The sequence below is a fragment of the Rhodanobacter thiooxydans genome, from assembly GCF_021545845.1.
Lineage (GTDB): Bacteria > Pseudomonadota > Gammaproteobacteria > Xanthomonadales > Rhodanobacteraceae > Rhodanobacter.
The window spans coordinates 453,682-511,352 of sequence record NZ_CP088923.1 but is presented as its reverse complement, the minus strand read 5'-3'; the positions used below and the strand labels follow the sequence as shown (position 1 = coordinate 511,352).

The 57,671-nt window shown below is 59.1% G+C and carries 49 protein-coding genes and 1 tRNA gene (2 of these 50 only partly in view); 14 read left to right on the top strand and 36 right to left on the bottom strand.

Annotated features, from left to right (window positions below):
* From atpG to queD, 9 genes are all read right to left on the bottom strand, one after another.
* Positions 1 to 287 carry the beginning of a F0F1 ATP synthase subunit gamma gene (gene atpG, locus LRK53_RS02190; RefSeq protein WP_027491154.1) on the bottom strand. It extends 631 nt beyond the left edge of the window, so 287 of the gene's 918 nt are visible here — the first part of the coding sequence; the start codon lies at positions 285 to 287; its stop codon lies off the left edge, out of view.
* Between the two features lie 105 nt (positions 288 to 392).
* The gene (gene atpA, locus LRK53_RS02185; RefSeq protein WP_027491153.1) at positions 393 to 1,943 is read right to left on the bottom strand and encodes a F0F1 ATP synthase subunit alpha; all 1,551 of its coding nucleotides are present in this window, start codon (positions 1,941 to 1,943) and stop codon (positions 393 to 395) included.
* A gap of 148 nt (positions 1,944 to 2,091) precedes the next feature.
* Positions 2,092 to 2,625 (bottom strand): F0F1 ATP synthase subunit delta, encoded by a 534-nt coding sequence (locus tag LRK53_RS02180; RefSeq protein WP_027491152.1) that lies wholly within the window; start codon positions 2,623 to 2,625, stop codon positions 2,092 to 2,094.
* Between the two features lie 3 nt (positions 2,626 to 2,628).
* Positions 2,629 to 3,099 (bottom strand): F0F1 ATP synthase subunit B, encoded by a 471-nt coding sequence (locus tag LRK53_RS02175; RefSeq protein ID WP_027491151.1) that lies wholly within the window; start codon positions 3,097 to 3,099, stop codon positions 2,629 to 2,631.
* 93 nt (positions 3,100 to 3,192) lie between these two features.
* The gene (atpE, locus tag LRK53_RS02170; RefSeq protein WP_027491150.1) at positions 3,193 to 3,471 is read right to left on the bottom strand and encodes a F0F1 ATP synthase subunit C; all 279 of its coding nucleotides are present in this window, start codon (positions 3,469 to 3,471) and stop codon (positions 3,193 to 3,195) included.
* 68 nt (positions 3,472 to 3,539) lie between these two features.
* Positions 3,540 to 4,358, bottom strand: a complete 819-nt coding sequence (gene atpB / locus LRK53_RS02165; protein ID WP_027491149.1) for a F0F1 ATP synthase subunit A — start codon at positions 4,356 to 4,358, stop codon at positions 3,540 to 3,542.
* A gap of 3 nt (positions 4,359 to 4,361) precedes the next feature.
* Entirely contained in the window at positions 4,362 to 4,727 is a 366-nt protein-coding gene (locus tag LRK53_RS02160) for a hypothetical protein (protein WP_027491148.1), read from the bottom strand.
* Between the two features lie 246 nt (positions 4,728 to 4,973).
* A complete protein-coding gene (locus tag LRK53_RS02155) occupies positions 4,974 to 5,363 on the bottom strand; it encodes a phasin family protein (protein WP_027491147.1) in 390 nt (129 codons plus the stop codon).
* Between the two features lie 152 nt (positions 5,364 to 5,515).
* The gene (gene queD, locus LRK53_RS02150; RefSeq protein ID WP_027491146.1) at positions 5,516 to 5,878 is read right to left on the bottom strand and encodes a 6-carboxytetrahydropterin synthase QueD; all 363 of its coding nucleotides are present in this window, start codon (positions 5,876 to 5,878) and stop codon (positions 5,516 to 5,518) included.
* A 608-nt stretch (positions 5,879 to 6,486) separates the two neighbouring features.
* Here queD and LRK53_RS02145 point away from each other — a divergent pair.
* From LRK53_RS02145 to LRK53_RS02120, 6 genes are all read left to right on the top strand, one after another.
* Positions 6,487 to 6,819 carry a hypothetical protein gene (locus LRK53_RS02145; protein WP_185754539.1) on the top strand — a complete coding sequence of 111 codons (333 nt, stop codon included), beginning with the start codon at positions 6,487 to 6,489 and terminating at the stop codon, positions 6,817 to 6,819.
* Between the two features lie 5 nt (positions 6,820 to 6,824).
* On the top strand, positions 6,825 to 7,241 hold the full coding sequence (locus LRK53_RS02140) for a hypothetical protein (RefSeq protein ID WP_185754538.1): 417 nt from the start codon (positions 6,825 to 6,827) through the stop codon (positions 7,239 to 7,241).
* A 2-nt stretch (positions 7,242 to 7,243) separates the two neighbouring features.
* Positions 7,244 to 7,534 (top strand): hypothetical protein, encoded by a 291-nt coding sequence (locus tag LRK53_RS02135; protein WP_027491144.1) that lies wholly within the window; start codon positions 7,244 to 7,246, stop codon positions 7,532 to 7,534.
* Positions 7,531 to 7,701, top strand: a complete 171-nt coding sequence (locus LRK53_RS02130) for a hypothetical protein (RefSeq protein ID WP_185754537.1) — start codon at positions 7,531 to 7,533, stop codon at positions 7,699 to 7,701. The genes LRK53_RS02135 and LRK53_RS02130 overlap by 4 nt, the downstream gene beginning before the upstream one ends.
* A complete protein-coding gene (locus tag LRK53_RS02125) occupies positions 7,698 to 9,221 on the top strand; it encodes a DUF3987 domain-containing protein (RefSeq protein ID WP_185754536.1) in 1,524 nt (507 codons plus the stop codon). The genes LRK53_RS02130 and LRK53_RS02125 overlap by 4 nt, the downstream gene beginning before the upstream one ends.
* 783 nt (positions 9,222 to 10,004) lie before the next feature.
* Entirely contained in the window at positions 10,005 to 11,264 is a 1,260-nt protein-coding gene (locus LRK53_RS02120) for a YagK/YfjJ domain-containing protein (protein WP_027491141.1), read from the top strand.
* Positions 11,265 to 11,612: 348 nt separating this feature from the next.
* Here LRK53_RS02120 and LRK53_RS02115 read toward each other — a convergent pair whose 3' ends face one another.
* From LRK53_RS02115 to LRK53_RS02100, 4 genes are all read right to left on the bottom strand, one after another.
* Positions 11,613 to 12,512 carry a recombination directionality factor gene (locus LRK53_RS02115; RefSeq protein ID WP_027491140.1) on the bottom strand — a complete coding sequence of 300 codons (900 nt, stop codon included), beginning with the start codon at positions 12,510 to 12,512 and terminating at the stop codon, positions 11,613 to 11,615.
* Positions 12,506 to 13,501 carry a YqaJ viral recombinase family nuclease gene (locus LRK53_RS02110; RefSeq protein WP_037088737.1) on the bottom strand — a complete coding sequence of 332 codons (996 nt, stop codon included), beginning with the start codon at positions 13,499 to 13,501 and terminating at the stop codon, positions 12,506 to 12,508. Before LRK53_RS02110 ends, LRK53_RS02115 begins: the two co-directional genes overlap by 7 nt.
* Positions 13,502 to 13,738: 237 nt before the next feature.
* Positions 13,739 to 14,923 (bottom strand): toxin-antitoxin system YwqK family antitoxin, encoded by a 1,185-nt coding sequence (locus LRK53_RS02105; RefSeq protein WP_027491138.1) that lies wholly within the window; start codon positions 14,921 to 14,923, stop codon positions 13,739 to 13,741.
* An 88-nt stretch (positions 14,924 to 15,011) separates the two neighbouring features.
* Positions 15,012 to 15,494, bottom strand: a complete 483-nt coding sequence (locus LRK53_RS02100) for a hypothetical protein (protein ID WP_027491137.1) — start codon at positions 15,492 to 15,494, stop codon at positions 15,012 to 15,014.
* Positions 15,495 to 15,739: 245 nt separating this feature from the next.
* On the opposite strand from LRK53_RS02100, the gene LRK53_RS02095 reads away from it, so the two are divergent.
* Complete coding sequence (locus LRK53_RS02095) at positions 15,740 to 16,069, top strand: helix-turn-helix domain-containing protein (protein WP_027491136.1); 330 nt, start codon at positions 15,740 to 15,742, stop codon at positions 16,067 to 16,069.
* A gap of 227 nt (positions 16,070 to 16,296) precedes the next feature.
* Here the strand turns inward: LRK53_RS02095 and LRK53_RS02090 are convergent, their stop codons facing one another.
* Positions 16,297 to 17,253 carry a DUF932 domain-containing protein gene (locus tag LRK53_RS02090; RefSeq protein WP_027491135.1) on the bottom strand — a complete coding sequence of 319 codons (957 nt, stop codon included), beginning with the start codon at positions 17,251 to 17,253 and terminating at the stop codon, positions 16,297 to 16,299.
* An 82-nt stretch (positions 17,254 to 17,335) separates the two neighbouring features.
* Here LRK53_RS02090 and LRK53_RS02085 point away from each other — a divergent pair, with 82 nt between their 5' ends.
* Positions 17,336 to 17,674: a hypothetical protein gene (locus LRK53_RS02085; protein WP_027491134.1), complete on the top strand. Its 339-nt coding sequence runs from the start codon at positions 17,336 to 17,338 to the stop codon at positions 17,672 to 17,674.
* 124 nt (positions 17,675 to 17,798) lie between these two features.
* Here LRK53_RS02085 and LRK53_RS02080 read toward each other — a convergent pair whose 3' ends face one another.
* From LRK53_RS02080 to LRK53_RS02065, 4 genes are read right to left on the bottom strand one after another with little or no spacing between them, the layout of a single operon-like run.
* Positions 17,799 to 18,113: a hypothetical protein gene (locus tag LRK53_RS02080; RefSeq protein WP_027491133.1), complete on the bottom strand. Its 315-nt coding sequence runs from the start codon at positions 18,111 to 18,113 to the stop codon at positions 17,799 to 17,801.
* Between the two features lie 57 nt (positions 18,114 to 18,170).
* Positions 18,171 to 18,458 carry a hypothetical protein gene (locus LRK53_RS02075; RefSeq protein WP_027491132.1) on the bottom strand — a complete coding sequence of 96 codons (288 nt, stop codon included), beginning with the start codon at positions 18,456 to 18,458 and terminating at the stop codon, positions 18,171 to 18,173.
* Positions 18,459 to 18,498: 40 nt separating this feature from the next.
* The gene (locus tag LRK53_RS02070) at positions 18,499 to 19,047 is read right to left on the bottom strand and encodes a hypothetical protein (protein ID WP_185754534.1); all 549 of its coding nucleotides are present in this window, start codon (positions 19,045 to 19,047) and stop codon (positions 18,499 to 18,501) included.
* Positions 19,044 to 19,751, bottom strand: coding sequence for a hypothetical protein (locus LRK53_RS02065; RefSeq protein ID WP_027491130.1), 708 nt, complete (start codon positions 19,749 to 19,751; stop codon positions 19,044 to 19,046). The genes LRK53_RS02070 and LRK53_RS02065 overlap by 4 nt, the downstream gene beginning before the upstream one ends.
* Positions 19,752 to 20,238: 487 nt before the next feature.
* Here LRK53_RS02065 and LRK53_RS02060 point away from each other — a divergent pair, with 487 nt between their 5' ends.
* Both LRK53_RS02060 and LRK53_RS02055 read left to right on the top strand, forming a co-directional pair.
* Complete coding sequence (locus LRK53_RS02060; protein WP_027491129.1) at positions 20,239 to 21,720, top strand: DUF2779 domain-containing protein; 1,482 nt, start codon at positions 20,239 to 20,241, stop codon at positions 21,718 to 21,720.
* A 193-nt stretch (positions 21,721 to 21,913) separates the two neighbouring features.
* Positions 21,914 to 22,918, top strand: coding sequence for a helix-turn-helix transcriptional regulator (locus LRK53_RS02055; RefSeq protein WP_051257459.1), 1,005 nt, complete (start codon positions 21,914 to 21,916; stop codon positions 22,916 to 22,918).
* Positions 22,919 to 22,933: 15 nt separating this feature from the next.
* Here LRK53_RS02055 and LRK53_RS02050 read toward each other — a convergent pair whose 3' ends face one another.
* The 18 genes from LRK53_RS02050 to LRK53_RS01965 all read right to left on the bottom strand — a co-directional run bounded on the left by LRK53_RS02050 (position 22,934) and on the right by LRK53_RS01965 (position 55,865).
* Positions 22,934 to 23,560: a hypothetical protein gene (locus LRK53_RS02050; RefSeq protein WP_027491127.1), complete on the bottom strand. Its 627-nt coding sequence runs from the start codon at positions 23,558 to 23,560 to the stop codon at positions 22,934 to 22,936.
* On the bottom strand, positions 23,560 to 25,347 hold the full coding sequence (locus LRK53_RS02045) for an AAA family ATPase (protein ID WP_185754533.1): 1,788 nt from the start codon (positions 25,345 to 25,347) through the stop codon (positions 23,560 to 23,562). The genes LRK53_RS02050 and LRK53_RS02045 overlap by 1 nt, the downstream gene beginning before the upstream one ends.
* Before the next feature lie 484 nt (positions 25,348 to 25,831).
* Positions 25,832 to 26,212, bottom strand: a complete 381-nt coding sequence (locus LRK53_RS02040; protein WP_051257457.1) for a hypothetical protein — start codon at positions 26,210 to 26,212, stop codon at positions 25,832 to 25,834.
* 171 nt (positions 26,213 to 26,383) lie between these two features.
* Positions 26,384 to 29,542 carry a helicase-related protein gene (locus LRK53_RS02035; protein ID WP_027491126.1) on the bottom strand — a complete coding sequence of 1,053 codons (3,159 nt, stop codon included), beginning with the start codon at positions 29,540 to 29,542 and terminating at the stop codon, positions 26,384 to 26,386.
* Complete coding sequence (locus LRK53_RS02030; protein WP_027491125.1) at positions 29,535 to 31,343, bottom strand: phospholipase D family protein; 1,809 nt, start codon at positions 31,341 to 31,343, stop codon at positions 29,535 to 29,537. Before LRK53_RS02030 ends, LRK53_RS02035 begins: the two co-directional genes overlap by 8 nt.
* The gene (locus tag LRK53_RS02025) at positions 31,336 to 32,574 is read right to left on the bottom strand and encodes a DUF6361 family protein (protein ID WP_185754532.1); all 1,239 of its coding nucleotides are present in this window, start codon (positions 32,572 to 32,574) and stop codon (positions 31,336 to 31,338) included. The genes LRK53_RS02030 and LRK53_RS02025 overlap by 8 nt, the downstream gene beginning before the upstream one ends.
* A gap of 82 nt (positions 32,575 to 32,656) precedes the next feature.
* Entirely contained in the window at positions 32,657 to 34,762 is a 2,106-nt protein-coding gene (locus LRK53_RS02020) for an AAA family ATPase (protein WP_037088731.1), read from the bottom strand.
* A gap of 108 nt (positions 34,763 to 34,870) precedes the next feature.
* The gene (locus LRK53_RS02015; RefSeq protein WP_027491123.1) at positions 34,871 to 35,512 is read right to left on the bottom strand and encodes a HEPN domain-containing protein; all 642 of its coding nucleotides are present in this window, start codon (positions 35,510 to 35,512) and stop codon (positions 34,871 to 34,873) included.
* A gap of 263 nt (positions 35,513 to 35,775) precedes the next feature.
* Complete coding sequence (locus LRK53_RS02010; protein WP_027491122.1) at positions 35,776 to 36,261, bottom strand: JAB domain-containing protein; 486 nt, start codon at positions 36,259 to 36,261, stop codon at positions 35,776 to 35,778.
* A gap of 301 nt (positions 36,262 to 36,562) precedes the next feature.
* Positions 36,563 to 39,184 (bottom strand): DISARM system phospholipase D-like protein DrmC, encoded by a 2,622-nt coding sequence (gene drmC, locus LRK53_RS02005; protein WP_221174158.1) that lies wholly within the window; start codon positions 39,182 to 39,184, stop codon positions 36,563 to 36,565.
* Positions 39,185 to 39,186: 2 nt separating this feature from the next.
* Positions 39,187 to 43,212: a DISARM system helicase DrmA gene (gene drmA, locus LRK53_RS02000; RefSeq protein WP_027491120.1), complete on the bottom strand. Its 4,026-nt coding sequence runs from the start codon at positions 43,210 to 43,212 to the stop codon at positions 39,187 to 39,189.
* Between the two features lie 8 nt (positions 43,213 to 43,220).
* Positions 43,221 to 45,101 (bottom strand): ATP-binding protein, encoded by a 1,881-nt coding sequence (locus tag LRK53_RS01995; protein WP_027491119.1) that lies wholly within the window; start codon positions 45,099 to 45,101, stop codon positions 43,221 to 43,223.
* Positions 45,098 to 49,375 carry an Eco57I restriction-modification methylase domain-containing protein gene (locus tag LRK53_RS01990; protein ID WP_027491118.1) on the bottom strand — a complete coding sequence of 1,426 codons (4,278 nt, stop codon included), beginning with the start codon at positions 49,373 to 49,375 and terminating at the stop codon, positions 45,098 to 45,100. The genes LRK53_RS01995 and LRK53_RS01990 overlap by 4 nt, the downstream gene beginning before the upstream one ends.
* Complete coding sequence (gene drmD / locus LRK53_RS01985) at positions 49,372 to 52,590, bottom strand: DISARM system SNF2-like helicase DrmD (protein ID WP_235642466.1); 3,219 nt, start codon at positions 52,588 to 52,590, stop codon at positions 49,372 to 49,374. Before drmD ends, LRK53_RS01990 begins: the two co-directional genes overlap by 4 nt.
* Positions 52,591 to 52,613: 23 nt before the next feature.
* Entirely contained in the window at positions 52,614 to 53,030 is a 417-nt protein-coding gene (locus LRK53_RS01980) for a very short patch repair endonuclease (RefSeq protein WP_037088730.1), read from the bottom strand.
* A gap of 41 nt (positions 53,031 to 53,071) precedes the next feature.
* Entirely contained in the window at positions 53,072 to 54,112 is a 1,041-nt protein-coding gene (locus LRK53_RS01975) for a DNA cytosine methyltransferase (RefSeq protein WP_037088729.1), read from the bottom strand.
* Positions 54,113 to 54,384: 272 nt separating this feature from the next.
* Positions 54,385 to 55,614 (bottom strand): tyrosine-type recombinase/integrase, encoded by a 1,230-nt coding sequence (locus LRK53_RS01970; protein WP_027491114.1) that lies wholly within the window; start codon positions 55,612 to 55,614, stop codon positions 54,385 to 54,387.
* Positions 55,615 to 55,788: 174 nt separating this feature from the next.
* Positions 55,789 to 55,865: transfer RNA gene (locus LRK53_RS01965), tRNA-Met, on the bottom strand.
* Between the two features lie 181 nt (positions 55,866 to 56,046).
* Here LRK53_RS01965 and LRK53_RS01960 point away from each other — a divergent pair.
* The 4 genes from LRK53_RS01960 to LRK53_RS01945 form a co-directional block, all read left to right on the top strand.
* A complete protein-coding gene (locus tag LRK53_RS01960) occupies positions 56,047 to 56,607 on the top strand; it encodes an RNA pyrophosphohydrolase (RefSeq protein WP_027491113.1) in 561 nt (186 codons plus the stop codon).
* A gap of 56 nt (positions 56,608 to 56,663) precedes the next feature.
* Positions 56,664 to 56,870: a (2Fe-2S)-binding protein gene (locus LRK53_RS01955; RefSeq protein ID WP_008437308.1), complete on the top strand. Its 207-nt coding sequence runs from the start codon at positions 56,664 to 56,666 to the stop codon at positions 56,868 to 56,870.
* Positions 56,871 to 56,995: 125 nt separating this feature from the next.
* Positions 56,996 to 57,466 carry a bacterioferritin gene (gene bfr / locus LRK53_RS01950; protein ID WP_027491112.1) on the top strand — a complete coding sequence of 157 codons (471 nt, stop codon included), beginning with the start codon at positions 56,996 to 56,998 and terminating at the stop codon, positions 57,464 to 57,466.
* A 117-nt stretch (positions 57,467 to 57,583) separates the two neighbouring features.
* Positions 57,584 to 57,671, top strand: the 5' end (the start) of a protein-coding gene (locus LRK53_RS01945) for a DUF6776 family protein (RefSeq protein WP_027491111.1). It continues 668 nt past the right edge of the window; 88 of the gene's 756 nt are visible here — the first part of the coding sequence; the start codon lies at positions 57,584 to 57,586; the stop codon falls past the right edge of the window.

Sequence of the window (57,671 nt, the reverse complement as noted above, 5' to 3'; positions counted from 1 at the left end):
AGGTTGGAGTTGAGGCCGCCACACAGGCCGCGATCGGTCGACACCACGATGTAGCCGACCCGCGCCACGTGGTCGCGCTGGACCAGGAACGGATGGCTGAAATCGGTGCTGGCCTGCGCCACGTGGGCGATCACCTTGCGCATGGAGCGCGCATACGGGCGCGAGGCCTTCATCAGATCCTGCGCCTTGCGGATCTTCGAGGCCGAGACCATCTCGAGCGCGCGCGTCACCTTGCGCATGTTCTGCGTGCTCTTGATCTTGGTTTTGATTTCGCGTCCGCTGGCCATGCTCTACTCGCTCGTTTTGCTCACTCGTGGGATTCGGGATTTGTAGAAGCCGCACACTCAAGCTCTTACCGAATCCCGAATCTCAAATCCCGAATCCCGGCTCTCTTACCAGCTGCCGGTCTTCTTGTATTCGTCCAGCGAAGCCTTGAATACGGCCTCGATGTCCTTGTCCCAGTTGCCGGTGGCCACGATGGTCTTCATCAGGTCGCCGTGGTTCTGGTGCATGAACGCGTGCAGGCCCTTCTCGAACGGCAGCACCTGGTTCACCGGCAGGTCGTCCAGGTAGCCGTGCTCGGCGGCGTACACCGACAGCGCCAGCTCGGCGATCGACAGCGGCGCGTACTGCTTCTGCTTCATCAGCTCGGTGACGCGCTGGCCGCGGTCCAGCTGCGCGCGGGTGGCTGGGTCCAGGTCCGAGGCGAACTGCGCGAACGCGGCCAGCTCGCGGAACTGCGCCAGCGCCAGCTTCACGCCGCCGGACAGCTTCTTCACGATCTTGGTCTGCGCGGCGCCGCCGACGCGGGACACCGAGATGCCGGCGTTCACGGCCGGACGGATGCCGGCGTTGAACAGGTCGGTCTCCAGGAAGATCTGGCCGTCGGTGATCGAGATCACGTTGGTCGGCACGAACGCGGAGACGTCGCCGCCCTGGGTCTCGATGATCGGCAGCGCGGTCAGCGAACCGGTCTTGCCCTTCACTTCGCCGCTGGTGAACTTCTCGACATACTCCTCGGACACGCGCGAGGCACGCTCGAGCAGGCGCGAGTGCAGGTAGAACACGTCGCCCGGGTACGCCTCACGGCCCGGCGGGCGCTTCAGCAGCAGCGAGATCTGACGGTAGGCCACGGCCTGCTTGGACAGGTCGTCGTAGACGATCAGCGCGTCCTGGCCGCGGTCGCGGAAGTACTCACCCATCGCGCAGCCGGAATATGGCGCGACGTACTGCAGCGCGGCCGACTCGGACGCCGAGGCGACCACGATGATGGTGTTGGCCAGCGCGCCGTTCTCGTCGAGCTTGCGCACCACGTTGGCGATCGACGAACGCTTCTGGCCGATCGCGACGTAGATGCACTTAATGCCGGAATCCTTCTGCGCGATGATCGCGTCGATCGCCAGCGCGGTCTTGCCGGTCTGGCGGTCGCCGATGATCAGCTCGCGCTGGCCACGGCCGACCGGGATCATCGCGTCGACCGACTTGTAGCCGGTCTGCAGCGGCTGGTCGACCGACTTGCGCCAGATCACGCCGGGCGCGACCTTCTCGATCGGCGCGTTGAGCTTGGCGTTGACCGGGCCCTTGCCGTCGATCGGGTTGCCCAGCGCGTCGACCACACGGCCGAGCAGCTCCGGGCCAACCGGCACTTCGAGGATGCGGCCGGTGGTCTTGGCAGTGTCGCCCTCGCGCAGGTGCTGATACTCGCCCAGCACCACCGCGCCGACCGAGTCGCGCTCGAGGTTGAGCGCCAGCGCGTACGCGTTGCCCGGCAGCTCGATCATCTCGCCCTGCATCACGTCGGCCAGGCCGTGGATACGCACGATGCCGTCGGACACGCTGATGATGGTGCCCTCGTTGCGCGCTTCCGCGCCGAGCTTGAACTGCTCGATACGGCTCTTGATCAGTTCGCTGATCTCGGACGGATTCAAAGTAGTGCTGGACATGGTCATCTATCCCGGGAATTGAATGCTCTTTTGAAGAGTCCGGCCCGGACGGCCGGTTTTGCTCTCCGCGAAACGGACTTCGCGTTAAATTTTCTACCCGGCCCTGGATGGCCGGTTTTGCTCTTCGCGAAATGGACTTCGCGTTAAATCAATTTGCCAAAGCGCTGGAAAGCTGCGCGAGACGCCCGCGGGCCGAGCCGTCGATCACTTCGCTGCCGGTATCGATCACCACGCCGGCCAGCAGCGAGGCGTCGACCCGGGTGTCCAGTTCGATCTCGCGCTTGAAGCGGCGCTTCAGCGAGGCCTTGAGCTGTTCGGCCTGCGCCGCGTCCAGCGCCATCGCGCTGGTCACCTTGACCAGCAGCTGCGACTCGGACTCGCGCTTGAACGCCTCGAACAGCTCAGCCACTTCCGGCAGCAACGCCAGTCGGCGCTGCTCGGCCATCTCGGCGAGGAAATGCCCGAACGGGCTGTCGGCCGTCACGCCGGCGGGCAGATGCAGGCCTACCAGTTGCGCCGGCAGCACCCGCGGATCGTTGCCGAAGCCGGCCACGCGAGGATCGTTCGCCACTGCGGCGGCGAACGCCAGCGCCTGCGACCATGCGGCCAGCGAGCCGGCCGCATGCGCCACTTCAAACGCGGCGCGGGCGTACGGGCGGGCGAGGGTGATTGCCTGGGCCATGGATCAAAGACCTGCCGCAAGCTGGTCGAGCAGGGCCTTGTGCATCGAGGCATCGACCTCGCGCTGCACGATCTTGCTGGCGCCCTGCACGGCCAGCGCACCGACCTGCTCACGCAGCTGGTCGCGGGCGCGCTGCGCCATCGAGGCGATGTCGTCCTGCGCGGCCGCCTTCAACCGGTTGATCTCGGCGATCGCCTCGGCGCGGGCCTTGTCGATGATCTGGTTCGCCTGCTGCTGGGCCTTGTCGATAATCTCCGAGGCCTGCAGGCGGGCCTGCTTGATCTCGCCGGCCACCTTCACGTCCGCGCTCTTCAGCTCGGCGTGGGCGCGCTCGGCGGCATTCAGGCCTTCGGCGATCTTGACCTGCCGGTCTTCGATGGCCTTATTGATGTACGGCCAGATGAAGTGGACGCTGAACCAGATCAGGATGGCGAACGAAATCATTTCGCCAATCAAGGTCGCGTTGAAATTCATCGCTGCGTTACCTGCAAAAAATACGGGTTGAAACAGGCCCGGGCGTCACGACACCCGGGCTGCAGCGGCGACGCCGCGGCGTCACCGGGGGACTTACGCGCCCGCCAGCTTCGACAGCAGCGGGTTCGCCACGGCGAAGTACATCGCCAGGGCCACGCCGATCAGGAACGCGGCGTCGATCAGGCCGGCCAGCAGGAACATGCGGCCCTGCAGCAGCGGCACCAGCTCCGGCTGGCGGGCGGCGGCCTCAAGGAACTTCGAACCCATGACGCCAATGCCGATACAGGCACCCAGCGCGCCGAGGCCGATGATCAGGCCCAGCGCGATGGCGGTGAAGGACTGGACTTGAGCAATGTGAGTGATGAGTTCCACGACGGTCTCCTGAGAAAATCAAACTGGAAGAGGCAAAGCGGTTGAACAGATGGTTTCGACAACGCCGATCAGTGGTGATCGTGTGCCATCGAGATGTACACGATCGTCAGCACCATGAAGATGAAGGCCTGGATCGAGATGATCAGGATGTGGAAGATGCCCCACACCGTGTAGCCAATGATGCCGGCGCCGTACAGTGCCCAGCCGGCCAGGCCCGCACCGGCGCTGAACAGGCCAGCGATCAGCATGAACACCAGCTCGCCCGCGTACATGTTGCCGAACAGTCGCATCGCCAGGCTCACCGGCTTGGACGCCAGCTCGACCATGTTGAGCAGGAAGTTCGGGATCCACAGCAGCGGGTGCTTGCCGAACGGCGCGGTGAACAGCTCGTGCATGTAGCCGCCGGCGCCCTTGGCCTTGAAGCTGTAGAAGATGATCAGCACGAACACCGTCAGCGACATCGCGAAGGTCATGTTGATGTCGGCGGTAGGCACGGCACGGAAATGGCCGATGCCGAACTTCTCGGTGATCCACGGCAGCAGATCGACCGGCAGCAGGTCCATCGCGTTCATCAGGAATACCCAGACGAACACGGTCAGCGCCAGCGGGCCCAGCACGCGGCGGTCGCCGTGGAACACATCCTTGACCTGGCCGTCGACGAACTCCAGCACGATCTCCACGAAGGCCTGGCCCTTGCCCGGCACGCCGGCGGTGGCCTTGCGCGCCTTCAGCCAGAACCACAGGCAGAACAGCACGCCCAGCACCAGCGACACGGTGACCGAGTCGACATGCACCGCCCAGAAGCCTTCCTTGCTCGCATGCGGGGTCAGGTGCTGCAGATGGTGCTGGATGTACTCGGTAAGACCGCCAGTCGGCTCGCTTGCCATGGATCAACCCTTGAATCTGAACGCCAGCAGATAAACCGCGTAAGCCGCCGCCAACCCCGTGATGGCGGCCAGCGGTGGCAACTTGAATTGGAACAGGATCACGACCAGCCCCCCGACGATCACGATCCATTTCAGGAGCATGCCCGTCAGCAGACGGCCCAACACCACGCCAGCGCCGCTAACGCCACTGAAGAACCGCGCCGACATCAGCGCGGTACCCAGCGCCACCATCGTCGCGCCTGCCGCTGCCGCCATCGCTTCGCGATACCCCAGCGCCAGGAAAACCAGGCCGACCAGTACCGCCACAGCAAGCTGCAGCAGGATGATGCGCAAGGCGAGGCGTCGACCAGAGGCTGGACTGTTGAGCACGTAACGTCTCCGCGCGGCCTGCACCAGGCGGCACCGACACAGCTGCGGGCCACGATCCAATCCGTAAAAGTATATCAGTGCGTCAATTGCAGCGACAAGCCATGCAGGCTGCGGCATGACGTCCGGTTGCCGGAATCCGTGATCTGGTCGACCGCCTCATACATGGTGGCGAGCCCACACACGAACAGGGCCGAACACGAGGTTCGGCCCTGTTCCATCACATCCAAGCGCGACAGTACGGCGGAATTACTTGGCGGCCGCCTTCTTGGCGGCGGCGACCGGCGCCGCCACGGCGTCGTTGGCGGCCTGGCGCTGCTCCTGCACCAGCGCATTCAGCGACTCGGCGGTCTTCTGGGTCACCGCGAGCACTTCCTGCGAAACCGCCACGGCACGCTCGGCGTTTTCGCAGCCCAGGTTGGCGCCCTTTTCCCACAGGCCGCGCAGGCCATTGATGTCACGGGTTTCCAGCGCCTCGGCGACGAATTCGGTGGAAGCCTTGGTCTGCTCCTCAAGCGCCTTGAGCTGCAGCTCGGCGACCGTCTCCAGCCCCTTCAGAGCCACCGACTGGGCCTTGAAGGCACTGTCGGTGAACTGCTTGGTGAAAGCAAAAAACTGGGTGTTGAGTTGCTGCGTCATGACGTAGTCCTCGTTGAGGATGGGGTAGTGGCAGGCACTCTAGCAGCAACTTTTGTGCATTGCAATATATTTCTGGTGATCGAATAGGTGTGTAAGCAAATATTCATTTGTAAACACCGGCTTATGTCTATTCCCCGACACACTGCGACGCGTCAAAAGCTGTCGCGACTGCAACTCGCCCCGGAAGTGCAGGTTTCATGCACTACCACCTTGTCCAGCCCCGTCAGGCGCGGCTGCAGCCGCCGCCAGATCCAGCGCGCCAGCATCTCGCTGGTCGGGTTCTCAAGCCCTTCGATCTCGTTGAGGTAGTGATGATCGAGCTGGTCGAACAGCGGCGCGAAGGCCGCCTTCACGTCGGCAAAGTCCATCACCCAGCCCAACTGCGGGTCCGGCTCCCCGGTTACGTGGATCTCGACCCGAAACGAATGCCCGTGCAGCCGCGCGCACTTGTGTCCCGCCGGCACATTCGGTAGCCGGTGCGCCGCCTCGATCTGGAACACCTTGAAGATATGCATGGCGGACGCCTGCGCGTGGTGACGATGGTGGACCGGCGGGAAAACACACGACCTGGTCATGGGCGGACTGGAAAAATATCAGTAAACTGACAATTCCACTAGTTTTTCTCGGAAGAGAAAACAGCACCTGCCCCCAAAGTTGCCCCCAGCTTTTCTCGCCGATGAAAAAACAGACACATGTGTCCTACTAGGGTAGACGAGTTGAACGTCCGTCTGGCTGATCACATCGTAACAAACCGTCTATATCTGTCCAGGCCGAAATCTACACAAGGCATCTGAATCTTCTATCCAGCGATGGAGCGATGGATGATGGCGAGGAAATAGCTGCGCCGCCACCTTGCGCAGACGGAGCAATTCTGCTTTAAATAGGGGTGTGGGCGAGACTGCTGGGACGTTTCGCATCCATGGCCTGTCGCAACAGGTAGCCGCTGCTAAATCTTGGAGCCCTGCAGCTGCTTCTCACATCGCCACACGGCGAAGGGCAACCATCGAAAAACCTTTGGCGCGCGGTATTGACGCCCAGGTCGGCGCAAGGCGTTGCGTCGAGGCCCCGGCCACATCCTTGCTAGCACATTCATTCCGCTGATCTAAGTGGATGGAGAGCAACGATGTCAACACCGGGTCGTTTAGCCTTTTCGATGGAGCACAACATGCCCTTCGTAGAATACACGCCCTCCGCTGTGGAACCTTTCCATTCCACGAAAGCAGCTTTTGAAGCTGCTGGCGTTCCTGACCCTAATGCCGAAATCAGCTTCAAGGATGGTTGCACCGGCATGGGCTTCTATCGCCAGAACTTCCAGATCGCACTGAAGCGCCAGCAGCACATGGACGCTGTCGACAAGATCGTTACTCGCCTTCCGAAACCGCACTGGAAGGGCGGTAGCCAGTGGTTTTTTCGCCACGAAATCGCAGCCTACACGGCTGCCACGCACAGCGAGTAACCACCATGGCGATGCACTCCCCAAACACCTTCAGTGATGAAGGTGACGGCAGCGTTCGTCCTAAAGCTGCACGTCATAGCGCCCATGGTAATACCGAGAATTTTCCAATGTCGGGAAATGTCGGCCTCCCTCCGAGCCTGAAATTCGTCGGCCTCTCCAATTCGAGTGCCCATCAGTACGGCCTCGTCCCGATATACGACGACGATGGCAACCGCATCGATCAAGGCAAGGTGGCGCCATTTCCGTGGCTCCCCATGCCCGACTCGATCGTTCGGGCGCCCGGCCGCAAGAAGATCTTCCCCGCTGAAGAGATTCGTGCCTGGCGCGATGCCATAACCCATCGCTCCCGCAAGGGCGCCCAAACCAACCCAGACATCAAGTTCGCGCTCAACGAGCATGAACTCCTGAGCATGGATCACTGAAGATGAATACCAATAAAGAATCCACCGTCATCACCGACGAGATGGTCTTGGCGGCCATGACGGCCATCGAGTCAACCGAACCAACCCCTGAGGAACGGCAGGCTGGGCAGCTCGCCAAGCTGATTCCGGTGATCCACGAGGCCATCAAGCGTGGCGATTCCAAAGATAAGATCTGCAAGAGGCTGAAAGCCTCGGGAATCAACCTGCATCACCGAAGGCTGCGAAAGCTCTTCGATGCTGCCACTACGTGGCCCACTGAATCCAATGAACAATTGCAAGGCGGTGCCAAATGAACATCATGAATTGGCATCCCAGGCTTCATAGCCAAACACCCGCCATCAAAGCCATCAGCCTGTTCAGCCCCCCACGCCCGTGCAATGCATGGGCGTGGGGGGCTCCCATGAACAATCTCGTGATCACCGACATCCGCACCCGCCTGTTCTCGGAGGTGGTGTCGTGACAGGTCTCAATGTTCACTTCTGGCGCAAGAAGCTCGAACACTTCGCGCCGACCGAAACGGAATATCCGTTCATGGCCACGCCACCCTTGATCCGAAAGGCAGCGGAGTGCGTAAGCGTTCAACATCAGCTCTCGCCTGAACTCTACATAGTTGTTGCCCAGGCTGCAGCTTCGCTTGCCGTACAAGGAGTCGCGGTACTGAAGATGCCGGATGGCCGCTTCGTACCATTGAGCCTTTACTTCCTCATCCTCGCCGAAACCGGCCTAGGAAAGTCCCCGGCATTCGAGACGTTCTTCCGACTTTTTCAGGAGCGTGACCGCACCGCTGCGGGAGCCTTCGAAAAAGCGACGAAGGAATATCCGGCCAGGCACCGTAGTTGGAGAAGGCAATGCGACGACCTGACCAAGATGCTCAGCAAGGCACGCCAGAAGGGTGAGCCGCTTCATCATATCCAAGTCGAGCTCAACTCGCTCGTCGAGCAAGAACCAATCGAACCTCGCCTTCAAAACTGGTTGATCTCCGATACAACCGCTGCCGCCTTTTTGAAGCGGCTGGCAGGGGTCGGTGAATCGATTGCCCTTGCGGGTGATGAAGGCGAAAAGCTGCTTGCGCACCTTTATCAGTACATCGCAGATCTGTGCCAGCTATGGAGTCACGGCCGGACGGATAGTCATCGCATCGGAACCGGCACTACCTTGGTTGTCAATTCGCGCGTCATGGCCCTCCTCCTGATCCAGGCCGAAAATTTTTATAAGTTCTGTGAAGCCGCTGGAAAGAAGGCTTTTGGCATGGGCGTATGGGCACGATTCCTGACCATAACGCCGAAGGAGCCAAGGCCCGGCTTCACGTCTACCGAGAACCTGGATGCCACGAACGAGCCGCTTGATGCATTCTTGGCACGTATTGCCGAGTTGATCACTGAGCGTGCCCGTCGCGTCAAGGCCGGCGTCACGGAACAGGACATTGTCGAGTTCAACGCTGATGCACGCGATTGCTGGGATGCGTTCGATCGCGAGATGCGAGTTCGTTCATCGTCACACGCAGCAAACCGCAAGGGCAACGATGCTGATGAAGGCTACAAGCCCGGCGATTTGTTGGATGTCCGTGCGTTCGCTGCCAAAGCCTCGATGCACGCTGCTCGCCTGGCTGCTGTCTTCGCATATTTCATCGGCGATACGAAGATCACGTTGGACACGATGGAATGCGCTATCCGCATCATCCGCTACCACATTGAAGCGTACCGGGATCAGTTCTCTCTGGCCAAGGTGATCCCGCGTGTCGTGGAAGATTGCTTGAAACTCGAGACATTCTTCCGTCGTTTGAATCTGAACTCTGGCGGCAGCACGGTAGTTTCACTGGACAGCCTTCACCACATCAATACGACGAGCGACCTGAAGCTAGACAAGTACCTGTTGCCTGCGCTTCTTCACCTTCAGCAACAAGGCAAGATCCAGATCATCCCAACGAATGGCGGCAAGCAGTACGTGCACTTCCGTTCGCTGATCAACATGATCAACTGACGCACAACCGGATTGGCCACCCTCCTCAGGGGGTGACCAGACCGGCACCAGGGATTTCTACTTGCGCACTTCCAAAGCGGTCCGATCTGCTTTTGGAGGTGCGATTTTTTTGGAACACCCCTCTCCCCGTGCGACATATGCGACCGTCGCATCGTCGTATGGGTCTTGGGGGTATCTAGTACGGACTACCGCACGGCCATCTAGGCCTGTGCCGTGCGGAATTGCGCGCGCTCCAAGGCAGAGGCGCCGCCTGAAAAGCCGTTTGTGTACCGACTGAACTGCGAAGGGATTGTGGCAATAGGTCCGAAGGCAGATAGGTCATGCTCATGGCGCGGTCCGCCCAAGCTGCGCACGTTGGAGAGGATGCCCTTGGCCATAAGCTTCGCCACATCCTTGCTCACGTTCACGCCCTTGTCATTCGCATAGGAAAGCGGGATTTCAGCGCGCAGCTTCGCGATCTATCAGCAATTCGATCTGCGTCCCCATGACAAAGATGCCCAGCGCGAGTGTGCTACCGGCCGCTCATCATCCATTCGAAGCACCGAGATCGTGCGAGATCGAAATGTTCGCACGAACTACTCGCTGATCGAAAAAAATCACCAAGTCCACAATCCTATGGCGAACACAATTTCGCCAGTAATCCCGTGGCCAGCCATCAAAATGGACTTTCCATAGTGCCATCGGTGGCCAAGGGGAATTCCGGTTCCCTCTATCTAATAGCAAAAGTCAGCGCTAGCTCTTGGTGGATGGGTCCCGGCTAAAAGCCAGTCATGGGAGGCGGCTATGAACACTGCAGCTGATGACTACCTGCCGGTAGACGACGTGGACTTCATGATGAAGGAAATGGAAAGACAGATCGCCGAGGAGGAACGAAACTACCATATCGCCGCGAAACGCTTCCTTCACGATGGTGACGGCAATACATCGATATCGGACGAAAGCGAATGCTTGAGATGGATAGCTAAGCTTGAGCACCTCGCCAAGCGCATCTGCGGAGGCCAAGGGCGCATGATCAAAGCCAACAGGCGTCCGAGGCCTACATGGAAGCACGTCAGTCGTGCGTACAGCCTCACGTCGCTTGGCAATGCAGTATGGCAAGTGTGCTGCACAGGCATTCCCCTCATCGAGATGGCCAGCCCCAGCAGTCGCTACAGGGGGCGCCACTCCTGGCCTGCAATCCCCTTCGCCAAGCATGAGGACTTGGCCCAAACCGAAAGCATGGTCACGAGGTTCAACCCCCACATCGCTGTCATGTTGCGAGCCTGTCAGAAGGCCATGCCAGCCATAAGGCACGCCAATGGGATGATCATCGATCTCAGCAACGAAAAGGTGCGCAGAAGGATCGAGTGGATCGCTCGCTTCGTACGGCGATGCTGCCGTTCCTCCTGGTTCAAGCGCATCGAGGCGAACCGCACCAAGCTGGAAAGGAAGAACTTTCTCTCTTGCTGCCGTTACATGGCCGAAGGCTTTCAACAATACTCAAGGCTACTTGTCCTACGTGTCGATCTATACATCCGGCCAACCCACCACACGGCGGAGGATGTTCGATTGGCCGAGAAGTGCCTTGAACGCTATCTACGTGATCTTGATGAGGGGCGCATCGTTCCCGACGTGCTGCGGAGGATCTGCAAGCGGGAATGTGGCTTCGATCGCGGCATGCATTACCACCTGCTCGTCGCCCTCGATGGGCACAAGCATCAGAACGCATGTCACCTGTCGAAACTGCTGGGCGAGAAGTGGCTCAAGAAATGTGGGCCTTTGCGGGCCAGTTATTTTAATTGCTACGTTCGGCGCCACCACTACGAGTACAACGCCATCGGATCTGTCCACATCAGCGATTGGCGGATGCTCATGGGCATCAAAGAGGCGATTAAGTACCTGGCGAAGGGCGACGGTTACGTCATGACCGGACACAAGCGAAATCTCATGCGTGGCACTATGAAGCAATTTGGATCCAGGCCAAAACGTGGTGCGCCACGCAGAGTGGGTCATGACATGATTCTCGTCGATGCAATTCTTGGCAACCCTCGCTACGAACCATGACGCCGCCAGCGCCCTTCATCGCGCCCAAGCCAAAAAAAGAAGCCTTGCAAACTGGGGAGGGGAGCCGAAGCCCCCTTCCCGTTACCAGTCCGTACCTCACCTGACATGGGTTGTTCCAGCAGTTCGACTACACAAGCCGTCTCGTCAAGCTGCGTTGCCAAGATCGCACGGCAATAGCACCGGCAAGCCTCTGGTTGAGCAGTGCTCCTGTCGACTTGTCCGATACCATCCCCTAGATCTGGTTCGCTTTCGTACGGACCAGATAGTGGCCGAGGCCATAGAGCGCAAACCCGTAGACCACTACGATGCCAATCACTCGAAACATCCACGTTCTCCTCTTTATTGACGTCAACGAGGTCCCAGACGGGCGACCTTGTCGTCTAGTTTGCCGCACAGATTGGGCGTCACTTCTCGTGTGGCCATTGCCTCGCCATCTATCAGCCCGGTGCCGGGGTAAAACTCCTCCACCATCGCAGGCACGTCTTCGGCCAGATCCTCGAACGCCCCATTGGCAAACCCTATGCGGGCCGCCTCATCCAGCGCCTCCTGATCAAAGCCGCCATCCCGCCGCTGTTGATCCAGCTGCCGCGCCTCGACGATTGCCTGCTCCAACGTCAGCCCGGTACGGATCACCAGATCGACGTAAAAAATCGCCGCGCGGTGGCTCATGGCCGTGGACTTGCCCCGCAGCTTCAGCTCCAACGGCAGGCACGCCAGTCGTCCACCTGATACGGCGTGGAAGTACTGGAGTCGCGCCGCCAGTGTGCGGATCGTGTTGAAGGACGTGGTGCGCAGCACGAATGAGCCGAGTGCATCGGCCTCGCCATCGCCCACCAGCACGTTCAAGCGCGCATACGCCTTGCACTCACCATTGGCAAAGCCACACGTATCTGGACCCACGCACGGAAGGGCGTCGACGCCGTCCTTACCCGTGCGACGGCAGGTCTCGCCATTGCCCACACACACCGGCCGGCCCGTGGTGCGATCGAACAGCGAGTAGTCGGCCCGCAGGTTAAGTGCCGGGTCGTTGAACAGCATTCGTACTGGGATGGATCGCAACTTGCCGCCCGCCTCCTTGCGCAAGGCTTCGTCCAGCGGATGCTGGATCCAACCATCGCGGTTCTGCACCTGGGTAGTGAGGGTGAACTGATCGTCCTTCTCCGGCAGCCGCTTGCCATTGCGCTCGACTACGCGCCCGATCGAAATCCGCCCGATCACGGGCGGGGTGATAGCCAGACCTTTCAACATGGGGAAGCTCCTTCAGTGGCATCGGGTGAGAGAGACAGCACGAAGCGGCGCGAGCCCGGACGGGGTACGGTGTACCGCGCAGCCAGTGCGGGGTGGTCGGCTGCCAACCGTTTGGTGTCGACGCTGGTGCCATCCTTGGATCGCTTGTAGGTAACCTCGCCGGAATGGAAGATCGCCCGCGAGGCATCGCCCATCGCCTGCTGGATGGCTTGCTTGAGTTGCTCGGCCAGGTGTTCCTTCTCATCCAGTTCGGTCTTCAGCGCCGACAGCGACGTGAAGGTCTGACACAAGGTCTCGTCGTCCGTGAAGTCGAGCGACGTATCGTTACCGGGGTAGAGCTGGCGCAGGGCCCGCGCGGATGACTCGCTGCCATCGGAAGGTGGCACGATGTCGTGTTGCACGTACTCCCAGAACTTCGTCTCCAGCACGATCAGCCGGGCGATGACCTCGTCGTCCCGCTGGATGCGATGGATCTCAAGCTGCTGCCCGCACAGCAGAACGGCCACGTCCGCTGCCTGCTGGCCCGTCACGGCGAGCTGGTGCTGCACCTGCAGCTGCACGTACTCCGGCACCCCATCCTTCCACAGGCGCGCGCCGAACTCGCCGGCCGTCTTGCACTCCAGGATCTGAACGTCCGGACAGCCCACGACCTCCCGGTCTAGGTTCGCCAGCATGAAGTTGAACGTGGGGTGCTGAAGCACGGCGTTGACGCGCCTGACCTTACGCCCAGTCTTTTGCTGGTAGGCGGTTGCCACGTAGGGTTCGAGCAACGTGCCCCAGTAACGTGGATCCTCCATGCTGGGGCATTCTGCGTGGGCGGCTACTCGTCTGGTTTTCTCCGCCCACAGCTCCAGAGGACTCTTGTAGGGGTTGAGACCAACAGCCGTCGCCGCATCCGAACTACCGATGCCGCCTTGGCGCACTTCCAACCATTGGCTCCGATCGAGCATGCGCGTGTCGACCAACCGCAAGGCCGTTTGCTTTTTCATTTTTGTATCTCCCAAAAGAAAAAGCCCGGCCAAAAGGCCGGGCGTTAGGACGTTTGCATCAGATTGACCTCACCAACTGGCGCGCTAGTAGATGTCCCGGCCTTGCTGCTGCAGGGTGATGGGGCGAGTGAGGATGTCCAGCGTGTGGGGCTTTTACACTAACTCCAGGACACCCACATCCCCGAGTGCAGGCCGGGGTCGACCCGCGGCCTGCACTCGGGTCAACGTGATCGACACTCAACCACCGGGCGGGGCCTGCTTGCCGTCCTTGCACCATGCTTCCCATTCGCTGATCTGATCCACGCTGACGGCATCGTCGACGCCCGCCTTGGCAGCTTCCTTATGCTGGGCTTCGGTCCACCCTTGCACGCAGGCATCCACAGTGACAGGAGGTACAGGTGAAGCGTTCGCAGCAGTGCTATCGGTGGTGGGCCGGTTTGCTGAAGTGGCTGCGGGGGTCGACGGGGTGGATGTGGATGTGGATGCCGGCCCGGCAAGTGCCTGATCCAAACGGCCACGGAGCGATTCGCTGTCGGCGGACGATGCTTCCTTGGTATTCTTGTCAGCCACTTTCTGGCCATCGTCGTAGACCTCATCCGTGAGCAAGATACCGTTCTTGTCCCAGGTCTTCTGCTCCCCGTTGATCTTGCCATCGACCCACTTGTCGACGAGCGATGTGCGCTTTCCCGTTTCCGAGTCGAATTTTTCAGCTACACCGTCGAGCTGATTCTTCTTTAAACGCTCTCGAAAAATTAGCTGCTTGCCATCAGCGGTATAACCCTTCCAGAGTCCATCTAGCTTGCCTTCGTCGTACGTTCCTTCCTGGATGATCTTTCCGGAAGTTTCGTTGTAGCGGGCATAGGCGCCATCGTACGTGCCCTTGGACCAGCCTACTTTCTTGACCAGCTCGCCGGTGGATGAGCTGTAAATCTTCTCGGTGCCATCCGGTTGGTTTTCGTCAAAACCTCCTTCAATCAGCGTTTGGTTGGGCTTGTCCGGGTTGTAGTAGACGAATTTTCCAGAAAGTCGTCCGCCGTCGAAGCTTGCCTCCATGATCTTGGTATTGGTTCTCGGCAGTTGGCAGGTTGCCTTTCCATCGGCGTAACCCTTGCGTACAGAGACGGTGCACAAGAACACCGGCGAGTCATTACCCAAGGCAATTTTCATGAACTGGGCGAGGGCATAGCGTTGGTCGCCGCTTTCTTGCATGAACTTCGTGTAGCCCGCGGAATCGCCCAACAAGAAATTATCGGGGACGTGCGTCACCGTGCCAGTGAAGGGTTCATTGGCATTTTCGGCATAGATCAGACCATCGGACAGGTTGGCATTGCGGTAGTCCAAGATCGGCTTACTGCAGCCGGCAAGGACCAACAACACGGAAGTCGCGAGCATGGCCAGAAGGATTTCTTTGTACTTTTTCATGGATTCAACTCCTGTTGAATGCAAAAGAGCGCAGGCCCCGACAGGCCTGCGCTCCTGGCATGTAATGCGATATCGCGGGGGTTGCCCCTCAGACGGACGCCGTAGCTGGAGTGACATTGGTCAACATACTGTCCGCGGACTTCCAGCCAAAACGAAGGGCAATCGCATGTGCTGCGTTGATAGTGATGTATGCACCGACAAAGAACTCGAATCCGAGGGCGAGGCTTCCACTTGCCATGGACGTAAGTAGCTCCAGGACAACACACCCTCCGAACCAAGCCGCCAGCGCGCGCCACAGCACGCCGAGCTTCAGGGTCTTTGTAAAGGTGTAGGTTGCACCAGGCTGGTACTTCTCCGCGTAGTGCATCCAGCCGCGTTGTGTTCCGCGACGTAGGGTGAAGCCGACAGCGATACCAAGCGCAGCCTCGACGACGGGCATAACAGCCTCAATGTCTGTGGCCGACACGATTAACAAGAAGATGAAGAGCAAACCGACGACCGCGAAGTCGTATCTAGCACGCTGTTTCTTTTGCTCCGATGTAAGTTCAAAGGGATGATTCAGTGCTTTCATGCCATGCAGTCCTTTGGGGTGGTGAAATAGGCGCGCTGACCTCCCGAGCAAGGTGGCCCGGAAAGAAGGCAGAAGATGGGGTGAATGCCAGGCCTCGCATTGGTCGTTCGATGGCCCCCTGTGGCCATGTGGGTAAGCCATCTGAAGTAACGGCCCGTGCACAGATATATACTTTTACGGTATAGACTATTGCGCGCGACGTACATAGGCAATGCTGATAGGGATCCAGCTGCCGATGCCCACGCTTGTCTTCGTCCGTCGCCGCCATCTTTGCCAAGCGCCTGAAGGCCGCCCGCACTTTGCGGGGCCTGTCGCAGCGCGCTTTGGGAGGCCTCGTGTCCGACGACAAAGCCAATGGCAGCGTTCGCATCAACCGTTACGAGCAGAGTGTGAATCGGGCGGATATGGATACGGCGGCAACGCTGGCTCGCGCGCTGGATATTCCCTTGGCCTACCTTTTCGCTGAAGAAGACGATCAAGCCGAGATGCTCTTGGCCTTCGCCCAGCTCTCAAAAGGTGAACGATCAAAGCTGCTCAGCCAAGCCCGAGAGCTGGTCGCAAAGAAAGCAAAATAATGAGGTAGCAGGTCCGCGTTGTGGCAGGAGAGGGCGCTACCCCCTCCTGCTCGATTCAGCAAGCCGAAACGCCTCACCGATGCCTTGGCGTACGTACTTGAAACCATTCCTTGCGTCAGAACGAACGCGTTTCCACCAAGGTCAAGACCGCGGGTTTGTTTGTCGCGACTCCCAAAGAAAAGCCCGGCCAGTAGACCGGGCGTTTTGACGTCTGCATCGAATGGATATCAGACGACGAGCTTCATCACTTCGTCCCAGGCACGCTCCTTGATCTGCGCGCCCTGACCGAACCAGGCCGCATCACGACGATGATCATCGCTGCGCGCCCGGCGGTGGTGGTCGACGAACTCGGTCACGCTGTTGAGGAGCCCCCACGCACTTCCGCCGCTGGAGGCCAACAGAGCGCCGCGGCCGCCGCCCTCGTACAGCGAGCACACCGTGGCCAAGGCCTGTTCGTTGACCACCGGTGACTTGCCGTCCGGTGCTGCGTAGGTCAGTACACGGCGCAGCAGCCCTTCGACCGAGTCGGGATCGACCGGACGGTCGACCAACGCCTTCATTCGGGCCACGAAGCCATCCCAGGAGGACACGGTGATCCCCAACTGGCGCTTGACCGCCTCCGCATCGAACTGGCTGCGGTGCGGCACCTTGATCGCACTGCTGGCATTCCCCAACGCGATCTGCAGGGTGTTGTTGCAGACCACCCGCACGGAGGTGAACTGTGCCGTGGTCGCCAGCGTGCCGTCGCATGCAGTGGCCAGCAGCAGATAGCCATCCACCCTGTCGCGACCCTTGAGCATGCTGCTCTGGCCGGTCTTTGCCAGCGCCCAGAACTTTCGGCCCTCGCGCAAAACACCTGCTGTTTCCAGTTCGAAGCCGTTGCAGGCGGTCAGGTCGCGATAGAACTCCAGGATCTCCGCGGGCTGCACTACGTGAAAGCGCTTGGACACAACCGCCAACGGAGCCTTGGTATCGGAGCGGTAGAGCACCTTTTGTTCCGGAAAGGCGTTGATGACCCCGACATTGTTGTTGCCAGAGATGTAACGGACTTCGGACTGCTCGATCCGCCAGTCCATCCCCGCGTTCTTCCTCCAGACCTCAATGGGCTGCTGCGGGGCTAGCTTGTTACCCAGGCCATGCCACGGCTTCTCGCCGGCATAGGCCATCGTTTCGACCAAGTGCATGTGTTTCTCCTCTTGTGAGGCGGCATAAACGCCGAAGGCCCGGGGGGATTCCCAGGCCTTTGGCGTTTATGCCGCGTGGTGGTTGGATCAGGGCGCTTTCGAGCTGCAGCCGCTGCAGCGGGCAAAGCCCAGCAACAGCGAAGCAACAACGACGAGCACGCAGGTCAGCGTGTCAGTCTTCTGCGGGATCATGCTTTTTCCCTTCGACGGGCGCCTCAGGGCGGATACGCCCTCACGCGAGACAGAGCTTTCCCTGCCTCATGTGGGTGATATGTGCCTGAAATTTTTTTCAATCGACACCGACATCGCTGCCTCCCCCTTTTCAGACACCACCGCATGGGTTGGGGGACGATTTGCCTCAGGCGGTCCGTACAAGATCGAAAAAAATTCAGTCATGGCCGAATTTCTCTATGGGTTATGACCGGCGCGATGACGGGGCGCTTTATCACCTTGTAAGACGGGATACGCCCAAACTGAGTTGAGGCCAGCTTATCCATGGCCTGCGACAAATCGTTTCGGCTGAATTTTACGCGCGGATCGGTCAGTCATGAGACCCACTGCAGTTCGACCTTGAAGACGTTTTGCTGTGGATCCCATTCAAGCAGGTACCCCGCACCGACCAAGGGAGCCCACTGATAGAAAGCCTTGTAGCCGTCGCTTTCGTTGATCCGACTGAAACCACACTCGCCATGACTACGCGACGCGACTCGTTCGCCGTACTCCCAGGCTCGCAGCGGCAGGCCGTAGAGCCATTCGTCAGGGGAGCGCAGCGGGGTGAATTCGGTGATGAGTACGTAAGGAGGGCGCAAATGTTCGTCGCGGGCAAGCAACCATGCGATCAGTTCGTTGTGTTTTGACATGGCTTCGTATGTTTGAACGGCAGGCCTATAACGATGATGGTGCAAAACGCCAACCACCTACCAACCATCGCCAAGGCAACTGATCAGCATCGCCCGCGAAATTGAATACGGCCGGCGGCCAGGCTGCTCAACGTCGCCACTGCATTGACCGCTTCCGCCATCGTACCTAGTCAAGCGTGCGACGAACTGCCTGACCAAATGCGAGGCGAGCAACATGTCATTGGCCAACTCGGCAGAAGAGCTGCATGGGCGTTCGGCCTTCATCTGCTCAGCAATGAACTCGGATCGGGTGACGAACTTGTCGATCCTTGACAGCAGAGCCTGCTTCTCGACTTTATCGGTCATACGTTGGCCCCATTCTCGATCGCGCCATACACGCCAGAGTTCATCGGACCGGACGATCGCATTGCTCCAATACCCGTGCGACCCAGAGCTCGATGCGGGCCTCATACACAGTCGCGCCCTCAAGACTCGGGCTGCCAGGAGGCACTTTGAGAGACCAGAGCGCCCTCGGGCTGAGATGCGGAACCTCGATGTGAATCTTGCGAGCCAGTCGATTGGCTACCAGGCGCTCCACATGCTGGGCTTTCTTGCCACACCAGACGATCAGGGTGCAGTCCTCCAATTCACGGACTACGCGGTCCCTATTACTCGGGCCCTTAATTTCATCCGCGGTAGCTTCTGATCGTCCATTGTTTTGCTTCGGCCAGATCGGCTTGTGGTAGGCATTCGTTATGCGGTAGTCGTACTTTTCGCTCGATTCAAATAGGTCAGGCCGTCTTACGTGCAAGATGGCGAGAGCGTTATTCAGGTTCGTTCCTGTTGCACCAGCGACGGGTTGTGAACCCTTCTCTTCGTGACGACCAGGCACACTGAAGACAAAAGCGGTGTGCAGTTTTCCCGGGCAGAGATGCGGGGCAGCTTTCAGAATCATAGGTTCTCCCGATCTATGGCAAGTAGCCACATTTTGACGTGCTGCTGGGGCGATGCCAGGAAAGCCACCACAAGGTACTCTCCGAAATCCGCAGGTTTAAACACCGTCTTCATTGCATTGTCGAATCCGCGCATGGAGCCAGGTCGAACCGGTGCGCAGATGGTGAGCGAGAAGGCAGCGGTCGGCCCCATGGCGACCAGAGTACGACGCGTTTTACGGCGGAGGCCTTTCGAGGCTCGGGCCAGAGTCGGGGCTTGGTGTGCGAAGAGCCGACCAATTCCGCCCGGTTCAAGCATGATCCTCACATCTGCTTCGTCAACTCCAATCGGGCCCTGGTAGCTCGTGGACAGAACCGTGCACATGAGGAGCTGAAGCAATGCTTCCCGGCTGCTCCCGAGAAAGATGACTCGAACCGTCGGGACACCCGTGATCTCCCGCGGAACGCCTTCGAGCTCCCGACATAGCAATATCGGCGAGTACTTTGGTAAAGCCAGCAAAGGCGCTAGCGACGGGTTCCAAAGGACCACAACATTCCACGCGTCGTCTGGGAGTCTGTGATCGAGCGGCCAGGCTCGGCAGTCTAGAGCCGGGTCCAAGTTGTCAAGGTCGCCAAGGGCCGCCACGTCCTCACTCCGCCCAAGCACGTAAACCTGCGGCCGCGGCTTTTCGTACGGAATCAACAGCAGCGGGATGGATTCGCACATGGACCCTTACCTCAGAGACGTTGTGCCTGCATTGTCGCGCTCGTCCGACTCACGGGGTGAGATCGAGAAACGGTTGTGCCCATCACCCAGCTGGGACCCATCACCCACGGTGAAGCCGTCTAACCGCCACGAGTCGGCCCACCAATCTGGTCGGCGCCGCCCAATCTCGTTGGCAAAGTAACCATCTCTGCTCTGGGTCGACAAATGACCTTCAATCGGATGGTCAACAGGCTGGTGATGTAGGTCAAGTTGTCCGGCGGGCTTGGTCATCTGTCCTGGCACTGATGGGTCAACACGCTGGCAATCTGCAGCCTGTTCCAGTTCCGGGCTCACGGCGCTTCCTCATGGTCGAAAGCCCATTTCACCGCCCCAATGCGGCATCGAATGTCGCCAGCTCAGCCTAGATCGCCGCCGCCAAATGCGACACTGCTTGTCGTAATTGTGGATAGGATGGCCATCATCCATCCGCCATTTCGCAGGTTCGTCGATGCCTACGCCCACCGTCACCCGCCTCTCCAAGTCACGCATCGTCGCCGGCCTACAATGCGCGCGTCGCTTGTGGTTGGGCACGTATCAGCGCGATGCGATGGAGACCACTCCCGCAAACCAGACCGTTCTCAATGCCGGCAACGACGTCGGCGATCTGGCTCGGGAGCTTTACGGTCCCGGCTTGCTGATCGGCCATGTGGAGAACACTTCCAAGGCCCTTGCCGAGACCGCCGAAGCGCTGCAGAACAAGGGCAAGCGCCAGACACTGTTCGAGGCGGCATTCCAACACCAGGATGTCCTGGTTCGTGCGGATGTCCTGAAGCCGGTTCCGGGCGGCTACGACCTGATCGAGGTGAAATCCTCCACCTCCGTGAAGGAGTACCACCTTGTCGATTGTGCGATCCAGGCATGGGTGATCCGGAACGCAGGCATCACGCTTCGCCGCGTGTATCTGGCGCACATCGACACAGCGTTCGTTTACGAAGGTGATGACGACTACGACGGCCTGCTGGTGGCCGAAGACATCACGGCCGAAATAGCCGATCTCATCGAGCAAGTACCCTCCTGGGTACGCAAGCTTCAGAAGGTTCTCCGTGGCAACGAGCCATCCATCACCACGGGCGAACACTGCTCCACGCCTTTCGACTGCCCCTTCTTCGAGCATTGCCGTTCGCAGGAACCACAAGGGCCCAAATATCCGGTAACGATCCTCAAACGGTCCGCTGCACTTACCCGTGCGCTTATCGACGAAGGTTACGTGGACCTCCGGAAGGTTCCCGCCGAACGGCTGACTAATCCCATTCATCAGCGCATCCGCAAGGCTTCGGCGACGGGGAAGCCCTTCCTCGATCCGGCCGCCGCAGAGCAACTCGATGGGCTCGACTACCCCCGCTACTACCTCGACTTCGAGACAATCAATCACGCCATCCCGCGCTGGGCCAGCACGCGCCCCTATCAGCAAGTCCCCTTCCAATGGTCATGCCAGATCGAACAGCGCGATGGCAACCTCAAGGAACGCGCCTTTCTCGATTTGAGCGGCGACGATCCGACGCGTGACTTTGCAGAGTCCCTGCTTCGCTCAGTTGGAAAAACTGGCCCCGTCCTCGTCTACAACAGGAGCTTCGAAGCCAGCCGGGTCAAGGAATTGGCCGAATGGTTCCCGGACTTGGCGGATGCCTTGCTGGCCTTGAACGAACGCATGGTGGATCTTCTACCCATCACCCAAAAGCACTACTACCACCCCGCCATGATGGGCTCGTGGTCGATCAAGAAGGTATTGCCCACCATCGCACCTGAGCTCGATTACAGCGAGCTGGATGATGTCGCCGACGGTGGTCAGGCTCAATTGGCCTACCTTGAAGCCACCCATCCGGAGACGCCCGCCGACCGGCGCGCCACTTTGGACACGGCCCTCCGCCGCTATTGCGGCCAGGACACGATCGCGATGGTTCGCCTTCTGCAGGCGCTGGCTGGTCGTTGATTCAACTCGTGCCAGAGACCAGGCCGACGCCTCCCGCTTCCACAGGAACTACTTCGTCGGCATGCTCGATGCAATGAAGCAAAGCGAAAGAAACATGATCGAAAGACCGTGCCACCGGCGAAGCGACACCATGCGTCGCGTGGCATGACATGATGAGGATAATCCCCAGTCGGGGAGTCAGTCCGGGATGCCCATGAACGATACCTCCCTGCGCTACTTGGAGATGCTGCGACAGATCCCACGGCTCCCGAATGGCATCACGGCGACGGATTTGCATCGCAAATTGCAAAGTCTCGGCTATGAGATCGACAAACGCAGCGTGGAACGGGATCTCATCAAGCTTTCCGCTCCACCAATTTTGTTCCCGCTGACCACCAGTGAGAGCCGCCCTTTTCTTTGGAGTTGGACGCGGGAAGCCGACCTGACCCACCTGCCGGCCCTGAATCCGGCGACCGCACTGACACTGGAACTGGCCTCACACCACCTGGCTTCGCTTTTGCCGCGCAACGCGCTCGTGGCCTTGGAGCCTCTGTTCAAGTCCGCGCGCAAGGTACTGGATGAAACTGCCCAGACCGGACTCGCGCGCTGGTCAGACAAGGTCGCCGTCGTGCCAGAAAACCAGCCGCTTCTGCCCGCATCCGTCTCCGGAAGCGTGCATGAGGCCGTCCATCAAGCCCTGCTGACGGAAAAACGCCTTGAGATCAGCTATCGCGCAGCGGGGCAGGAACGCCCCAAACGCTACCCGGTCAACCCGCTGGGCCTGGTCAGTCGAGGCGGCGGCTACTATCTGGTGGCCACAGCCCGCGACTATCCAGAGGCCCGCAACTTCGCCTTGCATCGCATGGTTTCCGCCACGCTGTTGGACGAGCCCACCACCAAACCAGCTGGCTTCAATCTGCGGCGCTACATCGCCGAACACGGCTTCGAGCTGCCGCTCGGCGGCGACATCAATATCGAACTGCGCGTCTCCCCATGGCTGGCCGGCTATCTGGACGAACGCAAGCTGTCGCCAGACCAGACACTCACTCCCATCCGGGGTCGCGAGGAACAGCGCCTCAACGCTACCGTGGCCAATACCGACCAACTGCGCTGGTGGCTGCGCAGCTTCGGGCCGAACGTCGAAGTGGTCAAGCCAGCCTCACTGCGCCGAACGCTGGCCAACGAGTACGCCGAGATGGCGGAACTCTACCAAAAGTAGCTGACGCATAAGCCTTCACAAAGACCTTTTAGCATCTTCCAAGAATTTACGAGTCACCTCGATGAGCGATCGCTTATTTGGAATGCTTTCCAAACTGATGTTGATGTATACATATTGGTACCCCCGCTCCTTTTCTAAAGATAAAGCGTTGGCGCTGGTATCAATATAGATCTTATCCCACCAGCTCTTACGAGGGTCTGGTTTGGTTACCCGCGAACCTTCCTTGAATTTGATAGCGGCAAGGGTAAGCACGGATTTCGTGGCCTCTGGCTCGGGCCAACTAAGGCGGTCGCGACGCTGGTTGTCGTCACCCCACTCATCCCAGAAATTGCTGTCCAGAGTGAAACACGCATAGAAGGCATTAGGATAAGAGTGGCTATCTCCTTCGTCCTTTTTCTCCCAGATGAAGACAATATCCTGGAATGGAGCCACCCCCGAGCTCGTAATGAGCTCCACAGACGTATCCCAATTCTTCAACTCCTCAGCAGGATCATCAGACCATTCAACGCCATAGTAGGCGAACTCATTTTTAACCTCTTCACCAATTGCCCTGACCATCTCAAGAACGCGCTGATGGTAGCTGATTAGAACCCTGCGAGCTTTACGCACATCCAAGAACGCGGCAGTAAGATTATTACTCATTACTCAAAGATCCCTAATCCATGCCAAATACCAAGCGGCTCAAGTAACGGGAGATCACCTGCAGGCTCATTGCCTGAACCAAGCACCATGTCATGGTTGGCGAAGTTGAGGGCTCCCGAAACACCATAGGTCTCCGCAGCTAACGCTACATCATCTGCAGTAATCTGCGCCAAATCACGTTTGGTAGGATGTCTGCCCTCATTGACCATGGACGCGATACGGTTGGTATGGGCATCTTGGCATCGCCCGTAGAAATTTCGCACAAATCGTCCATTCCCCTCCAGCTCCTTACTCCCCTTCTCACTTTCTTTCAATTGAAGAAATACATTCTTGGCAACCGCAAGTGCGGTCTTATCGAGTGCATAGTCATCCGGACGTGACAGGCCATCAAGTATGGCTATCATATCGTCAGCCACATAGTCGTCAAAATGGATCGTCGTATTGAATCGGGAGCGAAGTCCAGGGTTACTATCCATGAAGTGCTCCATTTTGCCAGTATACCCAGCAACAATCACAACGAGTTTGTCTCGTTGGTCTTCCATGGCCTTTAGAAGTGTATTGATTGCCTCTAACCCAAACGTATCATCATAGCCACCACCGTCGTTATTGAGCGTGTATGCCTCGTCAATAAACAATACGCCACCTAACGCCGAGTCGATGACCTCGCCAGTCTTTTCAGCGGTTTTCCCAACAAAGCCCGCAACTAATCCGCCACGATCAACTTCGATGAATACATCTTCCTCTAGGGTGCCCAAGAGATAGAAAATCCTCGACAGGATGCGGGCTACTGTCGTCTTGCCTGTGCCAGGGTTCCCAGTCAGCACCAAGTGACGAGAACTCGCTCCGGTTCGTATCAGTCCTTGCGATCGGCGCATTGCCTGGACACGCTCGTCGTCCACCAATTGCTTGACCTGTGCTTTGACGCCAGCCAATCCCACCATTCCGTTCAGTTGCTCAAGTTCTTTGTTGAGCAAGCTCTCAGTCGTCGCCTCACCGCGCCGATTCTTCTTTATTTTGGGCAATTGTCTATCCTCGGTCTCCGGTGTCTCGGCTTGGATCTGGTCATCCACTGAAACAGGTTCCCTTTCTATCAAGGGAATGTCGTTGCGCTCTAGGATGAGCGCCAAGTCTGTCGCAGCCGAAAGATATCCTTTGGCCACCAGCAGCTTCAGTGCTCGCTTCGCTAGTCCGGGGTCATCAAAGCCAGCACGCGCGTAGATGCGCCACCTCTCCGCCTTCTCGAAATCACTCTTGCATTCGTCGCTAGGGGAATCACCTTCGAACATCAAGCTGTGTGCTTGGGCCCGATCAACATCGACTCCGACCCCATCGAAATATCGCTCGGCAATTGCCAACTGCGCGAGGCCCGCCCCCTCTTCCAAGACATACGGGTCCACTTCATCAACACCCCTCTCTGCCCGCCGAGCAAAATGGTTCGCACGCTCAATGGATCGCCGCTCTCCAAGGAGATGCCAGTACACCTCCGAAAGTACGCTGTAGAGCGGGCTGTGCGCAGTTTCTCCTAGACTCCAGGCGTAGTCGGCCACCCGCTCCACTCGCTCGGCAATATTAGAGATCGCATTGCGCACTCGCGATAGAGTGGCATCGGTAAACAGGACGGGGCGGTAGCGCCACGCTCTGATGCGCTCGCAAGCTTCCGTTGCCCAAACAAGTGCGTCAGAGGCTTGCTCTGGGTCGATTCGCTCATCTGGAGCCGGGCATCGCCGATCGTTCTGCAGGTCATCCCATTCTTCGATGACGTTGATTCGCTGCCCTTGATCGTTCATCGAGCGCCCCCCAGCGTCGCACATTGCGCCAACAATGCCACAAGGCCGCCCACAAAGATCGCGCGGACAATCCGCATGACTAGGCGATCGTAGCCACTCTTTGTCCATCTGTCCCGGGCAGGTCTGAAGAAGGGATGGATGATCCAGCCGATGGCAGCGCCTAAAAGATACCCTGCCAGAAGTACAAAGAAGTTTGGACGCGAGTTAGGTGCTCGAATCAAGCTCCAAAGCACGAAGTTGGTCAGGAACGCATAGACCGTCAGTCTCGTGTATTTGCTGGTCGCAGAACTTCCTTGCCCCATGAACTGCCCCCTATTTTACAAATGAGCCCGATACCTCAAAGTAGCTGCGGTGATACTTGCAGTTCATCGCAAGAGTTTGCGCCAAGCCCCCCCTTCCTCAATGATCCACCTGATTAGCAACTTAGCTCAGCCATGAAAATTGCGCGCCTTCGAAAACTTTCATGGCAAAGCGTCGGTGCTAATCAGGTCCCTGTATAGGGTTCGAAACGACGGGAGTCGTAGTGAAGCATGCAGAAATCGTTGTCGTCGTCCAGAAAACCAAGGACGATGTCCAGACGCTCGCGGAAGTAGATGGAACCCGACTCGAACGTGGCGTCGATGACCGATTGCTCCAGCACCTCCACCACTATCATCGGCACGTCGTATTCCGGCGTCTTGCGATTCTTCATGCCAGGCTTCCACTGCGCCAACATGCCCGGCTGCAGGGACTTTTCGGCCCCACTGGAAAACTGTAGGAAGCCCGCGGACAACCCCGCACAGTACCTGCGTGCCGCGATACGTTTCTCGTCGACATTGCCCCCTACCAGTTTCAGCGAGTGGTTCTCGTGCGTTGCGTTTTCCATACTTACCTCCGTTGGTTGATGGAGGCCATACTGGCGCTGCTTGGCGACATTCAGTGTCGCTCTTTGCAACATCGTCGAGGCTTACACAAACCGAAATTGCGTGTCACCCACGGAACTTCGTCATGCAGTTTCAAGGTTGATATGGAACCTGAAAAGGCTTCAATCCATGCGCTATGCATCGGTCGATTGAGGCGGACGAAGGTCGAGAAGAAGACCGCGGCGCGTTACTTCCGACTCACTTTCGTAACGTTGCTTGAGCAGTTCGAGCATGTCTTCCTGCCTGGGCTGCCCAAACGTCATGCGGTAGAGCTCTACATCCCGCTTCAGTGAAGCGAGGCGTTGGTTGTCGATGCTCAGCGGGTACGGCATGACGATACGCTCGATCTTCGCCGGGCCAGGGTAGACCCACCACGGCGCGAAATCGCCGAAGCGCTCCTGTTCGTCCAGACCGAGACGGAAGGCAGCCTTCCACGGATCCTTCTCTGCGCTGCGCAAAATCGCTACGCCGTGCTTCGCCACGAGGTTGCGACGGATTGCGTGCCCGGCATAGCGATCGACACGCCCCTCACGTTGCTCGAAATCCACCGGATTCGCCGGAGTGTTCCAGTGCACAACGGAGTGGCTCCAGCGGTGGAAGTCGATACCCTCTTGGCCGACGCTGGTGGTGGCTAGGACGAACGGCCAGAACGGGCTGTTGAACGCCTCACGCACCTCAGGCATGCGCGCGTCCTCCTCGGACTCGCGCTTGCCGCCGTAGCGCAGCGCGAACCGGCAACCGAACCGCATCGGACTGTTGACATCAAGCGGGTTGAATGCGCTGTACTGGGCGACGCGCAGGCTCATCGTCGCAGCGGCGGCCTCTGCATAGCTGAAGAGGTTTTTGTCGGTGAGAGCTGGCGAACCCTTGTCGCTGTAGAAGTGGTGCAGGTGCTCATCAAGGACGGCCTGCAGATTCCCCCAGGCGCAGTAACGCAGAACCTTCCGCCAGTACGGCTCGTTAGGCTCGGGGAACATGCTGAGCAGAAGAAGCGTGCTTTCAGGCCGGTTGAACAGACTGCGCAGTCCCTCGCCAAGAACGACAGCAGCGTGCCAGATACCTGCCTGTGTGACATTGGCCTGGCCACCGGCGATCCTGCCGAGCGCGCGCCACGCGATATTGGCCGGTGAGTGAAGGGCGAGACTGGCGACGGTCTCGGCAAGATCTGGCGGCAACGGCGGCAAATCGGGATCAGCCATGCTGGTGTTGAGCGCCCGTTCCACGTGCGCCGCGATCAGCGAAGAGTCACTTTCGTCCTCGCTGTCTCCACCGCTGCCGCTGCCCATGCGTTCGGCAGGGGTGCCGACGCCGTCTGGCCGGGAGTCGGGGCGGCAGAGTGTTGCGATCCAGTACCAAGCCTCGCCTGCTGTGCCGTGCTGGGTAGGACCCCTGGGCAGATCGTGAAGCCGGCTGGCCACCTCAGCCCGCGTAGTCGTCTCATCCAGTGGTGTTCCCGAACCGCGTGCGAGTTCGCGCGGATCGGCCAGCGCGGCGAGCCCCGGCATGGGCCAAAACAGGGCAAGCGTTGTCATCGCTGCCGCTTGTCCTGCCTCGACCCGATACCGAAGGCGTGGCGCAACCCGCTGGGCGGTGTCAGCTTCCAAGGCCGAGTAGATGTGGTGCTCCGCTGAGTGGCTAAGCAACGATGCGACCGCGGTTGGCGTGGCCGCCCACGACGAGAACACCAGCCGCTTGGTCATCATCTGCGCGAACGGTTCCGCGTACGGCCCACCGGGCGTCAGGTACGGCAGCGACGGCGGCACCCAAAGGAGCTTCCACCAGCCGGCATCTACGGTAAGGTCTGCGAGGGCACGCATGCGAGCGTTGCCGTAGTCGATCCTTTTACGCCTGCTGACGCTACGAGGCGACAGGCGCTGGGTTCCCTGCAGCAAGGGAAGGAGGTCTCCGCGCCGTTTTTCGTCGTCGAGTGCAGCCCTGGTATCACGTCCGATCTGGTAGGTGTCACAAAAATTGACGAAGTATGGCGCGGACTTCCAATACTCAATTGTCATCGTCGTACCGAGATGCGCTGCGAGCTTTCGCAGCGCTGCGAAGCCCGACAAATCCTCTGTCTCAACTTCGCTCTTGGCAACCGTCTCGACCAGGCGGGTAGTGCTCCCGAAATCCGATCGCTCGTTGCGCGACATCACGGCGATCAACTTCCGACGCAACGCTTTGGTCAGCTCGGAAGTCTGCTCGCCAGTGGTGGCGGCGTCACGGAACTTGGCGAATGTCGCCTGCACTTCATCGATGTCGAGTCGGGCGCCCCCTTCGGCAAGGAACTTCAGAGTCAGTTTGAAATCGCGATAGTGGTCGTCCTCATGCTCTTCGGCATAGGAGAACGGCTTGTACGGTGTTGCGGAAAGCAGCAGCACCTTTGCGGTGCCGTACTCGAATAAGTTGTGCGCCAGCTGTCCAGCATCGCTGCGTTTCTCCAGCAGGTTTCGGAATCGCTGAAATTCGTCCAGGATGACAAGGTCGGGCTTGAGCGTCTCAACGCTTGCCCTAGCGAGCTCGCTGCGAAGCGCCCCAATGAGCTGAGTAGCCCGCTTGCGCATTTCTTCGGGGAGATCCTGCTTGCGTCCGAGTTCAGCAATCAGCCATCGGGTCTTCTCGATCAGCCCGGCCTCATCGGCCAACTCGATGAACTTTCGGGCGATCTCCGGATCGGGCTGCCCATCCAGTTCCGCCTCCAAACCAGCGAGGCGCCCCTCGAACCTCTCCACCGTGCTGACGTGACCGCGCAGCAAATTCAATGCTGTTCGACGTTGATGGCCATCTGAAAGTACCAAATGGGGTTCCAGCAGCAGGAACAGCAGCGCGCGCTCCTCGGCTGTGCCGGTCTGCCAGCCCATGTCGAACGATGTTCCGGGAGTGAACGACACCAGATTTACCGGCTTGCTGGCCCCAGCAGCTGTGCGAGCGAAATGCCGTGCATGCTTTGCAAGCAAGGTCAGGCGACTGGCACTCTCCACCGGCTTGTAACCATCATCACTTGCTGGCAACACGTTCAGCCGTGATAGGTTCTGCCTGGCGATCTCAGCGTTGGAGCATACATAGACGATGTCGATGCGTTCTATCGAGTCATCGTCCTGGAGCTTCTCGATCGTGCGAGCGATGACCCCGCGAGCGACCATGCTCTTGCCGAGCCCAGTCTCGTCGGCCACGAGGAAGCGGCGAGAACCCGACGGACCGTAAAACCGACGGGTGACGTGCTCGACTGTATCGCGCTGAAACCCCTTCAAGCCACGAATGATCGAGTCAGCATCAAACCTCTGGATACGATCATCCACGAGTCGCTCCCGTTGCGAGACCCGCCGCCTTGCGCACCTTCTGCCAGAGCACGAGGAACTTATCGCCAGCGATCTGGCGCCCTTGCTCCGAGGACTCCATGCGCTGAATGAGGCCATCGAGGTCCTTGATGCTTTCTGGGCGATCCGCGAGCGCACGGACCACCATCTCGAACACTCCGCCTCCCCCATTTCTGAAGAACGCATTTCCAGTGCCGTCACCAGTGGCAACCGCTTCGTCTCCGACACCGCCGGAGGCGCCGAATCCGAGTAGGAGCGTGAGGAATCGGAAGAATTTCTCCAGGGAGTCAACCTGTCGGGCAAGAATTTCGTCTAGTCGTCCGATCGGCTCGTTGATGAGCTTCGCGCGAACTACAGTTCCCAGCGGCGGGATACTCGCTGGGCTTGTCACCTCCCATACGAGGAATGGCGTGATGTCCGCAAGCGGAATGCTGGGGAAGGTGCCACTGAGCGGCGCCGCTATTGGAGGCTCCAATTGGACGGCCTTCCCCGGGACAGTCAGAAGGCGGAGGCTCGCCCTGTACCCCGCTGGCAACGGCACGGATTCGCTGGTTGTAACGGCCAAGTCGTAGGGCGCGGTGCCATCGCCGACGGTGACGACGTGCCCAATCTCTGCGATTGTTCGGGCTACGCGTTTCAGCTCCCGCTGTGCAATGTCCTGTGCTGACTCCTCGACGCCACCTGCAGCCGGGTACTCATCAAGCATCGCCCGCAACGCCCCCTTGTCGTCCCGTTTCCCTAGGATGCTGTCGACGCCGACTTTGGTCGCTCCGCCGGACATTTCGACGAGGATTTCGACGTTGCCATCAAACGCAGGGCCGGTGGCATTGGCGGAACCGATGAAGATGTGCGCACGTCGGTTGCGCTCGACGACATAGACCTTCGCGTGCAGTCCGGTGAGCCTCTCAGGGTCGGCCATGCCCTCGTCGTCGTCATCGAGGTTCGCGCTTCCCGTCAGCTGGAAGCTGCTTATCGACCCAGCCCACTCAGGCGAGAGTTGGTCGAGGTCATGCACTCGCGAGATGACCGTGATGTTTTCCGACGACTTGTCAGCCGTGACCATGTCCAAGCCATCATCCTTGATGAACGGAGAAATCACGAGGTGTTTGTAACCTGAGAAGTCTGGCACGGCCTGGACCGACGGGATGCCGAATACGTGGAACGCTTCCAGGCGAACATCCTCGGGGGCATCCCACTCCACACGGCGAAACTGCTCGGCGAGGGCATTGATCCGATCCCGACGCTCTGCAGAAATTGGTGTGTGGACGACGAGGTCGGGAAGCGTCCGAATCAGTTCGGCAACCGGACGATTTATGGCCTTGGGCCCGCCACGCATCTGACCGTCAAGCCGGACTGCGACATCCCACGTATGGTCGTTGGTCAGGTTGCGGGTGAGCACGACCAACCGGTGGCGCGTATCGCCACCGTCCGCGATAAAGCGCAGCGCCCAGAACTTCGGGTGGAACAGGTACCCAGAACGGGGCGCCTTTACTTCGTGGATCATCGTCTCCAGAAATGCGACGAGGTCCGGGGCATTGGTTGGCACACCGATCTGCCCGACCTGGCAAAAGATGTCCATTCGGTCAGCCGAGGAACGTATCGCTTCCAGCGCCGCGATTGGATCGGACGTCCCTTGCAGCTGTGCGGATGCGAACGCCAACGGCGGCAACACCGCGGCGACGAGGCTGAGCGTGAATGTCGTGGCAACGGCACCATCGAGCCGGAAGCCATCCGGCGGACGCAGCTCGTCCAGGAGGATCGAACGCAAGTTGGGCTCAAGCATGCCCGGCCTCCAAGTCCAGCGCGGAATGGATGTCTCGCACGATCCGGCGAACCGTTCCCCAGCGGTAGTTCAGGCGCCCTGCCCCCGACTCACCTGACCAGTTGGCCAGCAGCTTGTCGTTCTGGAGGCGCGACTGCTTGCCGCGGCGCAACTCTCTCTCTCGTACCAGGTTACGCAATGCCGGATCATCAACTGTGTTCGTTGCGCGGCCGCTCGTGACGTAGCCAAGCCAGTTCTCGACGAATGTGGTCGTCGGCAACCCGATACGCGTATTCTTCGAGCGCACCAAATCCCACATAGCAGTCCTATCCCACGCGGCTAAGCGCTGCCGGTTGCCCGTACACTCGGCAGCCCATTTCTCGATGAGGTCTTGATACTTCGTGATGGCATTCGGTAAGCGGTTGTAGCCGCGATCAACGTACCTTTCTGCAACGAGCAGGTTGTAGAGCAACGACGCCCCATGCATGCCAAGGCTGAACAACTCGGCATGCTCCAACTGAGTGCGTAGCGCTGGATGGTCCAGCTTTCCAGCAGGGTCGTCCCAAGGGCCAAAACTGTTGTCCAAGGTGCGCGCGGAGCCACTCACAATCCGCGCCAGCAAACTGTCGCGCGTTGCCGGACTTTGATTGATCCGCTCGGCTAACCAACGAGCCTCCTCAGGACGCAATGCGAATGCCGTATCAAGCTGTTCGAGAAACCCTTCTGGTGGTTGAGGGATCGAAGGCGACCATGTGGTCGATTCGCGTTCGACTAGCTCATCCGATTCGCCGCTCTCGTGTCGCGTTCGCTCAGTGCCTAGCTGCTCAGCTGCAACGTCGCGACGCAAGATTCCGAACGTGATTAGTCCATTCCAGTAGATAGATGACGGGAGTACCTTCAACTGCTCTCCCGCCTCCACTCCGATCAGACCATCGAGGTCGCCAGCGGAAGTTCCTGCCTTGCGGAGCACTTCAATCAGTCGCCGCTCCCGCGCCTCAACCCAGCTCGTCAGATCTCTTCGGGATTTGCCGCGTCGCTGTCCTTCCAAATAGACCCATGGGACATAGAGGAAGTACCGCGCCCGAGTCTGGATGACTGAGGTGCCGGGGAAGAGGGCGTTGCTGAGCGCGTCGCGGATTTGCCCGATGCCAAGTTCGTCACGACTCTCTGGTTGGGTGAACAACGCGATGAATTCGCGTGCTTTTCGTTGCTCCTCGGCCGACACGTCCAGCCACGCGATACTCGACGGCATCAAACTACCTCCGCTGTACAAGACCATTCCGATTTCAACTGCCTCATTGGCAAGTGTCAGGCAACATTCTCCCCGCAACAAATCAGTGCAAGAAGCCGATACGGGGCTTACAAACCGCCTTGAGCGACGTCTCATCCTTCAGGGCCATGAGGAAATCGTCGAAGCATGCTGCCGGATGGAATCGCTGCTGTCGCGTCACGACGGCAAAGTCACCGGGCGTGATATGGCTCAGATGCGTGGCGACAATGCGTTCCACGTCCTTGGGCATCGCCAGTCCAAGGAGCTTGCAGTATCGCCGCAACAGGCCTACTGCCTGCTGCACTTGCAGGTAATCGAACTTCACTTTCAGGTCGAAGCGCCGCAGCGCCGCCTGATCCAACCCAGCCATCATATTGGTCGAGGCCACGAACACGCCCTCGAAGGTTTCGATCTGCGTCAGCATTTCGTTGACGAGTGTAGCTTCCCAACTATGGCTGGCGCCTCCGCGATCACGCAGGAAGCTGTCCACCTCGTCGATGAGGAGCAATGCTCCATCACGTGAAGCCGTACGAAAAGCCGCAGCAATGTTCTGCTCATTCACGCCAACGTACGGCGACATCAGGTCTGAGGCTCGCTTCACCAATAGAGGTATGTCCAACTGGTCGGCCAGCCAACGACCGTAGGCCGTCTTGCCCGTACCGGGCGGCCCGTACAAACACAGGCGCGCCGAGCGGGAACCCTTGAGCCGCACAGCGATTTCCGCCAAGTCCACATCTGCATTGATGAATGCCGGGTCGTAGATGTCAGGCAACGACCGCGCATCTTTGGCGCCGACACGGGTATGGCCCTGTGCCGTCAGAGTGCTGTCCACCAGATACAGCAAGACCTCCCCCGCTTGCTCGCGCGGTAGACTGGACCCCAGTCGGCGCATGACTCCATTGGCCTGTGCTACCACGGCTGGCGCAAGCCATTCTTCCTGCGCCAGTCGCCGAACGACGCTATCTTCAACGGCGTCCGTGCACAGCGCACGCACGATGCGCTCGCGCTGCGCCCTTGGGGGCACAGGGACTTCCACCACCATGTCGAAGCGACGGATGAAGGCCGGATCCATGTCGTCGATCCGGTTGGACAGCCACAACGTCGGGACCGCGTTGCCCTCCAGCAGGCGGTTCATCCACGCCTTGTGCGATTTGGCTGTGCTTTCCCGCATCAGCCCGCCGTCGTAAAACACATCTTCCGTCTCATCGAAGACAATCATCGCACCACGACTGGCGAAGAAGCATTGCCCGGCACGCACCGCCCGCAGGCGATCCTCCGCCCCGAGGGGGTCCCCATCCTCATCGGCGCTGGCAACCTCAAACAGTTCACAGCCCAGCTTCGCAGCCAGCACACGCGCCAGCTCGCTCTTGCCCGTGCCTGGCGACCCATGAAGAAGAATATTGACTCCCCTGCATCCTTGCTCAACTACTTGCCGCAGATAAGGCAACAAGATATCCAACGACGGACCCAAATGCGGGTAATCGGCCAATGTCAACATCGGCGGGGTAGCCACTTCCACCTTGCCTCGCAGAAGGTCTACTGGATCCGCATCCTCGCCGAGCATGATGTCCACAAAGTTGCTGGAGACGATATTCAACCGGTCATGCAGGTTGAAGCAGCTATCCTTGTCCAGACTAACCAAGCCAGATCGTGACAACGTACTTTGCCCGGAAAGGGCACGTTGGATATGAACTCCTGGCAGACTAAGGATGGTGGCAAGACTCGCGCATACTTGCTGGGTAGATTGAACGCCAAGAAAACTTGTCGCCGCGCGTAAGTACCTGTCACTACGAAGCATGACGGCGAAAGCCATGATTGCCTGTTCGACCTCGTTCAAGCCAATCAGGCTAGCCAAGCGCCCAATATTGCAGCCTAGTGTTTTGGGCAAACGGCAGTCTCCTGCTGCACGCTCCATTCCGCGATAAAGACGGCGCAATTCGGTAATCACCGCGCTTTTATCGAATTCGTCCGGATCATTCTCCCAGCCAGCAAGGCCAATGACCCCGGCGATCTCTTCGTCGTCATCCAGGTATCCCTTATGCACAAACGAACGGTGTCCGTGCAAGGGCACGAGGCATCGCAGCATCCATAGACGTACGATGACCGGAACCTCGTCCGTCGCCAACGACGTATCACAAAGCTTGCGCCGATTTCTTGTCTTGATGGTCATGGAGGCACCCCCTTGTCTCCAGTCCATCATCCACGTTGACGCGACAAGTAGTGTCGCTATTCACCGTCATGCGCACATGCCACGAAGTTTCGCTGGCGCGCAGCGTCGTTAGAGCACGGGGTAGGCAATAGCCTCGAACACGTCACCGTTGGCCTGCATCATCACCTCAAGCATGATGGGCACCAGCGTCCCAAGGATCGACGCGCCATCCTTCACCTGTGCCCGGTTGGTCTTTCCACCCCACGTGGCACCACCGTGGACCAATTGGTTCCGGAGCACGTAGAGGCGATCCAGCACGATGGAGAGCAGCGTGCCAGTTTCCTTGCCCATCAAGGCCTTCATGGCAACCTTCTTGCTGGCTACGAATGAAGCCTCCCAGGCACCGCTACCATCATGTTCGCGGAGTGCACGCCAGAACGGCTCGAAGACGTGCTTGTTTTCGACCAGTGTGCGAATAGGACCGCTGAACTGAGTGAATAGTGCGTGGTGGAGCTTGCCCTCGGCGTCCAGCTCAAGCAGTTTGTCGATGAACTGTTTTACATGTTGGCGCTCGGTCTGCTCGAAACCGAATTCGCTGGCATAAGCGGCGTTGAAGGCGATCCACAGGAAGATATAACGGGCATCCGGATCTTCCGCCTCTTGCTCCGCACGCGTCAGCCAGCTGATCGCACGATGGATGCGGACACGCAAGGGCTCCGGCTGACCACCCCGCACGCGCCGGTGCTGATCCTTCAAAGCTCCCGCATCCATCGTCGCCACTCCCAGTTATTCAGCCTGACACACTACGCTCCCTATGCCTGCACCGGATCCGACGAATCCTGACAGCGATGCCGCGACCAACTTTGACCAAGCCCGGTCAAGCAGCTCTTGAAAGTGACTTGCGTGGAGCATCGCTATGCTTGGCCTTCTTCAACAAGCCATCGATGAAGTCAGCCCACCTGATCACTGGCTTTCAGTTCGGATGGTCAACCTCATCGACGTTCGCTTCAAAGTTCTTGAATCATCACGGGTCTTCATAGAAGACCACGCTCCGCCATGCTAACGCACTCACTGCCGACAACAATGTGATCCAGAATACGGACGCCAATGAGCCTCAACGCATCACGAAGCTCGTTGGTGAGGGCCCGATCAGCAGCACTTGGCTCAGCTAAGCCACTGGGGTGGTTGTGCGCCAGGATCGCCGCACTGGCGTTGATGGCCAGCGCCGCTCGTACCACCTCCCTCGGGTGGACGCTTGCCCCATCGACGGTACCGGTGAAAAGCTTCTGGCAATCGAGGATCCGATGGCGGTTGTCCAGCCACAGGACGTGAAACTCTTCGTGCAGGAGCGCGCCCAAGCGCATGCGCAGAAAGTCGCTGGCGTCCATCGGAGTGCCAATGCTCCCTTGGCGTTCCAGCCGGCTCTTCAGGATAGCTTCGGCCGCGGCGAGTACGTCCTGCTCCGTCGTTTCGCCGGTGAGTTTGTAGCGGGTGTAGGTCAACGATTGCGCGATATGCATGAAGAACTCCTTTTGAGCGACACAAACGCATAGAGCCCGGCTTTGAAGCCGGGCTCTATGCGTAGTCGCGAGGAAAGGTGAAGAAACGAGAGGAGTCGAGTTGGCGTGACTTGATGCGGCTGGCTACGACGGCATCGAGAGCCGTCTACCGCTCTCGATGGAGTGATATAGATCTGAAATTATTTTCAGTCGAACGCACCTGGTCGTTACGCGCAGAACGTACTCCAGATCGCAACGGATCCATCTCGTGGGATCTGGTGGTGCTGACAATCGAAAGGAGCTCGTAGCTCTACAGAATCCGTCATACAGGAGAAACTATCTTCATATCGACGAGCGTCTGCATGTGTACTTCGAGAGATTTAGGAATTGACCCACCTGAAATCAACACCCCGGCTTCCATGTTCTTCTCCATCGCGTGCCCGGTCAGGTTTCCGCTAGTGATGAAGCAGGCTCGACCATCCGCGACGGCAATTTTTGCATGCACCCGGCCACCCAAAAATACTCCCACCTTTTCGATCCATGCATAGATTTTCGCAGCCGGAACAAGAGCTCGCATCCTGCCGATCACATCGATACTGATGCTACCGCCATGGCCTTGCGAAGACTCGAGTAGCATGGAAATGCGCACACCTCTCGCGTCTGCTGCATTCAGTGCTTTCACGATGACTGCCACGTCATATGCGACGAAGCTTACGATGAACAGGGTGTGCTCGGCGGCATTGATTACCTGCAGTAACGCCTGCTCTGTTCGTCGAGCTGGGACGACGGGGGTTGTCGGTCCAGTCCAAACTAGCTCCGTAGATTGCTCGGCAGCAACTTTCGTTGAAACACGACAGGCGGCGAGCAGCATCAATGCCAGTTCTTCGGCACTGACAGAGGTGGCTCGCCAAGCATCAATGAGTTGATCAACGACTTGAGCGGCGGCAGGGGTGCTGACCACGTCCGACAGCGAGCCGGCCGTTTTGCTGGTGCCGTCCCGACGCACCCGAACCGCTAGGGCATCGATCTTCTCTGGGGAAACCAGGCAGACCAAGACTGCGATGGCGTCCAAGAGCTTTTCCATGTCACAAGCCCCTGAAGAAGGCTGCGTCGATGCGTTCCAGGGTAGAAACCAGCAATGACCGATCCAAGTAGCGATTGCCGCGTTCGCAAGATGTCTCGGCCACCAAGCTACAAGCGTGGCAGGCCGCCGCATGAAGGACCGATCTTTCTCGGGACTGTGCTCGGAACAAAGCGGGTCCGAGGAGCAGATCTTCGAGCGATTCAAAGCTTGCTGCAGCAGGCGCCCGAGATTTTCTGGCTTGCCGAGATCGACGAGCCCGCCCAGCGTCCCATCCGAATCGGCGGCTGCCGTATAGATGAGGATGCCGGCCTGAGGATTGTCGTCCTCAGTATTGGCGTAGATTCGCTCACGGATACTCGCGGCGTTGTAGCCGCATTCCAGCGCCAGCTCACGGATCAGCAGGTGCGAAAGCGTGTGGAGCATGGCGTAGCGAATGCCCGGATAGCCGTCATCCGGATCAAGATGTCGTGAGTTGCGCCAGCCCTTGTGGCCACCCCGCAGCATCAAGTCGACCTTCTTCACCGCGGGCAGCACCTCCCAATCCATGAGAGCTTGCTCGTCGAATTGGATGAAGATTCCTTCGCCGTGCACTTGGTTCGCAGGTACCCACTCCGGCTTGCTTCGCGAGAGGCTGGCCATCTGTGGCCGCTCGTTCGGATCGCCCGTCTCTTCTGGCGCTTCCACACGAGTGAAACCTAGCAAGGCATTGACCTCACGCAGTCGCTCCAGAAGCAACACTCTGCTGATGTGACTCGCAAATTGCGGTGGTGTGTCCACCTTTTTGCTCATGAAGTGCGGGTAATCAGTAGGCGGGTTCGTCTCTGTAAGCACATCCCATTCGGGGCCCTTGATGTCGGCTTCGCCTACGTCCGCTTGCCCGCCACCAGCGCGGTGTGCCTCGATGGCCGACCAGATCGATGCGGCTGGATATTTGTCGATCCCTGGTAACGCCCCGGTCTTCCTTAGCGCCTTCACCGTCACCGACACTTCGGCTTCGGACTCCAGCTCTTCGAAGAACTCCCAGCCGTCTTGAACCAGCTGACTGAGCGGATCATTGGCCTGAGGGATTGCGAGCGCCGAGAGAGTGATCGGGAACCAACTATTGGTGGCGCCCAGCAGAACCGCGCGCGCTTCCTCGTCACATTCGTTGTCGAAATGATCCAAGTGGGGATGACGTCCTCGACAACCCGGGAGATTCTCTTTTCCAGCCTTGCCAAAAGCGTGAGCCATGCTCCTCGATGCACCGCACGCATCACATTTCGCCCACAGATTCTCCGTTTGCAGCGAGGCACCACTCTCGAAGAAGCGCAGCTTGCCTTTGCATGAACTGTTGCCGCCATGGACGAAGTAGTGCCAAGGAAAGTCGTCGAGGTGTCCATCGCGGCAAGCCAGCAGGAAACGCGCCGGTACGGCATCGGCATCCTTGGCGGGCTGGTCGCCCTTCGAGCCTCGACAACTCTTGTGGACGAACCGAGTTCGTTCGGGCCTGAAGCGGTTCTCTTTGATCTCGAACAGTCCCGCATCGAAGGGCGACAGCAGGCCGCATTTCACGCAGCGCATCCAGCGTGGAAATGGTCGAACAGGAACGCCTATGTTCGCTTCTGCCGACCAGACGTCGAGGAGCTCGCTCTTCTGGAATGGCGGCATCCGTAGATTCTCGACCTGCGACCCGAGCACCTTTCGCACGGCGGCCAGAAGCCTGGCTTCCTGGATCGGTTGGCAGCGGTCTTTCTCCCAACGGTCGATGCCGAGTGTCACCACGGACAAGCTCGGCAGGTCGATCAACGCCCCTGGCCCGTAGGTCCAGAGCAACTGGCTGGGTCTAACTTCGCCAACTGGAGTCTTATTGCTCGTCGTCATGTTCAATCCTCATCCTTCGCCGCAGGACGAGGCTTCCAATCGTGAGCGTCTGTGATGTGACTGGTATTCATGATCAAGCGCACGCCAGGCTCCACCTCACGCATCGACATGGGTACGGTCCAGTTGTCCCAAGCGCGAATTCCCGGGGACTTGATCAACGCGACCGTCGTTGCTGCTTGTGCCCCTCGCTTTTCGTACGCCAATGTTCGACCTGGGACGCTCACTTCCTTCGCCCATTCATCAGCGCGTTCCTTGAGCTCCTGTGTGGCAAGGCTCTTTGTGCTGGACAGATCACTAACGTTCCATGCCCGCTTTACCAGCACGTCGATGGCTTCGGTGATCTCGCTCCGGTCTGACCTATCCAGCTTGCCTGCCCCGTCGTTAGGGCTGAACGCATCGTTTTCGAGGCGCATCAAACTCAGCAGTGAGCCGGTAAGTCCGCGGTCCATCGCGCGCGGCGAGAAAGGAGTCACTGACTGTGCCTCGACGTGCTTGTAGAACGTGGCGTGGTAGTGCTCGAAGGTTTCGTAGTGCGAGAGGTCGCGCGGACGCGCCCATGTGAGTACGGTGCACACCAGCCCAGGGAAGGAACGACCCACCCGGCTGGTGGCCTGAATGTATTCCGCCGTGCCCTTTGGTTGACCGTTGACCGCCATTAACCCTAACCGATTGACGTCCACACCCACCGATAGCATGTTGGTCGCCAATACCACGTCGATCGCACGGGTATCACCCTCTTGCCACTTGGTTACGTACGTGCCAGTAGCAGCGTCGAATTCGGACTTGAACTTGACCTCCAACTGATCGAGGTATTTTGGAATGTCTTGACTGGAGACTCGCGAGGTCAACTCGCGGATGTTGCTTATGCTGCGCTGTGCCAGGGCGGGCCGCTCGACCATGCTCATCTGCACCCGATAGGATCGAGTCTGCACGTCGTCTTCGGCTAAGCGCTTCATGCCCCCCAGCTCGCGGAGAGAGTTGAAGTAGCCAACCATGGTCATGTAGGGGTCTGCAGGCTCGCCGAAGTGGTCGAACAACGCCTGTGCAGCGGTTAGGAACGCCGTGTAGACACGGATCAGCATCGCAGGGCGCGAACTGCCGGGGGAACAGACTCCCAGGTAGCGCCTCCCCGGCTTTTCCTCGATCGGTCGTTGGACCGAAAAATAGTTGTCCTCGACGTCCAGACCATGCGGAGGAAACACCGACACGCGCCGCATGAAGACGTTGTTCACCTGCTCACGGGCTTTACGCACCGTGGCTGTCGACGCGATGATCTTCGGCTTGACCGTGTGTTCGCCGAGCCTCCAGCCGCACAGATCGTCGACGGCGGTTTCATACAGACCGACCATGGTGCCCAGTGGCCCACTGATGAGATGGAACTCATCCTGGATAATCAGATCCGGCGGGCGGATCGGGCGGATATTCTTGACCTTGGTGGCTCCGAGCCCCTTGCCAGCCTGATGATTTCCGTTGCAATCCGCGCCCTGCCACAGGAGGCCATGCCGCTCGCATTCCTGAGTCACCCGGCCGAACAGCGTGCGCACCTGGCCGCGCCAAGCCATCATGGCGAACTTGTCCACAGTGGCAATCATCATCGTTGGGGGGTGGTGGTAAATCTCCTCGTCCACGACCAGCACGGGGATGCCCGCGTGGGAGAGCTTGCTAGTCTTACCTTTCGAGAAGTCGCAACGCCCCTTCTTGTCGCCGCAGTAGACGAAAGTACGCCCACGCGCCTTGTCGACTTCTATATCGCGACCCGGGGCAACTTCGGAGCCACACCAGGGGCAACTGGTTAGCTGCGCAGGAGAGGACGCGCCGGCGTTGTATTTGCCGGGGTTACGGATGTCCTCGATGGCTCGATGACTGTCCTCAGTCGTACCGGGAGTCACCTTGTTACCCACCCACAGGCCAATGGTGAAAGGCTCCATTCCGAGCGACTCATCGCCCTTTGCCAATGCCTCGCGTCGCAGTACCTCCATCGCGCAGATCAATGCAGTGGCGCGCTGGAATTGTTGCAATGTCAGGAGGCGCAGGGTGTATCGCATGATCACCGCCAGACCACGCGAGCCGTCATAGCCGCCTAGATTTCCCTGTAGGCGCCGAATGGCCATGGTGAAGGCAGCCACACCCAAGTAAGCCTCGGTCTTGCCGCCACCGGTGGGGAACCACAACAGGTCGGCGTGGGCTTCAACCGGTTGCACCCGATCCGGATGGCTCGGGTCTGCCAGCGATGGGATCGACAACAGCAGGAATGCCAACTGGAATGGGCGCCAGCTGCGGTTCTTCAGCACATCGAATTGGTCGACGGTCACGTCCCTGCCACGACGAATCTCGAGAGCGTACTGACTACGCACACGCTGCGTCGCCATCGCCTGATTCGCAAAGCGGAAGGCAGCCAGCGCTTTTTCGTTTGTCCTCAGCGTATCGATGCCCTGCTGCAGACGTGAGTGGATCTCGTTACATCGATCCATCGCCTGCTGCGCTTGCGCATCGCAGCCAAGCACGTCGACGCCGACCCGAGCACGCTGCTCGCCGATCCACGCGGCGTAGTCCTTGGTCAGCAGGTTCAGTGCATCAACCAACGGATCGATGTCTAGAGTTGCGAGGCGCTGCATGTCGAGCAGACCACTGCTCACCATGTCCTTCATCGTGGAACGATCGCCGGGATCTAGTCCTGGCGTTTCGGTGACCTGTACCTCGTACTCTGGCATGACGGCAGTACGCACCTCCGTCGCCAGCCTTACGTCCGCGGCCGTTTGGGCATGAACGGCAACGCCATGCCCTACCGCAAACTCCACCCGGTTGCGGTAGATCATCTCCAGCGATTCGCGTTCCGGATCCGTACCATCCGTACCCAGCACCGGCCGACGACGGAAGATGTCCCGCTTGCTGGCTTCTGCCGCCGAGCGAACGATCAGCTCCGGCTGGAATACCCAGGCGATGTCTCGGTTCGTGTCGGGTTCTTCCTGGGCATTGACCAGGAACAACGTCACCAATCGATCGCCATTCGCATTCTTGGCGCGCACAGAACCTTGCACGCGTACCTCGGGGTAGTCCTTGTCCGGCGCTTGGTGCGGAATCACGCCTTCGGTAAGTGGCAGAACGATCTTGCCGCCGCACGGGATACGCTGCCAGACCTTGGCCTTGGATAGCTCTTCAGCCCCGGTCTCCTTGTTCTTGCGCGTTCGAAATATCTCGTGCTCATTACTGCGCTCGTAGCGCCCCCAGCACACTGCGACTTCGATCCGATCGACGTCGCCATCTACGCAGAAGGTCATGCCGATGCTGCTCGGCACCAGTGACTGATTGCTCGCAGCGTCGACCTCGTCGTTAGAGTCGGACTCGGGCTCCACCCGACCGGTCGCTGTTCCGAACTCCGCGCCGGGCTCATGCTGCCCAGGCACCTTCTGATCAGCTGGCTCCTCGGCTTCATCGTCCGCCAATGGCCCTTCGAGCCCCTCGATGCCGCCTTGGGCCGCCTCACGCGGGGCGAGCTTGCCCACCAAATATCGATCTCGCACACCCATGTCGACGATGCGTTCGTGAGGGCCGCCGGCCGGACCGAGCAGGTCGTCCACTACGGCCAATTGCAGCAGCTCACGAATGTAGGCGAGCTCCTGCTGATAGTGAGAAGAACGGGCGTCAGAGCCTACCGTCGGCACCTCAACAATGGTCTTGCCCAACACATTGGACAGCGCCTCTACGAAATCCGCCCACTGGATTCGGCCGATGCTTCCCGGAGCGGGTGGCGTGAATGAGGTGACAGCGAGGGATGTGGGTTCACCAACCGCGAACACTCGGTCGAAATAGAGCGTGGTGGTGTCGAGATCGGAACGAACTCGCAGCACGCGGCCGACGCGGGCGACGGCGCCCGAGGTGTCCAACACCAGAACCCAATCGTCCTCTGCGATGGCCTGATACGAAGAGCGTTCGCCCTTCAGGACCAGGACGTAGGGCGCAATCCTCGGAGGGGTGGAGACTCCGTGATCCACGGCGATCCATGCGTTGATGTTGAGCTTATCGGACATGCATTACCTCAACTACTCCTGATGGAGACGAGCGTCCCCAGATGAGCCATGTTCCGTACACGAGTCTTCTTCGCGTACCCCAACGCATTACAAGTGGCTTCGATCTTCTGACAGAACACATCCGCGTTCAGTCGAATCATCCAAAGATCACCCTTTGTAGGTTCCTCGCGGTTGGTGCTCTGCCATTGCACTTCGTCGTTCAGTGGATGCTCTGGCCGGAAGGGATGGATGTTGAAGATCTTGTGATCGATTTGCGTGATCCAAGACGCACCGACTTCCGTGATCGCCCCCCAGGAAACCTTGGTGTTCTCGCTGGTCACGAAGAGCACGAATATCTTCTGGGTTGAGTAGCTTTCGACGAAAAACTCCCGCAGATAGTCGTAGACACCACGGCCTTCTGGCACCCGACATACCTCGTCGTCGCAATTCGTGTACAGGATGTCATCCGGCAGAACACCGTTGAATTCCAACATCTGATAGATGATGTCGGCGAACGGTTTGTCCGGGTAAGTCTGGCTGATGAGAATTTTCTTCTTCTGAGAATCCACTGACGCCTTCAGTCCAAGGTCGGGACTGTTGGCATTGATCGATTTGGAGATAGCCTCCTCCATCGCCTCACGGGAAACATTCACGCCAAGCGCAGCCAACGCATTGGCGGCTCCTTCGCTAGCTTTCTTGCGAAAAGCATCTACAGACGCCCTCAATTTAGCTTCGTCATCTCTCTGAGCCGCTTCCTTCTGCCGCTTCTTCTCGGCATTGACGATGTCCGTGAACGTTTCGCGCTTTCTGAGGATCTCGGCTAGCAGTTCGCTTCGCACATATTCGCGCACGGCCTCATAGCGCGGGTCGTCTGACTTGTATCCCTGCCTGTTGCTCAATGCCATGTCCGGCAATTCCGTCAACTCGAACAAGTCGACGTGCAACTGTCCGACGACGTAGACCTCGTTGAGTTTGTTCTGACCAACAACCGGGAGGATGTTGAACTCACCCATCTTTTCGTTGGCGAAAAGCGAGATGAAGTTGTCTGGGAAGTCGGTCATTTCCGCTTTCCGCCCCCGAGTGGATCTGTACGTCCCGATCCATCCCAGCACTTCCAGCGAATATTCGTGTTCTTTCCCGTCATTCGCTTTCATGACGATCGGCAGAACTCTTTTGTCTAGCGCTGTTATCAGGTCACCCCTTCTATCGGGGTAGCTGTCAGGGACGAGATCGCATAGAGGCGCGAACTTTTCGCCGAGCGTGACCAAGGTGCTCAACTCACCCATGATGCTCCGGTCGAAATCTTCGATCGTCACCGACTCGGTGCCGCGAATGACGTGTATTCGGAAATTCGTGTCGACCAGAGGAAATATCTTCAGCAGATTGCGCTTGACGGCTGCCAGGGTCTTGTGAAGCCGGTACTGCGGATGGCGCATGATGATCGCGGAGCCATGATCTGTGACGTGCTCGAAAACAACCTTCTCGTCCTCGATGGCCTTCAGTTCATTGCCGTTCTCGGGACGGCGGGCTAGTACGAACCCCGACTTCTCTCCGTCGGCGACCGTCAAAACATCGACGTTCTCCGAAACGGAGAGCGCGGCCAACTTGCCCACGCCCTTGCGCCCCATCTTGCGACGAGCCCCAGATTTCGTCTTTGAATCGTCTTCCGTGGTTCTGGAAACGCCCGCAACATTCAAGTACCTGTTGATATCACCTGATTCGTAGGACATGCCGTGGCCATCATCTTCGACACGGATGTCATCCTTGTTGGAGATGATGTAAACGTTCTTCGCATCGGCGTCATACGCGTTGGCGATCAGCTCTGCCAAGACGTAATAGATGTTGGTGTAAAGGTTCGGCCCGAGAAGCTCCAAGATACGCGGATCGACATTCAGTCGGTACTCTTTCATTTTTCCTCCCCTGTAAGGACACGATAGTGTGCCCCGCGTCCTTCACCCCGGCGCTCGATTTTGCCGGCACCGATCAAGTCGGCGATGGCGGCGTTCCATTGACCACCCGAGATGCCGGTGGCGGTGAGGATGTCAGACTTGGCATGCCAGCCTTCGTGTGCGCGCAAAAAGCCGAGCACCGGCGTGGCTGGGGCGCTGCTATTGGTGGTAGTCGCGCCTGCCTCAAAGTCGAGCAGAGATTGAACCGATGTGGCTTTGGCGGCGCGACCATCGCGAAGGGCACGGGATGAAGCCCGCGGCGCAGCGTCAGTATGTAGTCCTCGGGTAACCTCTCCCTCGTAACGCCGGCGGTTCAACTCCGATAGTCGTCGCAGCACTTCTATTCGTGCCGGCTCGCTGATAGTGAATCGAACTCCCTGCTTCGTTTCATGAAAAGCATGATCAAGGGAAACATCTTGCCATCCATAAGCACCTGCCACGGAGATGTCGAGCTGGCGGTGCAGTTCCCGCAATTCAACGATGTCCGAAGATGTATTGTCGATGTCATGGAATTTGTTGTAGATCTTTGTCAGCCCGATTTCGTATCTTTCGATCAAGAATTGTCTAAATTCGTAGTAGCCTTTCGCGACAGACCCAATGTCCTCTGATTCAATTGGAAATGGAAATGTTGATAATACGGTGGTTGCCGTGTATCGAAGCAAATCCAGGCTAGTCGAACAATTTTGCCAGACCCATTTTTCATGAATGGATGATTGAAGACACCCGTAAACGTCGAAGCTTGGTCTAACAATTACAACCAAAGGGTGAGCGAAAACACTCCTAGCGGGGACGAAGGTTGGAAAAATGTACTTGGCCGTAAACGGTTGCACTATGACCCTATCAAGCCTTGATAGTTTACCTTCGAGTCCAGGTCGCGCCTCCGCATATCTCCACCACCTTTCACGATTTGCTTTTCTTTTGACAATATCTCTCTCTGGCTTTACAAGTTCACGAATCACACGCAAGCATTCTGGGTACCTATCTTCACACTTTGCGAGTTCACGCATAGAAAAATTAATTGCATAGGTGCCAGATGACTGACTTGGTTCATTGTTTATGTCATCGCCGCGGATATACGGATAAATCACCTCTTCATTGTTTTTGTTAGCGCCAAGTATCCTGTCTCGCTCAACAGAACTTAGAACAAATCCTTGGCCCATTAAATAATGGCCAGAGAAACAAAGTTCGTCGTTTTGCATCAATTTAAGTGGCGTGAACTCTTGGCCGCTATCTGAAATTTGCAAATATGAATTCACCGTCCCATCAAATGTGACTTCCCCAATCGTAACGGGGGCATTCCATGTGGCCTTAGAGATACAAACAAGCGCTATTTTCACTCCCGCCTGCCCGGGCCAATCCATAGATGGCACGCACTTGTAGACAGAGCTCCCTTCCGACAAGAGACGATCCAGACCGTTAACTCTTGACTCGCCCTGAGAAATTATGTCACTTAAGACGAGGCCAATAAATCCAGACCGACCCGTCACCACTGCCGCACGGAGTAAGAAGTAGACGCACAGATCTGTCGTTCCTGCAGCACCGTGAAGCCACGATTTCAAATGGTGGAGTAACGCCTCAGAGTGTCGGTATGTGATCCTGCGGCCGCCAAGAAATGGGGGATTACCAATCACTGCATGAAAGCCACCATCTGGTGAATTAAAGACTTCAGGGAATGCTAAGGGCCAATGGAAAGGACGACGCGCTGGTTTGTCTGCAGGGAGATCGTTCGAGAGAGCGACGGTCGATCTCCGGCGCATTAAGACGAGCACGTCCCGGTCGCCGTCGATGACCTGCCCTGCTTGGATAGCCAACTTTGCCAGCGTGTTTTCCAGTGCTACGCCATTGCCACCTGATGCGAACACTTCCCCGAATAACGCATCGGCGATGCACTCCGATACTTCGAGTCTACGACGTGCGTCAGCATCCAGAAGTGCCATGGCTTCGACATCGCGGATGTCGCGGATCGGCATCTCACGCAGCCGTATACGCAGCTCAATGGCTTCACATACGGCTCGCTCGACGTTCTGGCCGAACAGGCGTAGCTGGCCCTGGCCGGTGGGGCTCATCGTGAGCTGGGTGAGCTGATCCAGGCGATGGATGCCGAGCAGGCTGTCGCCGCAGCGCAGGTTGTGATCAAGGAAGCCGAACGGGCGATCCTTGGACAGGGTCACCAGCCAGATGGAGAGCTTGGCGAGTTCGACGGCCAGGGGATTTAGGTCCACTCCGTAGAGACAACGCTCGGCAATGAGTCGGCGGGCAGTCACGGTGCGTGCCTCGATGTCGCCGGGCAACAGTTCCTTGGTGCCGCCGACGTCCAACACTTCGCCGTCCACGCCCACCGTCTTACCTGCCGCCTCAGCCTGTACCCAGGCTTCGACCAGGCGATCGGCCAGCCAGCGGCATGCTTGCACCAGGAAGGCGCCTGAGCCCATGGCCGGGTCGCAGATCTTGAGGTCGAGCAGTTCAGCGGGTAGTTTGAGCAGCCATCGCTCACGTGGGGCGCCTTCCGCAGGCCCCGCGTAAACGATCGGCGTCAGCGTCTCAGTGACAATGGCCTCGGTGAGCGATTTCGGCGTGTAGTGGGTGCCACTCTCGCGCCGGTCAGAGCCCGTAGTGACAATGAAAGCCCCGGCGGGATAGACCAGTGGGTAGCTCCGATAGTCGACGCGCACCAAGTTTGCATAGGGCTTGATGCGGTCACGCAACCCTACATCACCACTGCACGCGGCCAGCAAGCGGTCGGCAAGCATGCCATCGACAGGTTTGGCTAGTTCGTTACGGACGCGACTAGCAGAGCTGCCAGAGCGCTCCTGCAACAGTTCGGCAAGGTGGTCGGTACCGTCCAGCCTGGCTGATTCCAGTTCGGCCAACTTGACCCAAGGGGACTTGGCACTCTTGGTGCCGTCGAGTTCCAGCGTGACCTCGACAGTGCGTTTGACGGTGCGTTCCAGCAGGCCCTCGTAGACGTAGCCGATCTGCTCGACGTCCAGCGCGCGGTAAGACAGCGTGCGCCCCTGGAACTGTTGAATGGCCTCAAGCAGCAACAGCACGCTGCGGTTGTCGATCGGCAGCGGCTTAGCCGCGTCAGTGCGCCAGTTAGAGCTCTTGGCGCGACCCTCTAGAAAGGGGAAGCGATCCGGATCGAATAGGGACCCGCCTAGCGCGGGCAGGCGAAGATTCTCGTGCTCAATGCCACCAAACACGGCGCGAAAGATTGCCAGCAGGCGCGACCAAGCATCCCAGCGGCGTTCAAGTATCTCTTCGGATTCCTTGCGCAACTGCATCCGCAGGGTCGAGAGTGCGTAATTGGCCTCGTAGCGCTCGTCGCCCAGCAGTAGTAAGCCACGCTCCTCAGCGGAGAGCAGGAACACCAACCGCATCATCACCGTCAGCGCAGCCTCGTAGAGCACTGACTCCTTTACGTCGCGTAGTAACTCGCGGTCACGGTCCTGGTCGGCCTTGTCGAGCGCTTGGATCAGCACTTCGACGGCACGCCGCACCTGTTCACCGAGGGCGTCTGTAACCTCGTCCTGATATTTCAGGGATCGATCGAACAGCGCAGGTAGTTGCTCGGCTTTATCGACAAAGAAGCGGCGAATGCCCAGTAGGTGAACGAAGGCTTGCAGGGTGATCGGTTCCTGGCCCCAAATACGGGCGTACCAGCTGGCGAAGGTGGTCACTGCACCCACCGGGGCATCAACCAACATCCAGCGTTCGCCATTGGTGACCAGCCCGAGGCGGCAGCCGGCAGCACGGCACAACTGAACCATGCGATCAGCAGGTGTGGCGGCCCAACCGTCCCGCTTCAAGTTGGCATCAAGGTCCACATCCTGCCCATAGGTCTGGATGAGTATCAGCGGCTTATTGGCCCGCTGTTCGTCGACGACCGCGAGGTCGGGGGACACTGCCACGCCATGTTCAGGCAGGCCGACATTCAAGTTGGCCACACACCAGTCGACGCGCTTCAGAACGTCGCCTTTGCCGTCTTCGTCAAACTCCAGTCCGCGCGAGAGCACCTCGTCGATCCAGGCGGTGTGCAGTTCGGGGAATTGAGGGTCATCCGTCTCCAGCGCATCACGCCACTCCTCGTAGGCCTGACGCAGCCGCTTGCGTTTGAGTCCATCGAGTTCTTCCAGCCCCTGGGGAAAAGCTTCCTTGAGGACAGGAACGGCAAGGAATGGGCCCGAGATCTCGATGAACGCCAGCCAGTCGTGATGCGGACCGTTGGCGCTCATACCGCACCTCCTTTTGCAACGGACTCGGGAACGAGGAACACCACGGCGACTGGGAAAGTTCGGTCATCGAGCTTTCCGTAACGGGTTTCGATGGCCTCGACTTCCTGGACGCGCTCGGCCGGTATGCGTGCGAGGCGAGCTTCCAGCGCCGACGTGTCGCGCCGAAGCTGGGTGCGCTCGTCCTCGGTAAAGAGCAAAAACTGCTCGGGCTGCTGATCTTTCTTTAGCTCGCTCTGGATCGCCTTCTCTAGCTCGTCGAGCACGGCGCCGATGTCGTCGATCTCTTGCTGTTTGCGAATCTGAAGCGTGCTGGCTAGAGATTTGAGCCTATCTTTAGACCGGGCATCAACCGACTGCAGGATGGCAGGTTGAGCACGATCGAAGCGGACCCGGAGGGCGTCAAACAAGGAATCACTTGCCGAGACTGACTGCGCCTCGTCCAGCCACTGTTGGACGCGGGTGACGCTTTCTTCGCGCCGGAACGACTGATCGCGCAAATAGCCGCCCGAGACGGTCAGCTCCTCGTGCAGGCGATGATGATGGCCACCGGTGATGATCAGACGCGAGATCACGACCACGGCCAGGCCCTCGATGCGTCCATCAGGCAAAGTGCGCACAGTGACGCGATGCAGCTTCTTGACGTCGTCCTGCGCCCAGACTTCGGCACGCAACAGGCGTAGGCACATCTGAACCAGGCGATGGTTCAGATGGACGAGTACGACATCATCGCGCCCCTTTGCGACGGCGTGGTCGAAGGTAATCGGCCTGATAAATCCCTTTCGGAACGGGTGCTCTAAGCCTTCAGAACATCGAAGCCAAGATCCCGATAATGACGGAATCTTGAAAACACTCCCCTCGGGCGCGCCTGCGAGGGTGACGGATTCCAGTGGGGGACGGCCCGCCAACGCGAGGCCGGTCTTCACCGCCATCTGGATGTGATCGGGAGTGAGGTGAAAATCCCGTTGCGTGGCCAGAAGGCGCTCGTGCAATTTCGCCACACGCTCTTTCAGTTCCCGTTCGGCACGCACGAAACGCCGGGCCTTGGCGATCTTGGCCTCTGCCAGACGGGTGTCGAGATCTTTCAGGGATCCTTCGATGAGGCCAGACATCTGAGGCGCAATGACCGGGTTGACGCTACCCATGTCGGCACGCATCGACTCCAGTTTGCGCAGAGCACGCAAGATGTCCTCGCCGTGGCCACCCACCGGCTCCCGGCTTTTGTCGCCGCCATCGACCGGGTGCCAAATCAACACTTCGTTTTCGCGCTGCCCGTGACGGTCGATACGACCGTTGCGCTGTTCCATCACGTTGGGGTTGTAAGGGATCTCCAGGTGGATGAGGCAATTGCAGTGGTTCTGTAGGTCGATGCCTTCCGAAGCCGCATCGGTGGCAAGCAAGATGCGGACGGGTGAATCCTTGGGAGAGGCCTGGAAAGCGGCTTTGATGGGCTCCCGCTCTTCTTGGGTGAGCCCGCCGTGGAGCAGGCCGAGGCGTTCGCCGCCGAAACCGTGGCTAGCGAGAATCTCGTGCATCCACGAGTGCGTGGTGCGGTATTCGGTGAACAGGATCACCCGGCGATCGCTCCACTCTCCGTCCGGCCTCAGGTTGGCTTCCAGCCATTCGATGATGGCCCTGGCCTTCGAGTCGGTCTGGTTCTTGGCTCGCTGCGCCCATTGCCTTAGGTCGTTCAGCAGCAATTGCTGTTCCGGAGTCAGCGGCTGGGTATGACGCGATGCTTCTTCGACTGCCTCCGACTGGGCGTTCTCGACTTCCTGATCGTTGGCGTAGTCCTCATCCACTTTCAGGATGGCCTTGCGCAGAATGCGCTCAGCCATGGCGTCCTGCACCTTGGGCCTTGCGCCATTCGCAATGGACGCAATATGTTTTTCGAGCGTGGAAGCGAATGCGGCAGGCGACGAAAACAGACGCTTCTTGAGGAGCTGATTGATGAACGAAGTACCGAACGTACTGCCGGCTTTCTCGGCATCCTTCTCTCGACTGGCACAGTAGTCGTTCAATTTCTGGTGGATCTTCCGTTCCTCATCTGTGTAAGGAATCACCAGCGCCTGCAACTTGCGCTGTGCATAGAGGGGCTTGCCTTCAGCGTCGACCAGATCACTCTTCAGGCGACGAATCATCACCTGGCTCAACTGCTTCTCGTCGGGGAGGATGTTGCGGGCGAACCGTTGGTCGTCGAGCAGTTCCAGCAGCGAAGTGAATGACTCGGTATAGCCGTTGTGGGGTGTTGCGGTCAGGAACAGTCGATGCTGGAAGTGTGGGCTGATGGAACGGATGAATCGGGTGCGCTGACTCTCGAGCGCGTAATGCGCGCCCGCGGCGGGCGCAATGTTGTGCGCCTCGTCGACCACCAGAAGATCGAACTTGCGCGGATGGCCGGCAAGTAGCGGCAGAACGTCGCGCATGGCGCGCAGCCCCTCGCCGCTTTTGGCCCAATCCATCGACGCGATCAGACGTGGATGCGAGGTCCAGGGGTTGACGTGGATACCGCGGTCGCGCCGCAACTGTTTGATGTAGGCGGTGTCGACTACGCAAAAGTCGAGACCGAACTTCTCCAGCATCTCGATGCGCCATTTTTCCTGGAGCGAGGCGGGGCAAATGACCAAGACGGTTCGGACACGGTGCCGCAGCAGCATCTCCTGGATGACCAGTCCGGCCTCGATCGTCTTGCCGAGGCCGACGTCGTCGGCGATGAGCAGGTTGACGCGAGCCATGTCGATGGCGCGCACCAGTGGGTCGAGCTGAAAGTCCTCGATGCTGACGCCACTTCGGAATGGCGCCTGCAAGAAGCCTCTATCAGCGTTGGTCGCCGCACCCCAACGGACCGCATCGAGGAAGGCTTCGAGCGTGTCCGAGTCATCCTGCCCCGTGATGGATGGCATGCCCGCACGCTCAATGACTTGTGCACCTGGCTCGATCTCCCAGATGACCTCCAACTCCTCTCCCAAGCCGTCTTCATCGATGGAACTCATCGAAACGAGATGCTGGCTGTTAGATAAAGGGGCCGATGCTTTTTCGACAGAGTAGTTGGCCGAGACCTCTCCAATCCCCAAGAGACGCGAAGAATCCAAGGCAGACGAGTTGACCTCTGAAACGACCCATTGTCTCCGGCGTACCTCTACTAGCTGACCAGGCTCGGGTCGAGCATCGTAGGCTGCCATCTTCTGATCACTGGTGATTTCCATGTGGTCGATCATCCCCTGTTCAATTCTTGCTTATGCTAACTGGCTGATGAGATAGAGCGCTCCAGCCTATTCGAGGCGACCGCTTCAGCCACGGCCTCTGCTGCTATGGCCGGAGACTCGTGCTCCCAGAATCGCAATACTTTCCATCCCTCGTTGCGAAGCCGTTCGTTCGTGTCCAGATCCCTGAGTCGATTCGCCTCGATCTTTTGCCGCCAGAACTCTGCGTTCTGCTTCGGCCACGAAGCATGCTCAGGACAGCCATGCCAGAAGCATCCGTCGATGAAAACCGCGATCTTTAGCCGAGGGAAAGCCAGGTCAGCCACACGGCGAGGCTTCTTCAAAACCTCGTAATCCACCCTGTAGCGCAACCCGATTCGATGCAGCTGGTGCCGCATCGCGATCTCGGGAGCCGTACCCTTCTGCCGCACCTTGGCCATACGGCGACTGGCCATAGCCGACGATGGCTGGACGCGTGACACGGACTAGACCTCAGTCATTCATTGATCGACGCGATATGCGTGTTGATGCTTCGCGCGATTGCACGGCCGAGGCCTACGGGAACCGCATTACCAATGAGCCGTCCGAGTGCCTTGAAGCTCACCTCTCCGTCTTCCGGCACGAATGCATAGTCCCGCGGGAAGCTCTGCAAGATTGCAGCCTCTCTCAGAGATATGGCTCGATCCTGTTCCGGGTGTCCGAATCGACCATTTCCGAATCCATAGCACTGCGTCGTCATCGTGGGTGCAGGCTTGTCCCACTCCATCCGACCGTAGACACCCGGGTAGGTGCGGCCACTTTCCGCACGGTGACAGTCGGCAACCAGATGGGCCGGCCAGTCGCGCCAGGTGCCGCCGGGCCTTGAAACCTTGATCCGTTTCAAATTCGTTTCTGACAGCGTCGATGTGACATGCAATTTGTCCCGGGGGGCAGTCTCGCCAGCACGCAGCGGGCGTAGGCGGCCAATGGCCTGACGAACCGTCTTCGGCTCCTTCTGGGTCGGTGCGATCATCTTGATATCGCCATGCCTGGACGCCAGCAGCACCATGCGTCGCCGACTCTGGGGAACGCCATAGCAGCTGCTATCGACGATATCGAACCAAACCTTGTAGCCGAGCCGTTTCAGGGTATCGACGAAGTCATGAAACACCTCATGCTTCGCTACGGTCGGAACGTTCTCCATCGTGATGACATCGGGCTTCGCACCTTCGGCCAGACGTGCGAACTCATACAGCAAGCCCCACTTCCCGTCTTTGCCATCCAGTTCGTAGCGCTGCGCGTAGGTCGAGAAGGGCTGGCACGGCGCGCAGCCCGCGAGGACCGTCAGATCGGCATCCCCGAATAGCACTTTCAATTCAGCGGCAGTGACTTTGCTGATGTCACGTTCGAGGAATTGGGCCTGGTTGTTAGTCTCGTAAGGAAAGCGGCAGGCCGGGTCCAAATCGATGCCGGCGACCACGGACAATCCTTCGAGCACGAAGCCATGCGTCAACCCGCCCGCGCCGCAGAACAAATCGACACAAGAAACTTTTGTCACGTCGAACCCCTTATTGTAATTCGGTCGACGGATAGGCGGTGGAACACTGAGTTAGGACGTCGCCTGTTCCACGTTTCCGATCGCATTGCTCGGCCGCTCTCGTACACGCCTATTGCCTGAGTGTAGTCGACGCTGGCCACAACAGAGCGATTTGGCCATAGATTCGTACAGGGCGATTCACGACACAGACCGCCAACTGAACATCCCACCGACACCGCTACTCCAGCCCTTCCGGTCATGGCACCAGACACCTCACGACTAGAGAGCTAACTTCAGGTGGCACTGGCTGTGCTCCCTGCTCGGAGGCTGTCCAAGTAATCCGCCCACGCCTGCATGACCTTTCGACGCTCGGGCAGATGCTGGGCTTTGTTGTACACACCAGCCACTCCTGGCTCCTTGTGAGATAGCTGACGTTCCAGGGCTTCAGGATTCCACCCCAACTCCCCCAACAACGTGCGCGCCATGTGGCGGAATCCGTGCCCCGTGATGATGCCTTTGTAGCCGATGCGAGCCAGCGCCGCATTTACCGCACCATCTGACATATGACGCTTCGGATCGCGGGCCCCCGGAAACAGATAGCGTCCATGGCCCGTCAACTGGCGCAGTTCGCGAAGTATCTCCAGCGCCTGTCGGCTCAAAGGCACGATATGCGGCGGCGTGGAGGGGTTTTCCTTGGCCGCCTTCTTCAGCTTTCGATTCATAGGGGGCACCGTGTAAGACGGGTGCTCGCCATCCAGGTCAAAGTGCGTCCACTCCGCCATGCGTATCTCGCCCGGCCGACAGAACCACAAGGGGGCCAACTTCAAGGCGCACTGCACGGGGAGAGTGCCAGTGAAACCATCGATAGCACGCATCAACTCACCCACACGTTCGGGGTCGGTGATCGTCGGGTGATTCTGGGGATTACGGCTTGGCAAGGTGTCGCGCAGATCCGCCGCAGGGTCGCGACTGGCCCGCTCGGTGGCGACGGCAAATCGAAACACCCGGCTGAGTTGATGGCGTAGGCGATGAGCCTGCTCGATGTGCCCCTGTTTGATCAGGTAAGCGAACAACGGGCGAATCTCTCCCACCCCTATGTCCGCGACGGGTAGGGCACCGATTCTGGGGAACGCATGGTTTTCCAATCGCCCGCATTCTTTGGCAAACTGGCCGGCTGTCCATTCAGGTTTCTTCACCGCCAGCCATTCGCGAGCGACAACCTCGAAACTGTTGGCGGCGCGATCCACGCCGGCAGCCTTTTCGGCCTTGCGTTGCACGCCGGGATCTACGCCCTGAGCGAGCAGCTTACGTGCGGCATCGCGCCTTTCGCGTGCATCGGCCAAACCGGTGTCGGGATAGGTGCCAAGGGATAGCCGCTTCTCCTTGCCCCCAAACCGGTACTTGAGCCGCCACCACTTGCCCCCGGATGGAGCGACTTCAAGATACAGGCCTCCACCGTCAAACAGCCGCTGCGGCTTATCGGAGGGCTTGGCCTTGCGAACAGTGGCATCGGAAAGCGCCATAGGGGGCAACTCCCTGGAGGCATTAGTACCTGCCCCCAATATTGCCCCTTGTTGCCCCCGGATTACAATGGACGCGATTGGACGCGGCCGGACACCACAAGCCCATCAAACCCTTGTGTGGCTTGAGTTTACAAGGTAAACTTGGAGGGGAACGGACAGGAATGGACACTGATTTGGTGGCTATGGGTGGACTCGAACCACCGACCCCAGCATTATGAGTGCTGTGCTCTAACCGGCTGAGCTACATAGCCTTGAGGGAACCCGCCGTGCCGGCATCGGGACGATGCGGGCGGGGCGCGGCAGTTTAGTCGTGTAGCCTCGCCGGTTCAAGCCCGCCGCTTGCCGCTGCTTCGCACGCTGTGGTTGAATCGACGCCAGGGCCTCGCTGCGGTCTTGCCGGCAATACCGCGCCGATCGGCCCCAGGAGGCGACATGATTGATGTAGATGGCTATCGTCCGAACGTTGGCATCGTGCTGCTCAATGCAGCCGGCCAGCTGTTCTGGGCGCGCCGGGTCAATCGTGACGGCTGGCAGTTCCCGCAGGGCGGGATGCGCACGGACGAAACGCCGCTGGAGGCGATGTACCGCGAGCTGGAAGAGGAGACCGGGCTGGCCGCGCACCACGTCGAGGTGATCTGCGCCACTCATGGCTGGCTGCGCTACCGGTTGCCGGAGCGCTACGTGCGCCGGCATCAGCGGCCGACCTGCATCGGCCAGAAGCAGGTCTGGTTCCTGCTCAAGCTGGTCGGCGACGAGGAGGCGCTGAACCTGGATGCCTGCGACAAGCCGGAGTTCGACCTGTGGCGCTGGGTCGACTTCTGGTACCCCGCCGCACACGTGGTCAACTTCAAACGGCAGGTCTATGAGCGGGCGCTGCGCCACTTCGCACCGCTGGTCGAGGACCTGTTCGGCGTGCAGTTGGGCAGCCTGCCGCCGCGCGAGGGGACCGGAAACCCGCCCACCGGCCCCCGCGACGGACGTGCCGCCGCCTGAGCGAATGGTCGCAGCCGGCCGGCTGATTGTTGACAATCATTCGCATTCGCGTTCCAATGCGCGCCATGTATATCTGCATGTGCAACGCCGTCACCGATCACACCATCCGCCGCGAGGCGGCCGATGGCGTGCGCACCTTTGCCGAACTGCAGGCCCGAACCGGCTGCTCGGACTGTTGCGGCTGCTGCGAGCAGGAAGCGCGCGCCACGTTCGACCAGGCCTTGCTGCAGGTCACCTGCCAGCTGCCGCTCGCCGCGGCCTGAGCTCCGTTTCCCCTGCCCCGTGTAGAGTCCTGGACTCTGCAGCGACGGATCGTTGCCATGCGCGTTGCCACCGATCACACGCGAAGTTTGTATAGTTCGCGTTGTCTTCGATCGGAGTGGAAGTCATGAAAGGTGATGCGAAGGTCATCGAGTTCCTCAACAAGGTGCTCTACAACGAGCTGACCGCGATCAACCAGTATTTCCTGCACAGCCGGATGCTCAAGAACTGGGGCTATACCGAGCTGGCCGAGCACGAATACAAGGAGTCGATCGAGGAGATGAAGCACGCCGATCACCTGATCGAGCGCATCCTGTTCCTCGATGGCCTGCCGAACCTGCAGCACCTGGGCAAGCTGCGCATCGGCGAGAATGCGCTGGAATCGCTGCAGGGTGACCTGGACCTGGAACTGGCCGCGGCGAAGGATCTGCGCGAGGCGATCGCGTACAGCGAGGGCGTTGCCGACTACGTCAGCCGCAGCCTGTTCAAGGACATCCTGCACGACGAGGAAGAACACATCGACTGGCTGGAAACCCAGTTCAGCCTGGTCAAGGACATCGGCGCCGAGCGCTACCTGCAGAGCAAGATGGGGGGCTGAATCGCGCGGCCTGGCGGCCTTCAGCCGGCGCACTGCGGCGTGCCGAAGCGTGCCGCCGTTCCTTGACGCTTTCGTCACCCCGGCGCTATACCTCTGACTTTCGCCGGAACGCGCCGCATGGCTTCACGACCACCTCCGCGCTTCATCGTGCGCCGGCACGACGACGCCGGTCGGCGCCGGCGCCTGCTGTGGCTGGGCCTGGCCT

Bases quoted from the DNA above. Each gene is read 5' to 3' on its own strand.
- LRK53_RS02020 (WP_037088731.1), bottom strand. From the start codon at position 34,762: ATGACCATCAAGACAAGAAATCGGCGCAAGCTTTGTGATACGTCGTTG.
- LRK53_RS02175 (WP_027491151.1), bottom strand. From the start codon at position 3,099: ATGAATTTCAACGCGACCTTGATTGGCGAAATGATTTCGTTCGCCATC.
- LRK53_RS02065 (WP_027491130.1), bottom strand. From the start codon at position 19,751: ATGTGCGAATCCATCCCGCTGCTGTTGATTCCGTACGAAAAGCCGCGG.
- LRK53_RS02080 (WP_027491133.1), bottom strand. From the start codon at position 18,113: ATGTCAAAACACAACGAACTGATCGCATGGTTGCTTGCCCGCGACGAA.
- LRK53_RS02110 (WP_037088737.1), bottom strand. From the start codon at position 13,501: ATGAAAAAGCAAACGGCCTTGCGGTTGGTCGACACGCGCATGCTCGAT.
- LRK53_RS02115 (WP_027491140.1), bottom strand. From the start codon at position 12,512: ATGTTGAAAGGTCTGGCTATCACCCCGCCCGTGATCGGGCGGATTTCG.
- LRK53_RS02050 (WP_027491127.1), bottom strand. From the start codon at position 23,560: ATGAGTAATAATCTTACTGCCGCGTTCTTGGATGTGCGTAAAGCTCGC.
- LRK53_RS01995 (WP_027491119.1), bottom strand. From the start codon at position 45,101: ATGAAAGAGTACCGACTGAATGTCGATCCGCGTATCTTGGAGCTTCTC.
- bfr (WP_027491112.1), top strand. From the start codon at position 56,996: ATGAAAGGTGATGCGAAGGTCATCGAGTTCCTCAACAAGGTGCTCTAC.
- LRK53_RS02130 (WP_185754537.1), top strand. From the start codon at position 7,531: ATGAACATCATGAATTGGCATCCCAGGCTTCATAGCCAAACACCCGCC.
- drmD (WP_235642466.1), bottom strand. From the start codon at position 52,590: ATGATCGACCACATGGAAATCACCAGTGATCAGAAGATGGCAGCCTAC.
- LRK53_RS02010 (WP_027491122.1), bottom strand. From the start codon at position 36,261: ATGCATATCGCGCAATCGTTGACCTACACCCGCTACAAACTCACCGGC.
- LRK53_RS02030 (WP_027491125.1), bottom strand. From the start codon at position 31,343: ATGCTTGAGCCCAACTTGCGTTCGATCCTCCTGGACGAGCTGCGTCCG.
- LRK53_RS01955 (WP_008437308.1), top strand. From the start codon at position 56,664: ATGCGCGCCATGTATATCTGCATGTGCAACGCCGTCACCGATCACACC.
- LRK53_RS01960 (WP_027491113.1), top strand. From the start codon at position 56,047: ATGATTGATGTAGATGGCTATCGTCCGAACGTTGGCATCGTGCTGCTC.
- drmC (WP_221174158.1), bottom strand. From the start codon at position 39,184: ATGACGACGAGCAATAAGACTCCAGTTGGCGAAGTTAGACCCAGCCAG.
- LRK53_RS02045 (WP_185754533.1), bottom strand. From the start codon at position 25,347: ATGAACGATCAAGGGCAGCGAATCAACGTCATCGAAGAATGGGATGAC.
- LRK53_RS02105 (WP_027491138.1), bottom strand. From the start codon at position 14,923: ATGAAAAAGTACAAAGAAATCCTTCTGGCCATGCTCGCGACTTCCGTG.
- LRK53_RS02120 (WP_027491141.1), top strand. From the start codon at position 10,005: ATGAACACTGCAGCTGATGACTACCTGCCGGTAGACGACGTGGACTTC.
- LRK53_RS02135 (WP_027491144.1), top strand. From the start codon at position 7,244: ATGAATACCAATAAAGAATCCACCGTCATCACCGACGAGATGGTCTTG.
- LRK53_RS02090 (WP_027491135.1), bottom strand. From the start codon at position 17,253: ATGCACTTGGTCGAAACGATGGCCTATGCCGGCGAGAAGCCGTGGCAT.
- LRK53_RS02060 (WP_027491129.1), top strand. From the start codon at position 20,239: ATGCCTACGCCCACCGTCACCCGCCTCTCCAAGTCACGCATCGTCGCC.
- LRK53_RS02140 (WP_185754538.1), top strand. From the start codon at position 6,825: ATGGCGATGCACTCCCCAAACACCTTCAGTGATGAAGGTGACGGCAGC.
- atpA (WP_027491153.1), bottom strand. From the start codon at position 1,943: ATGTCCAGCACTACTTTGAATCCGTCCGAGATCAGCGAACTGATCAAG.
- LRK53_RS02070 (WP_185754534.1), bottom strand. From the start codon at position 19,047: ATGATTCTGAAAGCTGCCCCGCATCTCTGCCCGGGAAAACTGCACACC.
- LRK53_RS02180 (WP_027491152.1), bottom strand. From the start codon at position 2,625: ATGGCCCAGGCAATCACCCTCGCCCGCCCGTACGCCCGCGCCGCGTTT.
- drmA (WP_027491120.1), bottom strand. From the start codon at position 43,212: ATGTCCGATAAGCTCAACATCAACGCATGGATCGCCGTGGATCACGGA.
- LRK53_RS01980 (WP_037088730.1), bottom strand. From the start codon at position 53,030: ATGGCCAGTCGCCGTATGGCCAAGGTGCGGCAGAAGGGTACGGCTCCC.
- LRK53_RS02015 (WP_027491123.1), bottom strand. From the start codon at position 35,512: ATGGATGCGGGAGCTTTGAAGGATCAGCACCGGCGCGTGCGGGGTGGT.
- LRK53_RS02145 (WP_185754539.1), top strand. From the start codon at position 6,487: ATGTCAACACCGGGTCGTTTAGCCTTTTCGATGGAGCACAACATGCCC.
- atpB (WP_027491149.1), bottom strand. From the start codon at position 4,358: ATGGCAAGCGAGCCGACTGGCGGTCTTACCGAGTACATCCAGCACCAT.
- LRK53_RS02100 (WP_027491137.1), bottom strand. From the start codon at position 15,494: ATGAAAGCACTGAATCATCCCTTTGAACTTACATCGGAGCAAAAGAAA.
- LRK53_RS02040 (WP_051257457.1), bottom strand. From the start codon at position 26,212: ATGGAAAACGCAACGCACGAGAACCACTCGCTGAAACTGGTAGGGGGC.
- LRK53_RS02075 (WP_027491132.1), bottom strand. From the start codon at position 18,458: ATGACCGATAAAGTCGAGAAGCAGGCTCTGCTGTCAAGGATCGACAAG.
- LRK53_RS01990 (WP_027491118.1), bottom strand. From the start codon at position 49,375: ATGAGCGCCAACGGTCCGCATCACGACTGGCTGGCGTTCATCGAGATC.
- LRK53_RS02155 (WP_027491147.1), bottom strand. From the start codon at position 5,363: ATGACGCAGCAACTCAACACCCAGTTTTTTGCTTTCACCAAGCAGTTC.
- LRK53_RS02055 (WP_051257459.1), top strand. From the start codon at position 21,914: ATGAACGATACCTCCCTGCGCTACTTGGAGATGCTGCGACAGATCCCA.
- LRK53_RS02025 (WP_185754532.1), bottom strand. From the start codon at position 32,574: ATGCCGTCGAGTATCGCGTGGCTGGACGTGTCGGCCGAGGAGCAACGA.
- LRK53_RS01970 (WP_027491114.1), bottom strand. From the start codon at position 55,614: ATGGCGCTTTCCGATGCCACTGTTCGCAAGGCCAAGCCCTCCGATAAG.
- queD (WP_027491146.1), bottom strand. From the start codon at position 5,878: ATGCATATCTTCAAGGTGTTCCAGATCGAGGCGGCGCACCGGCTACCG.